General features: G+C 40.9%; 35 protein-coding genes, 1 tRNA gene and 1 pseudogene. 21 read left to right on the top strand and 16 right to left on the bottom strand.

Annotated elements, in window-relative coordinates; all coding sequences use genetic code 11:
- A partial coding sequence (locus HY063_06280; GenBank protein MBI3501384.1) for a DUF3494 domain-containing protein occupies positions 1-2,379 on the bottom strand: 2,379 nt, incomplete at its 3' end.
- Positions 2,380-3,008: 629 nt separating this feature from the next.
- On the opposite strand from HY063_06280, the gene HY063_06275 reads away from it, so the two are divergent.
- Together HY063_06275 and HY063_06270 are read left to right on the top strand one after the other, a co-directional pair.
- Positions 3,009-3,830 carry a hypothetical protein gene (locus HY063_06275; protein MBI3501383.1) on the top strand — a complete coding sequence of 274 codons (822 nt, stop codon included), beginning with the start codon at positions 3,009-3,011 and terminating at the stop codon, positions 3,828-3,830.
- An 88-nt stretch (positions 3,831-3,918) separates the two neighbouring features.
- Complete coding sequence (locus HY063_06270) at positions 3,919-4,230, top strand: hypothetical protein (protein ID MBI3501382.1); 312 nt, start codon at positions 3,919-3,921, stop codon at positions 4,228-4,230.
- Between the two features lie 9 nt (positions 4,231-4,239).
- On the opposite strand, the gene HY063_06265 is transcribed toward HY063_06270, so the two are convergent.
- The 3 genes from HY063_06265 to HY063_06255 are packed head-to-tail and all read right to left on the bottom strand — an operon-like array spanning position 4,240 to position 6,992.
- Positions 4,240-5,937 (bottom strand): hypothetical protein, encoded by a 1,698-nt coding sequence (locus tag HY063_06265; GenBank protein MBI3501381.1) that lies wholly within the window; start codon positions 5,935-5,937, stop codon positions 4,240-4,242.
- Positions 5,938-6,576, bottom strand: coding sequence for a GTP cyclohydrolase I FolE (gene folE / locus HY063_06260; GenBank protein MBI3501380.1), 639 nt, complete (start codon positions 6,574-6,576; stop codon positions 5,938-5,940).
- A gap of 2 nt (positions 6,577-6,578) precedes the next feature.
- Positions 6,579-6,992 (bottom strand): 6-carboxytetrahydropterin synthase, encoded by a 414-nt coding sequence (locus HY063_06255; protein MBI3501379.1) that lies wholly within the window; start codon positions 6,990-6,992, stop codon positions 6,579-6,581.
- A 92-nt stretch (positions 6,993-7,084) separates the two neighbouring features.
- Here HY063_06255 and mqnB point away from each other — a divergent pair, with 92 nt between their 5' ends.
- Together mqnB and HY063_06245 are read left to right on the top strand one after the other, a co-directional pair.
- Positions 7,085-7,690: a futalosine hydrolase gene (gene mqnB, locus HY063_06250; GenBank protein ID MBI3501378.1), complete on the top strand. Its 606-nt coding sequence runs from the start codon at positions 7,085-7,087 to the stop codon at positions 7,688-7,690.
- Between the two features lie 127 nt (positions 7,691-7,817).
- A complete protein-coding gene (locus HY063_06245; protein ID MBI3501377.1) occupies positions 7,818-9,572 on the top strand; it encodes a tetratricopeptide repeat protein in 1,755 nt (584 codons plus the stop codon).
- A 2-nt stretch (positions 9,573-9,574) separates the two neighbouring features.
- On the opposite strand, the gene HY063_06240 is transcribed toward HY063_06245, so the two are convergent.
- The 6 genes from HY063_06240 to HY063_06215 form a co-directional block, all read right to left on the bottom strand.
- Positions 9,575-10,216: a CAP domain-containing protein gene (locus HY063_06240; GenBank protein ID MBI3501376.1), complete on the bottom strand. Its 642-nt coding sequence runs from the start codon at positions 10,214-10,216 to the stop codon at positions 9,575-9,577.
- Between the two features lie 3 nt (positions 10,217-10,219).
- The gene (locus tag HY063_06235; protein ID MBI3501375.1) at positions 10,220-12,013 is read right to left on the bottom strand and encodes an amidohydrolase; all 1,794 of its coding nucleotides are present in this window, start codon (positions 12,011-12,013) and stop codon (positions 10,220-10,222) included.
- Positions 12,010-13,095 (bottom strand): aromatic ring-hydroxylating dioxygenase subunit alpha, encoded by a 1,086-nt coding sequence (locus HY063_06230; GenBank protein ID MBI3501374.1) that lies wholly within the window; start codon positions 13,093-13,095, stop codon positions 12,010-12,012. The genes HY063_06235 and HY063_06230 overlap by 4 nt, the downstream gene beginning before the upstream one ends.
- 296 nt (positions 13,096-13,391) lie before the next feature.
- On the bottom strand, positions 13,392-14,147 hold the full coding sequence (locus tag HY063_06225) for an SDR family oxidoreductase (protein ID MBI3501373.1): 756 nt from the start codon (positions 14,145-14,147) through the stop codon (positions 13,392-13,394).
- A complete protein-coding gene (locus HY063_06220) occupies positions 14,144-15,877 on the bottom strand; it encodes an amino acid permease (GenBank protein MBI3501372.1) in 1,734 nt (577 codons plus the stop codon). The genes HY063_06225 and HY063_06220 overlap by 4 nt, the downstream gene beginning before the upstream one ends.
- A gap of 24 nt (positions 15,878-15,901) precedes the next feature.
- Positions 15,902-17,407 carry a hypothetical protein gene (locus tag HY063_06215; GenBank protein MBI3501371.1) on the bottom strand — a complete coding sequence of 502 codons (1,506 nt, stop codon included), beginning with the start codon at positions 17,405-17,407 and terminating at the stop codon, positions 15,902-15,904.
- A gap of 57 nt (positions 17,408-17,464) precedes the next feature.
- On the opposite strand from HY063_06215, the gene HY063_06210 reads away from it, so the two are divergent.
- The 8 genes and pseudogenes from HY063_06210 to mtgA all read left to right on the top strand — a co-directional run bounded on the left by HY063_06210 (position 17,465) and on the right by mtgA (position 27,134).
- Positions 17,465-18,583 (top strand): glycosyltransferase family 4 protein, encoded by a 1,119-nt coding sequence (locus HY063_06210; GenBank protein ID MBI3501370.1) that lies wholly within the window; start codon positions 17,465-17,467, stop codon positions 18,581-18,583.
- Positions 18,584-18,628: 45 nt separating this feature from the next.
- Positions 18,629-20,719, top strand: a complete 2,091-nt coding sequence (locus HY063_06205) for a tetratricopeptide repeat protein (GenBank protein ID MBI3501369.1) — start codon at positions 18,629-18,631, stop codon at positions 20,717-20,719.
- 170 nt (positions 20,720-20,889) lie between these two features.
- Positions 20,890-21,600, top strand: a complete 711-nt coding sequence (locus tag HY063_06200) for a serine/threonine-protein phosphatase (GenBank protein ID MBI3501368.1) — start codon at positions 20,890-20,892, stop codon at positions 21,598-21,600.
- Between the two features lie 152 nt (positions 21,601-21,752).
- A pseudogene (locus HY063_06195) lies at positions 21,753-23,878 on the top strand (phosphoribosylformylglycinamidine synthase subunit PurL).
- Positions 23,875-24,582, top strand: coding sequence for a tetratricopeptide repeat protein (locus HY063_06190; GenBank protein ID MBI3501367.1), 708 nt, complete (start codon positions 23,875-23,877; stop codon positions 24,580-24,582). Before HY063_06195 ends, HY063_06190 begins: the two are co-directional and overlap by 4 nt.
- A gap of 10 nt (positions 24,583-24,592) precedes the next feature.
- The gene (locus tag HY063_06185) at positions 24,593-25,396 is read left to right on the top strand and encodes a gliding motility-associated C-terminal domain-containing protein (protein MBI3501366.1); all 804 of its coding nucleotides are present in this window, start codon (positions 24,593-24,595) and stop codon (positions 25,394-25,396) included.
- Position 25,397: 1 nt separating this feature from the next.
- The gene (locus tag HY063_06180; GenBank protein MBI3501365.1) at positions 25,398-26,396 is read left to right on the top strand and encodes a PorP/SprF family type IX secretion system membrane protein; all 999 of its coding nucleotides are present in this window, start codon (positions 25,398-25,400) and stop codon (positions 26,394-26,396) included.
- Positions 26,397-26,426: 30 nt separating this feature from the next.
- Entirely contained in the window at positions 26,427-27,134 is a 708-nt protein-coding gene (mtgA, locus tag HY063_06175; GenBank protein MBI3501364.1) for a monofunctional biosynthetic peptidoglycan transglycosylase, read from the top strand.
- 129 nt (positions 27,135-27,263) lie between these two features.
- Here the strand turns inward: mtgA and HY063_06170 are convergent, their stop codons facing one another.
- The 3 genes from HY063_06170 to HY063_06160 form a co-directional block, all read right to left on the bottom strand.
- The gene (locus HY063_06170; protein MBI3501363.1) at positions 27,264-28,238 is read right to left on the bottom strand and encodes a hypothetical protein; all 975 of its coding nucleotides are present in this window, start codon (positions 28,236-28,238) and stop codon (positions 27,264-27,266) included.
- Positions 28,239-28,411: 173 nt separating this feature from the next.
- The gene (locus tag HY063_06165; GenBank protein ID MBI3501362.1) at positions 28,412-29,332 is read right to left on the bottom strand and encodes a hypothetical protein; all 921 of its coding nucleotides are present in this window, start codon (positions 29,330-29,332) and stop codon (positions 28,412-28,414) included.
- Between the two features lie 2 nt (positions 29,333-29,334).
- Positions 29,335-32,289: a T9SS type A sorting domain-containing protein gene (locus HY063_06160; protein ID MBI3501361.1), complete on the bottom strand. Its 2,955-nt coding sequence runs from the start codon at positions 32,287-32,289 to the stop codon at positions 29,335-29,337.
- Between the two features lie 69 nt (positions 32,290-32,358).
- Here HY063_06160 and HY063_06155 point away from each other — a divergent pair, with 69 nt between their 5' ends.
- From HY063_06155 to HY063_06130, 6 genes are all read left to right on the top strand, one after another.
- A complete protein-coding gene (locus HY063_06155; protein ID MBI3501360.1) occupies positions 32,359-33,051 on the top strand; it encodes a hypothetical protein in 693 nt (230 codons plus the stop codon).
- Between the two features lie 61 nt (positions 33,052-33,112).
- A tRNA-Glu gene (locus tag HY063_06150) sits at positions 33,113-33,184 on the top strand.
- Positions 33,185-33,227: 43 nt separating this feature from the next.
- Complete coding sequence (gene era, locus HY063_06145; GenBank protein MBI3501359.1) at positions 33,228-34,106, top strand: GTPase Era; 879 nt, start codon at positions 33,228-33,230, stop codon at positions 34,104-34,106.
- A 39-nt stretch (positions 34,107-34,145) separates the two neighbouring features.
- Positions 34,146-35,468 (top strand): ribosome biogenesis GTPase Der, encoded by a 1,323-nt coding sequence (gene der / locus HY063_06140; protein MBI3501358.1) that lies wholly within the window; start codon positions 34,146-34,148, stop codon positions 35,466-35,468.
- 12 nt (positions 35,469-35,480) lie between these two features.
- Positions 35,481-37,655: a SpoIIE family protein phosphatase gene (locus tag HY063_06135; GenBank protein ID MBI3501357.1), complete on the top strand. Its 2,175-nt coding sequence runs from the start codon at positions 35,481-35,483 to the stop codon at positions 37,653-37,655.
- A gap of 2 nt (positions 37,656-37,657) precedes the next feature.
- The gene (locus tag HY063_06130; protein ID MBI3501356.1) at positions 37,658-39,580 is read left to right on the top strand and encodes a tetratricopeptide repeat protein; all 1,923 of its coding nucleotides are present in this window, start codon (positions 37,658-37,660) and stop codon (positions 39,578-39,580) included.
- On the opposite strand, the gene HY063_06125 is transcribed toward HY063_06130, so the two are convergent.
- The gene (locus HY063_06125; GenBank protein MBI3501355.1) at positions 39,577-40,923 is read right to left on the bottom strand and encodes an FAD-dependent monooxygenase; all 1,347 of its coding nucleotides are present in this window, start codon (positions 40,921-40,923) and stop codon (positions 39,577-39,579) included. The two genes, HY063_06130 and HY063_06125, sit on opposite strands and share 4 nt — an antisense overlap.
- Before the next feature lie 217 nt (positions 40,924-41,140).
- On the opposite strand from HY063_06125, the gene gyrB reads away from it, so the two are divergent.
- Positions 41,141-43,129 carry a DNA topoisomerase (ATP-hydrolyzing) subunit B gene (gyrB, locus tag HY063_06120; GenBank protein MBI3501354.1) on the top strand — a complete coding sequence of 663 codons (1,989 nt, stop codon included), beginning with the start codon at positions 41,141-41,143 and terminating at the stop codon, positions 43,127-43,129.
- A gap of 24 nt (positions 43,130-43,153) precedes the next feature.
- On the opposite strand, the gene HY063_06115 is transcribed toward gyrB, so the two are convergent.
- Entirely contained in the window at positions 43,154-43,378 is a 225-nt protein-coding gene (locus HY063_06115) for a hypothetical protein (protein ID MBI3501353.1), read from the bottom strand.
- Positions 43,379-43,430: 52 nt separating this feature from the next.
- A complete protein-coding gene (locus HY063_06110) occupies positions 43,431-43,712 on the bottom strand; it encodes a response regulator transcription factor (protein MBI3501352.1) in 282 nt (93 codons plus the stop codon).
- Between the two features lie 135 nt (positions 43,713-43,847).
- Between HY063_06110 and HY063_06105 the strand changes: the two genes are divergently transcribed.
- Both HY063_06105 and HY063_06100 read left to right on the top strand, forming a co-directional pair.
- Positions 43,848-44,201 carry a hypothetical protein gene (locus tag HY063_06105; GenBank protein ID MBI3501351.1) on the top strand — a complete coding sequence of 118 codons (354 nt, stop codon included), beginning with the start codon at positions 43,848-43,850 and terminating at the stop codon, positions 44,199-44,201.
- A gap of 14 nt (positions 44,202-44,215) precedes the next feature.
- On the top strand, positions 44,216-44,892 hold a 677-nt coding region (locus HY063_06100; GenBank protein MBI3501350.1), incomplete at its 3' end, for a hypothetical protein.

Below are 44,892 nucleotides of genomic sequence, written 5' to 3'. Positions count from 1 at the left end.
GCATGAATTGCAATATCCATTAAAAGGAGGTTGCTGCCATGTTTGTGTAGTTAGGGAAATATCCTGCTGTACATCAAAATCGGATTTCTGATAACAGCAAGGAGCAATTTCTACAGGATGGCAAACAGTTGTAGAGCATCCGCTGGCATCGGTTACTGTTAATCCTATCTGATAAATTCCTGGACCGCTACTGGTTGAAAAATAAGAATGAGTAGGATTTAGTATTATAGAAGAGTTGTTCGGACCAGAAGCAGGGTCACCGAAATCCCAATGAATTGTGAATGGCGATACGCCTATAATCGTGCTCGTAAATTGAACAAGATTCAAGGAAGATAAACAATGAACACCGTTATCAGCAGCAAAACTTATTGTTGGTCCTTGTACATTGACCGTAGTGGTACCAGAATTAGAAGTGCATCCGCCAGGACCTTTGAAGGTAACCGTATAAACAGTGGGACTTTGCGGACTAACAGTCGGAGTAAAACTTGTAGATGTAAATCCCGCAGGAGTAGAAGTCCAACTTGCAGTAACGCCTAATGCCTGTAATTGCTGCCAGCAAGGCGATGAAATAAGTTGCACAGAAGAACCGCTGCAAATTGTTACATTAGTTATAAATGTTGGATCAAAAGGTATTAAACTAACCCCATCAACAAACCAATTGTATACTGTTTTAGATGTCCCGCCACGCGGGAAAAAAAATAAATCCAAGTAAGGATAATTTACTTTAAAACAAAATATTTTTTGTGTCCATGTTTTATTGTTTACATAATTATTTCCAATTGTTGGTCCAACAATTTCCTGATAATTAGCGGGAATATTTTCACATTGCTGCCCGGATGGAATTCCGGCATTAACCGATAAGTTTCCTATTCCTACAAAAGCATCTATAGATTCCGGCATCATATTTTGGTCACAACAGTTAACGCGATCGTAATAAGACAAAATATAATTCCTACTTTGAACATTTATTGGAACATACATAGCATCGCTTATATGAGCAGGATTAGAGTTACAAACTCCAATCATTGTACCTAATACAGCGTACGATGGTGATAATGGGGGTGGAGGGGGATTATTAATAGTATTAATACTAGGTGAACCCCATCCGTCCTTCCAGCAACAAACATCGCAAGAATAAAAAGGATTTTGTCCGCTAGGGGGAGTAAAGTTATTTGTAAAATCTCCATTAGCAATTAACTCGCAAGTAGAAGTGGAACAATTTACAGAATTGCAATTATTACTACTACATGGACCAGCACTGCTTACATGAAATTTATTGCTGAGATTACTTATACAAAAAGAAAATGAAGAATTCAAAAGAGTAGTTTTCAGGCGTAATAAATAGTTAGCACCGGGTGTAAAAGGAATTGAATCAAATGAAGATTTAAATTCACTAGTATTACCATGATTCGCAATACATGAGAAGAAAAAATACTCATTGCAGTTTCCTTTAAAAATAAATAACGTATCATTTCCAATCTGTGCATTATTATCTCTAACAGAAATTTCTACCTGTTCAGAATCAGGAATAAATTTTAGCCATAGTTCATTATCGGAAGTTATCTGATTATTCGCGCAGGTATCTTTATTTCCCAAATCAATGGCGCACCCGCACGTGCTGCCGAAAGAAATTAATTGTTTACTTATGATGCCGAGCGTATCTGCGGGAGCAATCATGTTCACGCTGTCGGCACTCAGCAGACGGGCGTTTTTTAGAAAGCAATCCGTCATGCACGAAATAGTTCCGCTGCAAAGAATAGTTCCGCAAATACGCGCGCTGTCGAGAATCTGAACGGATGAATCGGCATTGAAAAAAATGTTTTCCGCGCGCACGCTTCCGCTTAAAACAAGTTGCGCATCAAAGGTGAGCGAGCCGTTTATGTTAAAAATAAATTTGGCGGTGGAATCGCCTGTGAGAATAATCTGGTCTTGCATGGTGAGCGAAGAAGGAAAAGAATAAGTTCCCGCTGTGTAAGTGGTGTTGCTCACGTTGGTTTGCGAAATGGTCTGCGCCTGCTTGTTAAAAAATGCCTGTTGTATTTTCTGCAAACTATCAAGCGCGGTTGAAAGCACGCAAACGCTGCCGGTAACCGTGCCGCCTGCTTTTACGGTGGAATCAACCGTTCCCACTGCGCCCACGTTTCCGTTCACATCGGTGGTTTGAACTGATGTAACCGATGAGCCGGAAAGAATGCTGAACGATTGCAGGTTGGCGGAAAGGGTTTGCGCTTTACATCCCCCTGCACCCCCTTCAAGAAGGGGGAAAATGCCGAGAGAAAAAATCAGAGAGAGAGAGAACTTGCCTGCCGCAGGCAGGAGCGCTCTCAGCACGAACGTCCCGATTTTTTCGGGATACAGAGCCATAAATTTGTTGTTCATGAAACATTTTGTTTGGTTGATGTTTCGATTTCGCGTTTCAGAACAAACTGCAACGAGCCATTGAAAAAACAAAGGTAAAAATTTATTTTGCAAAAGCAAATAATGGAGGAAATACGGAATAAGGTATAGGTATAAATGGAAAGCAAAATTCCATTTTGTTAATTGCCGGTGAAAAAAACCGCACTGTTTCTCATTTATAAATGAGAAGATATTTGTCCTTCGCAAGATTCCATGTGCTTTTTTATTTAGTCATTTGCCGAAATAATTTTTTGATGCTTCTGTTTTCCGATATATCTAAAAAAATGCAACTGCACCTGCAAGCGCTCCGTCATAAAAATGGAATCAAGCAGCAATTCGCAACTCACAAACTGGGCATTAATGTGGGAGAATCTGAAACAAAAGAAACGAACCCAACACTCAATACGCTCGTTAATACCTGCAACCTTTACAATGTTTCATCACTTTCAGAATTTTTTTTGCCCTTGAACATCCCGGATATGATTTTAAGGAAGTGCTCCAAATCATAGAAGAAAGGCAGGAACTGAAAAAAATAACTTTTGAACCCGAATACAACCAAACCAAACAGAAAAATAAAAATAGTTTCTAAACCATAAAAACCAACAACACAAATGAAAAAAATCAGTATGAAAGCCAGCGATTATGCACGGCTCATTATCCTGCTGGCGGCTGCAAGCAAAAAGAACCTTCCAAAAATCATTTTATCGCTCGAAACCGATAAAATGGATACGCCCACCTTAGTGAGCAATGCCAAAGGCATTAAACTGACAGGCGACCCCGATGCCACCGCCCCGCCAGTGGCAGACGGCACCCTGCATTCGCAAGCCGATACCCTTTTGACTATTCACACTAACCGCCAGACCAAGCCGCCCACAGCTACGGCAGACGATGAAATAAAACAGCGCAATATTGTAGAACGTTCTTATAAAAAAGACGGGCTGTATGTGCAGGGCGTGTGCAACGATGTGGCGGTGGCGCAGGGCGATGTAACGGCAGGCGAAGCGGTGGCGCTGCGAATCGGCTATAAACTCAAAAAGAAGAGCGCTGCCCATCCGCGCGATTTTGAATCGCTGCCTTCAGAAAAAGGAAGTTTTCATGTGCGCGTGAAATCGGCAGGCGCAGGGCACATGGTATATGTATATGAATATGGCATTACCACGGCAGAAAATTTGCTGCCCGCTTTGTGGGAAAAGCCCATTGCCATTTCGGTTACCGAACTAATCATGAAGGGGTTTGCCAGCGGAACTGTGGTGGCTGTTCGTTACACGGTGGTGCTTCCGCCAGCACATACTAAAAAGACCAATGCTAAATTAAGCGCCACCACTGCCATGAACGCCACCAAATTTTCTATCAGCAAAGCGAAAAAAGTTACCTCCACCCACGGCACCGACCCGTATCAATGGAGCAATATACTCTATATACGAATCGGATAAAGACGGGGCTGCTTCGGTTCAATGCAACGCTCCATTGATTGCACAGCTGGCTCCATGGGTTGAATGCAGGGCTGCATGTGTTGAATCCATGGCTGCAAGGATTAAACGGATGGGTGCAAGGGTTGCATGGATGGCTCCATCGGTTGAACAGATGGCTCCGGGGATTCAATGGATGGCTCCATTGGTTGCACACACGGCTCCATGGATTGAACAGATGGCTGCAAGGGTTGCATGGATGGCTCCGGGCAATAAAGGCATGGCTGCATGGGTTGAATTCCTTTCTTTCAGCACTTTCGCAAAACGGTGTCATTCCGAGCGAAGCGAGGAATCTCCTTTGTGCCAAACATACGAGATTTCTCCCTCTGGTCGAAATGACAATACTCACAAAACTTTTGCGTAAGTCCTATCTTTACAACTTGAAATAAATGGTATGCTCTTCGCCTTCGCCCGGCTTATGCTTGTTTTTCTTTTTGAAGAGGTGAAAGCGCGGGAAAATATGTTTGCGCACTTTCTTTTCGTTGGGCGCTTCGGGCGCAGTGTGCTCTTTCTTTTTTCTTTTTTCCGGCTTGGGCTGCTTATGCTCTTTTTCCACAGGCGATTCGTCTTTCTTCGGCATGTAGGTTTTTCCTTTCTTGCGCTTCACCGGCTTGTTTTTTTCTTCGTTCACTTCAAACTTGCTGTTGCTCTTCGTGCGCTTTGTATGCTTGCCGAAATGAAGGTGCGGAACTTTGAGCATGAAATGAAAATCTGCTCCGCGCAGATTTTTTTTCGTAATGAGCGGAAGCAAATCGGCTGTGCCGGCAATGAGGGGACCAATGCGCACGGTTGCGCCTGCGCGCACGGCAGTATATTTATTATAGGAAACCGGAAAATAAACTCCAAGCCATTTCCAATCCCAGCGCGGGGTAATGCTGAAGCAGGTTACTTCATGAATTTTTGATTCCCACCGCTTGAACTGAAAGGCATAATTGAACGTGGAGTTCACATAGATATTTCTGCCGGCATAATAATCGCCCTGCGCGCTGATGAGTGTGGGCAACTGCATGCGGTATTTTTTATCGTTCTCTTTTATTTCATAAGCGGCTTTTATGGAATCGCCCAATGAAGCAATGTTGCTAATGTTCACTGTCTTGTTGAAATCGGGTTGAAAGTCGCGCACGTTATCGGGCTTCCTGAATTTTATCCAGCCCAAATCCTGAATGGAGAATCCTAATTTATATTTGTATTCGTGCTGCATGGGAGAGGTCTTGCCTTCCGATTTCAGGCGCGTGTGCACAGTGGTGAGCGGATGAAATTCATAGGTGGCGCCTGCATCGAGCGCGAAGGCGGGTTTTCCTCCCGTGCTTAATTTGAAACCCTGCGATGTGTTGGAGAGATTGGGTGAATAGCCCCAGTGCACGAGCGAACTTTCCAGTGAAATGCTGTCGCCCGAGGTGCTGTCGTTGTGAAAATATTTATAGTTCACTTCTTTTGTGAACAAATAGGCGGAATAAAATCCCTGCAAATATTTTAACCGCCCCGCCACATTCAGCCGCTCGTTGGAACTTTCGCGGATGGTTTTTCCATAGGTGATTCCGTATTCATTCCACACCATTGCCTGCGCGCTGATGTATTTTGCAGAACGGTCCTGCTGAAAAAAAGTGCTGTCTTCTCCGTTGTTCATCGCGTAGGTTCCCAGTTCGGCAGGAATGCCGTCAATGTTTGCGTAGATTCTGCTGCGGCAGGTGAATGCAAAAGCGTCTTTATGTTTCGAGCGGATGAACATGAACGAAGGAAGCATGAGATTTACTCCGGCAAAAACAGAAATGGTTTTCGCGCGGGTTGTTTTCAGGTCTGTATTATTATCGAAGTCGCCCGTGTTACTTGACATAAGAATTTTTCTTCCGCCTTTGGTTATGCCTAAAAAATTATTTGCCACCTCCGCATTAATGCCGATGATGGTTACATCCCATTTGCGCGGGCTGCCCACAATGCTTGCCGGGTTCACATCAATGCCGTTCACACCTGCAAAAGCGCTGTTGGCAATGCCGAGATAATGCTGAGCCGAAGCAGAATTAAAAATTAAAAATGAAAAATTAAAAATGAAAATAGAGAAAAGATTTTTCATCTACAGAAGCTTACTGGAAATTAAATTCACAAACTCTTCTCTTGTTTTGGGATTGTCGAGAAATTCTCCGGTGAAAGCGGAAGTGGTGGCAACCGAATTTTGTTTTTGCACTCCGCGCATGAGCATGCATAAATGTTTTGCTTCAATGACCACTGCAACGCCCAGCGGCTTTAATGTTTCCTGAATGCAGTCGCGGATTTGAGTGGTGAGCCGTTCCTGCACCTGCAATCTTCTGGCGAAGGCATCCACTACTCTTGGAATTTTACTCAAGCCCACAATTTTTCCATTCGGAATATACGCGATGTGTGCCTTGCCGAAAAAAGGAAGCAGGTGATGTTCGCAGAGAGAATAAATTTCTATGTCCTTCACCAGCACCATTTGCTTGTAATCATCTTTGAATAAAGCTGCGCGCAAAATTTCTGCCGGGTCAATGTCATATCCGTGCGTAAGAAACTGCAATGCCTTTGCCACGCGCTCGGGAGTTTTTTTCAAACCATCGCGGTTCACGTCTTCGCCAATATCTTTCAGAATGGCGGAATATTTTTGAGAAATATCTTTGAGCATGCGCGGATTGTAAATATCCTTGCGCGCGTATCCTTCCAGTTCATCATCCTCGTAATCAATTTTCTTTTTTGCCATGTTCAGTTGCCAAAATATTCCACGTAATTGTTTTCTGTTTCCTGAATTTTCACGCAATGAAGTTCGCAGCCGAGTTGTTGAATGGGCGCTTCAATCTGCTTCCATATTTCCACTGCTAAATTTTCTGTCGTAGCAAGTTTTCCTTTCATGAAATCAACATCGAGGTTTACATTCTTATGGTCGAGTTTGGAAATTATTTTTTCGCGCACGATGTTGCTTATGTCCGTGAGGTTGGTTACAAAACTTGTTTCGGAATTTTGCTCGCCCTTCACCGTTACCCATAATTGATAGTTATGCCCGTGCCAGTTGGGATTGGCGCATTTGCCGAACACTTCCGCGTTTTTTTCTTTTGACCAGTCCTCGCGATATAATTTATGCGCTGCTGAAAATTGCTCCCTGCGTGTAATGAAAACCATATCTGTAAAATGAGTTGCAAATATAAAAAACTACAATGGATGCAAACGGATTCTTTCGGATTCAACCAGATAAACATCCTTATATTTGAGCGATGAAAATTCTTATTGTATCGGCAACGAAAAAGGAAATTGCTTCTTTGCTGAGAATAAGCGATAAAAAAACAGGAGATAGTTTTTTTACTTCTTCTTTTGGAAAACATACGCTCGATTTTCTGATTACCGGAGTTGGAATGACTTCCACCGCCTTTCATTTAGGGAAACTTTTATCAAACAAGAAATACGATTTGGCAATCAATGCCGGCATAGCGGGAAGTTTCAGAAAAAATATTCCACCGGGAACTGTGGTGAATGTTACCGAAGATTGTTTTGCTGATTTCGGAGCGGAGGACGGAGAAAAATTTCTTACAGCGGAAGAAATCAAGTTGGTTCAAAGTTCAAAGTTCAAAGTTTCCCGAAGGGACTCCTTCGGAGCAAGTTCAAAGTTTAAAAACAAAACATTGAATAAACTTCCGAAAGCAAAAGCAATTACAGTGAATACGGTTCATGGAAATGCTTCTTCCATAAAAAAAGTGGTAAAGAAATTCAATCCCGATATTGAAAGCATGGAAGGCGCAGCATTTTTTCTTGCCTGCATGGAGGAAAAAATTCCGTGCATTCAGGTAAGAGCCATTTCAAATTATGTGGAGAATTCAAAATAAGAAACTATGTGTATGTTGTCATTTCGACCGAAGGGAGAAATCTCCTCATTCAGGGGGAGATTTCTCACCCTCAAAGCAGGGTTCGAAATGACAAACCTCTATAAATATCTAATCTGAATAATGTCTAATGAAAAAGATACTTTTCATTTTGTTTTTTCCTTCGTTTCTGTTTTCACAACAGAAAAAAATTGATTCGCTGGAAAAACTTCTTTCGGCTGCAAAAAAAGATACCAATAAGGTAAATATTCTGAATACCCTTTGTTGGGAGTATTATAACAATGGCTCTGAAAAATCCTTGGAATATGGTAAAGAAGCACTAAAACTCGCAGAGCAATTGAATTATAAAAGAGGAATGGCAAGAAGTAATGTGCGAATTGGAATTGTGCAATGGGCAAAAGGGCAATATCCCGAAGCACTGGATTCGTATTTCAAGGCGATTAAAATTTATGAAGCCATGGGCGACAGCGCAAAAATTCCCGGCATACTGAGCAATGTGGGAAATATTTATGCGGCAATTAATAAAACCGATGAAGCATTGCAATATTTTAAGAAAGCATTGGATATGGACGAAAAGCTGAAAGATAAAAAAAGTATTGCTGTTTCTCTTGCCAACATCAGCAATATTTATAACATGAAAGAAAAACTCGATGATGCATTGCTGTATAGTTTAAAAGCACTGCAGATAAAAAGAGAGCTTAATGATAAGCGCGGGTTAAGTATTACACTCAATGACATCGGGGTGATTTACGAAAAAAAATTTCAATATAAAAAAGCGCAGGACTATTATTTTGAGGGGCTGAAAGTTTCACAGGATATTAATGAAGAACCATCCATTGTTCTCTCCTATTATAACCTTGGTATTTCAAGCAGAAAGTTAGATAAAATGGAAGATGCAATAAATTACTTAAAAAAATCTTTTGAAACCGCAACTAAAATTGATGACAGGCAAGGTGTAATGGAAGCGGCTTATGAATTATCAGAAACTTATGCAAAGGAGAATAATTATAAAAATGCCTATGAGTATCATCAGAAATATGTTCAAACCAAAGACACGCTTCTCAACGAAGAATCCAGCAGGCAAATCACCGAAATGCAAACCAAGTATGAAACGGAGAAAAAAGAACAGCAGATTACTTTATTGAATAAGGATAAAGAATTACAGGATGCACAACTGAACAGACAGAAGATTGTGATTTGGTCGGTTGCCGGAGGATTTTTAATTGTGTTGATGCTTTCCATTTTTATTTTCCGCGAAAGGAAAAAATCAGAAAAACTTCTGCTGAATATTCTGCCTGCCGAAACAGCGAAGGAATTAAAAGCAAAAGGCAAAGCGTCTCCGAAATATTACGAGAGCGTAACCATCATGTTCACCGACTTCAAAGGATTCACCACCATTGCAGAAAAACTTTCTGCCGAAGAATTAGTTTCCGAATTAGATTTTCTTTTTAAGAAGTTTGATGCAATCATTTCCAAGTACAACATTGAAAAAATAAAAACAATCGGAGATGCATACATGTGCGCAAGCGGATTGCCGACTTCCAATTCAAATCACGCGGAGGAAATTGTAAAAGCGGGATTAGAAATACAAAATTGGATGATAGAACAAAATAATAAATGGCAACTGCGAATTGGAATTCATAGCGGTGCTGTCACGGCAGGAGTGGTAGGCGATAAAAAATTCGCTTATGATATTTGGGGAGACACAGTGAATGTTGCATCGCGCATGGAGTCATCGGGCGAAGCGGGGAAAATAAATATTTCGGGCGCAACGTACCAAATCCTTCAAGGTTTTCAAAACCTTGAAGGATTAGAATTCAAGTTTCGCGGAAAAATTCCTGCAAAGAACAAAGGAGAAATTGAAATGTATTTTGTTGCAGGATGAAATTATTTTTTATCGGCAGCAAAATCCATCACGCAGGTCCATTTTTCTTTTTTATGCGGCTGAATGGAAACGCCCACATACTTCAACGATTTATCCATTAAAGTTTTTCTGTGTTCCACCGTGCCCTGCCCTTCGTCAATTAAAAGATGAATTACAATTGCCAGTGCTGTGTTATTTCCATAGTCGCAGTTTTCGGCAATAGCTCCGTAAACCTCCTTGAACTTTTTCATGCGGAAGTCAAAACTTTTTCCATCGGAAGTAAAATGACCTAGGTTTCCCTTTTTGCCTGTGTCCTTTGCGTGTTCAACTGCTTCATCAGTTAAATCCTGTTTCACAGTAAGAACTTCCATTGTTTTATATTTTGACTGCAAATCATTTTTAAGTGAGCGGCTGAATGAACTTTCTTTTGTCTTGGTGGAGTCCATATATTTCTGCAAAAAAGTTTTTGCAAACAAATCCGGTTTCAACCGGGCAAGATTTGTGAAGAGCACGACTTTTTTTTCTTCATCTGAATAGGAAGTTTCATTTTTTGCTGTGTTGGCTTTTTGAATTGTTGCGTCATCCCATCCGTCTATTACAGCAATTGGTTTGCTGAAATTGAAAAATAGTGTTGCTGCGGAAATAAGAATAATTAATTTTTTCATAAATTATTTTTTATTTGATTCTGATGAATAAACTTTTTCGCCATTCACAAAAGTATAAATCACTTTCACATTCGGAACTTCATCCATATTTATTTTCATAATGTCTTTATCTAAGATAATAAAATCGGCAAATTTATTTTTTTCAATGCTTCCTTTTTCTTTTTCCTCGAAGTTGGCGTAAGCCGCCCAAATGGTCATTCCTTTTAAAGTTTCTTCGCGTGTCAAAGCATTTTCCATTTGAAAGCCACCTTCAGGGAACCCTTTCAAATCTTTTCTCGCAACCGCTGCATAAAACGTGTACATCGGATTTATATTTTCCACAGGGAAATCGGTTCCGAGCGCAACCATCCCTGCCGCTTTCAATAAATCTTTGTAGGCGTAAGCATATTTAATTCTTTCTTCTCCCAACCTGTCTTTTGCCCAGTACATATCGGAAGTTGCGTGGGTTGGTTGGACGGAAAGAATTACATTATGATGATTTGAATATTCTACCATTCCTTCTTCCATTGCCCATGTTGGTTTCGAATCCTCAATATCTTTTTTAGAAAGAACCTGACAGTGTTCTATCCTCCATCGTGTTTCGATTTTACTTGGAATCTGGCTTTCTTTTTTCAATCTATCCATAATTATATTTGTATAGGTATTTAAAATAAATCGTATTGCAGAATCACCAATACAATGCGTGTTCATTTGAAATCCCTTTTCAAACATTTTCTTTGCCATCTCCTTGAAATATTCCGGCTTGCTGAGTAAAAATCCTTTCCAACATTTTTTATCAGAATAATCTTCCAGCAGGCAAGCGCCACGCGAGCCAAGTGCGCCATCGGCATAAAATTTAAAGGAGCGCACATTTAATCTGTCGGTCTTGTAAATTCCATGTTGCAAATAGTAATCCAGATTTTCCTTGTTGTCGGTGAGCATTGCGTAGACGCGCATTTTCAGTTCATCGTTTTTTTGCATTTCATCTATTAAGTCCACAATTTGTTTTTCCAAACCAGCATCGTCAACAGTTGTCAAACCAACGGCAAAACAATTTTTCTGTGCGGCAAGCAACGCGGCTTTCATTTCTTCTTTTGATGGCGCTGGAATTATTTTCGCGACCAAATCCATCGCGTTGTCTAATAAAATTCCGGTCAGCCCCGTGATTTTTGCCGGAGAACCGCCCGATGTTTTTTCCCCTTCATAAAAAAGCAGAGCGCCTCCATCCACCTGCGTTGCGAAAGTGATGTTTGCTCGCCTGAGTGCTTCGCTGTTTACGAGCGCGGCATGACCGTCAATCCTTTTTAAGAAAACAGGAGTATTGGGAAAGAGTGAATCTAATTTTCTTTTATCAGGAAACTCTTTTATATCCCAATCGTTCTGATCCCAGCCGCGCCCTTGTATCCATTCGCCATGATTTGATTTTGAAAATTCAATCACGCGCTGAATGACTTCATCAAAAGATTTTGTTCCGACCAAATCAACTTTCTTCAAACCTAAACCATATCCGTAAAAATGACAGTGAGCATCAATGAGTCCGGGAAAAACGGCTTTGCCCTGTGCGTCTAATTTTTCTCCGTCATACTTTGCAAGAATAGAATCATTTGTTCCGACTGCAATTATTTTTCCGCTTTTAACAGCAAAACTTTCAGCAGTAGAAAAAGAAGAATCAACCGTGTAAACAACAGCGTTATGCACAATCAAATCAACTTTTTCTTTTCTTGTTGTGCAAGAGTAAATAGTAGAAAGTAAAAAGTAAAGAAAAAGTAAATTACACTTTCGTATTTTTCGTACTATTTCGCTTTTCGATGATTTCATGCATTCATGAATTCGCAAATCAACTGATGAAGATGATGCGTTCCTGTTTCGCGCTTGGGAGAATATCTTCCGCCTGCGTACATTCTGGATTTTATTCCGCGCTGAACGAGTTCCACAATCGCTTCGTCTTCACGTTCCACTTTGTCAAGAATTCCTCCGGCACCGCGTTCGAGCTTCATGCTGTCATATATATATGTAATGAAAGAAACTTTTGTCAAATCAGGTGCGAGCGGTTTCACAACATTAATGGATAATCCCCAGGGATAAAAATTGAACATCATGTTCGGAAACAGCCAGTAATAATACGCGGCAACTTTTTTTCCGTAGTCAGGATGATTGTTCGGAAGAATAAAATGTTCTTCTCCTCCTTTCGCAAGCGCAAGCTGCAGGTTGGAGTATTTATAAAGTTCGGTCGAATAAGTATTGTAATCAATTGCATTGCTGAGTCCCGGATGAATATATGGAATGTGAAAACCTTCGAGATAATTTTCGCAGTACAAACTCCAATGCGCTTTCACCAGATAATCTCGCGAACGAACGGATTCGTGCTTGAATTCATTCAACGGAAGAAAATACAAACGCTTTTTCATTTCTCCGATTACTTCTTCCAGTTTTATTTTTGGTTTCACGGATGCAAAAATCAATTTATCCCAAATTCCGAAAGGAATTTTTGGCAAATGGTCTTTCTCGCTCGGAAAATTTTCCACTCCTTCAAACTCAGGCATGGATTCAAATTTTCCGCTGAGCTTGAAACGCTTTCCGTGATAGCGGCAGCGCAGATTATTTTCAACGCAAGGACCTTCCACTACCAGATTTCCCCTGTGTGTGCAGACATTAGAAATGCAATGAATGGTATCATCTTTGTCTCGGCTGAGAAGAATCGGCTCATCCAGAAATCCTTCGAGCATTGTAGTGGGGAAACAAGCGCCCGGAACTTTTACATTTTCGGTTTCGCCAATGAACTGCCAGGTAGAAGCAAAAATTTTTTCTTTGGAAACATCAAAGCAATCTTTAGAGAAATAAAATTCAGAAGAAAGAGTTTCTGCTTTTCGAATGTCGCTGTCAACAAAAAACTTTTTCAAAGGAGAGGAATTGTTTTGCAAGGTATGTAATTCTTCTTTATGTAGAATTTGAGTTTTCATAGTAAAATAGATTATGAGTGAATGAAATCCTGAACGCGAAGTTGCGTCAGAAATAATTCCGATAGCTATCGGGATTGAAAAAGAAAAAAAATTTAGAGGAAGGTATTATCCTGCCAGTACCTGCAAAGAAAGCGTTTTGAAATTCCTGAATACATGAGGCAAATTTAAGAATTACCGCCACTGATTACCCAGATTAACACAGAAAAAAATTAGTGGCAATTAGTGAAATCTGTGGCTTAATTCTTCCGATGCACCAAATATGCGTTCGCCTGCGCGGTGGGCGTAATCACCACATCATTTATGTTCACATGCGCAGGACGCGATGCGCACCAGAAAATTATTTCGGCAATATCATTGGCAGTGAGCGGCTGAATATTCGCGTAAGTGGATTTTGCTCGCTCTGCATTTCCGTGAAAACGCACTATGGAAAATTCCGTTTCCACCAAACCGGGCGCAATGTTCGTCACGCGGATGCCGTGTTCGAGCATGTCAATGCGCATACTTTGGCTGAGCGCGTCAACCGCAAATTTTGTAGCGCAGTAAACATTTCCTTTCGGATACGCTTGTTTGCCTGCGAGCGATGCAACATTTATTATGTGACCTTTTTTATTCTGAATCATCAGAGGGGCAATCATCCGCGTTACATACAAAAGTCCTTTCACGTTGGTGTCTATCATTTTTTCCCAGTCATCAATGTCGCCTTCCTGTATAGGAGAAAGTCCGGAAGCAAGTCCTGCATTGTTGAGCAGCACATCAATTTTTTTCCATTCTTTTTTCAGTGATGAAATATTTTTCTCTACTTCTTTTCTATTGCACACATCAAAATTCAGCGTAAGAACTTTTACTTTGAATTTTTTCCTGAGTTCATCTGAAATTTTTTCCAGCCGGTCATTTCTTCTGCCGGTGATAATTAAATCATATCCGTTCTTAGCAAAAATTTCCGCGGAGGATTTTCCTATGCCGGAAGTTGCGCCTGTGATAAGTGCTATCATGCTTTACTTAATTTGCTATTCTTAATTCCAAATGTAAAATAAATGGATAATCCGATAAGCAGCCAGATTAAAAATCCAAACCAGCTTGAGAGAGGAATCTGCGCCATCATGTAGAAACAAAAAATTAATCCGAGAACGGGAATGAGAGAAAGATTTTTTGTGAAGGATAAAAATGTCATCGCAAGAGTGAGAATAATGAAAAGCCACATCGGAATTTTATCTTTGAATGCATCCCAGTTTCCATAAGAACAAAAATCATTCAGCCAATCTTTTTCGTAAACATAAATTAAAATTCCAGAGAGAATTAAAAGTGCAGGCATAATAAATTTTGAATTCAGATAAGGAGTTCTGAATTTTCCCTGCTGACGTTCCGGGTCATTCTGTAATTTCAAAACTCCTGCGCACACCAGCACAAATGCAAACAAAGTTCCCATCGAGCAAAGATTTAAAATTTCATCGCTCGGAATAAATAAAGCGGGAATCGCAACAACAAATCCCGTTGTGATGGTGGAGAACGATGGCGTTTGATATTTTTTGTGAATGGTAGAAAATCTTTTCGGCAGCAACCCATCGCGGCTCATGCTCATCCAGATTCGCGGCTGCCCCATCTGGTAAACGAGCAGCACGCTCGTCATTGCAATCACCGCGCTCACCGCAATAATTCCGGAGAGCCAGCCCATATTTAATTTTCCGAAAACAAAAGCGAGCGGGTCGCCAACGGCAAGCTGGTCGTATTTCACCATTCCGGTTATCACCAGCGCGGCAACTATATATAATAAGGTACAAATGATGATGGCATACATAATTCCTTTCGGCAAATCGCGCTCCGGATTTTTACATTCTTCCGCTGTGGTAGAAATTGCATCGAAGCCGATGTACGCAAAAAAAACTGCCGACACCCCTTTTAAAATTCCACCAACACCATTCGGCATAAAGGGATTCCAGTTGCTCGCGTCCACGTGAAAAATTCCGATTGCAATTACAAGAAGAACGACAGAAAGTTTGATGACCACCATTGCATTGCTCGCATTGCGCGTTTCTTTGATTCCAATGTAAACGAGCCAGGTGATAAAAATTACAATCGCCACTGCGGGAAAATCGGCAATGATCCTGAAACCTCCGAGTGTGGGAGCATTCAGCCAGGCAAGATAACCGGTGCGAATGTTTTCAGATAAATCGGAAAGCACAGCTCCTTTTGAAATTTCTTCCGAAGCCGTTTGAAAAAAATTGGAAGCAGAAACATAATCAATGCTTGCCCATTCGGGAATATGAATTCCGTGAATGGAACCGATTTGAATTTTGTCAAGCATTCCCGTGAAATAATCTGACCAAGAAACTGCAACAACAACATTTCCCACAGCGTATTCCATAATCAGCGCCCAGCCGATAATCCACGCGATGAGTTCACCGAATGCAACATAAGAATATGTGTAAGCGCTTCCCGAAACAGGAACCATCGAAGCAAATTCCGCATAGGCAAACGCAGCGCATCCGCAGGCAATGGCAGTGAAGATGAAAAGAAAAATTACTCCGGGACCGCCATCCGCGCTCGCAGTTCCTATGGTAGAAAAAATTCCAGCGCCAATGATTGCGGCAATTCCAAACGCAGTTAAATCGCGAACGCCAAGAGTTTTTGCAAGCGGAGTGTATTCGGCATCCGTTTCTCCTGCGTGAACTTGTTTGAGAATTTGCGAGATGGATTTTTTTCGGAAGAGATTGGAAAAATTCATTGGTGGGCAAAAGTAAAAAATTTTCTATGCGAGAATTTTTCTCAGGAAAGGAAACTTGTTCAGCAATTTTTCTTTATCGAGAATGAGCAGCATGGCGATGAACAAAAACGGAAGTGCAGGCATTTTATACCGCACTGCCGAACCGAGAATGGCGGTGGTAATTCCAACAAGCGTATACAATAAAATTACAATCGTCACGCAGAAGAGAAAGAGATGAAAGTTTTCTGAATTTATTTTGTGGAAGAACAAGCAAAGCAAAATGAAAAGAAGAATAAAAAAATTTTCAACGGCAGAAAAAAGCATGAGCGGATTTTTTGCTTCGAGCAAATGCGGACGGAAAAGAGAAATAAAAAAACCGAGCGGAGAGGTTTTCAGTAAACTTCCTGCCGATGGAAAAAGAACCGGAATATCAATTCTGCTTCCGGCTCCCTCCTGATTGTAAAAAATCCAGTAGGTTGTTGTGTCAATGGAATTATAAACTTTCCCTGTGTCAAGATAATTATCCAGCGTCCATTTTAAATAGGGAACGCCCGGTTTTATTTTGCAATAGCCTGGTTTATCCTTCAGCGGAATGATTCTGTCTTTTACATCTGATTTTATATAGATAAATCTTTTCGCCTGCTCATTCTCAAGATAACTTCCTCCACGCGAAAGATAAATGCTTTGCCGCTGTTTTTCAAAGAGCATAAACGGAAAATCGAAGTGGGGAAGCAGCAATCCGGCAGAAACGTAAAGAAGGAGAACAGCAGAATATTTCAATGCAGAAAAATTTTTATTTGACTTAACAATCCAAGTGTGAGCGATGAGCGCGGGCAGAATAATTAACAGAACATAAATTTTGGAAGCGGCAAGAAGCCACAGAAAAATCAGCAGTGAAATAAACCGCAGGAGCGAAAATTTTTCCTGAAGAAGTTTGAACCACAGGTAAATTGACATTCCCATTGAAAACAAAATCAATCCTTCTTTCAAAACCCCCGAGCCCCAGAAAAGAACGGAAGGAATAAAAAAAACTGCGATGAACAATTCCCGTTTTTTATTTTTCAGGTAAGGAAGAAAAGTTTTATAAATGCCCGCAAGCCCGGTGAAAGAGATAAAACACATGAATACTGTGTGCACATGATAATTCCCGAATGAGAATAAGCACACCAGCGCATTGAACCGAATCACCGTGCGCGTTTCGTTGTAAAGCCCTTGGTTAAATTCGCGCAGCCAGTAGCCGGTTTGTTCAATGTATGGATTGAGCGAAGCATCGTTGAAGCCGAGCAATAGTTTAATATAGTCAACAGGATTTTTGAAAAGCGCGCTGTAAAGAATTTTTCCATCGTCAAAATATAAAAATGCATCGGCTCTGTTTTGATAGCGGCTATAGTAAGAATAAAGCGCCCAGAATCCGAAACCAAAAATAATTTTCACCAGGAAAGCAAACGTGAAAGCGTTTTTGGAAATTCCTTCTGCAGAAAAAAAAGAAAGTTTCCGGATGAGAAAAATAAAAACTGCCGTATAAAAAATTGCCAGCAAAATCCCAATCATATTCTCAAATATAATTCAATATTAGTTATTGCCTCTTAAATATTACATTCGCAAAAAATGAAGCGAATAATTCTTTCTGTTACAAACGATTTGACTTCCGAACAGCGGGTTCACAAGGTATGCCTTTTTCTTCAACGTATCGGCTTTGATGTTGTGTTAGTCGGAAGATTGCGAAGAAAGAGTTTGCCGCTTGAAAAACGTTCCTATAAAACCAAACGAATGTTTTTGCTTTTTGAAAAAGGTCCCTTGTTTTATGCGGAATATAATTTGCATTTGTTTTTTTATTTGCTCTTTCACCGCGCAGAAATTTTAGTTACAAATGATTTGGATACTCTTCTTGCAAATTTTTTTGCCGCAAAAATCAACGGCTGTAATCTTGTTCATGACAGCCATGAATATTTCACGGGCGTGCCGGAATTGCAGGGTAGAAATTTTGCGAGGAGCAGTTGGAAAAAAATCGAGCAGTGGATTTTTCCCAAACTCAAATTTGTTTATACTGTGAATGATTCCATTGCCAAACTTTATAAAGATGAATATGGAGTTGATGTGAAAGTTGTAAGGAATTTTCCATTGTCAGCCACAAATAAAAAATTTATTTATAAAGCAAAAAAGGATCTTGAATTACCTGAAGAAAAAAAAATAATTCTGTATCAAGGTTCTGTAAATATTGACAGAGGGCTTCTTGAAACAGTGGAGACAATGCAATATGTAAACGATGCTGTGTTGCTGATTGTCGGAGATGGTGATATTCTTGAAGCAGTGAAAAACAAAACCGAAAAATTAAATCTTCGTGAAAAAATTATTTTCAGAAAAAAAGTCCCGTTTGAAGGATTGAAAAACTACACGGCATGTGCCGATATCGGGATTTCACTCGATAAAGACACAAACATCAACTATAAATTTTCTTTGCCGAATAAAATCTTTGATTACCTGCATGCGGCAGTTCCGGTGCTTGCTTCCAATCTTACGGAAATAAAAAAGATTTTTTCAAAATATGAAATAGGAATCATCATTGAAAATCACGAGCCGAAACACATAGCCGAAAAAATAAATTTCATGCTCGCCAACACTGACAAAATGAAAGAATGGAAATCAAACTGTCTTCTTGCTGCTAAAGAATTCTGCTGGGAAAATGAAGAGAAGATTTTAACGGAGATTTATTCCCGGTTTGTTTAAAGGCATGAGCAAATTAATTATTTTTACTTCTGAAAATTCCCTACAATGAACTTTAAGACACTTTTTTATTTTCTCTTTATTTTCCTGCAGAATATTTCTTTCGTTCAGGCGCAGCCCGGCATTGATTCTCTTCTTGCCGCGCTGAAAAATCCCAAGAACGATACTTCTAAGATCAATTTGCTGAACGAACTTGCCCAAAAGTATGCCGATAAAAATTCCTACGACCTCTCTCTGCAGAATGCTAACGAAGCATTAAAACTTTCCAAAGAAATAAATTATAAAAATGGAATGGCAACCGCGCTGAAAAATTGCGCCATCATTTATTATTACCGGGGAAATTACCGCGCCATGAAAGAATATTTGATGCAGGCGCTTCCCATACGGAAGGCATCGGGAACAAAAAAACAAATAGCAGGAGTGTATTCAAACATTGGCGTTGCCTGCTGGTCAATGGGTGATTATGTGGGCGCGCAGCAATCTTATCTCGAAGCGCTGAAAATTGCGGAAGAGTTGAAAGACAAAGATGGAATTGCAACCATTGAATTGAATCTTGGAATTCTCAGCGCGAGCCGTGAAAAGTACGATGAAGCGCTCACGTATTATTTCCGCTCGCTGAAAACGCACGAGGAACTCGGAGAAAAAAAAGCAGTTGCCAATGCCTATTCAAACATTGCGAACACGTATCATTCATTGAATGATTTGAAAAATGCCTATGATTATAATATGAAAGCGCTGAAGATGCGTGAAGAAATGGGCGACAGCAACGAACTTGCAAGTTCATACACGAATATTGCAAATGTATTTTCTGCTATGAAAGAGTTCAAAAAAGCAGATAAGTATGAGCAAAAAGCATTGTACATAAAAAGAAAACTCGGAGATAAAAACGGAGAAGGATTGATTCTTCTGAATATAGGCGAACATCTTGCTGAAACAAATCGCGCACCAGAAGCCATTGCATACATTGAAAATTCGCTGGCGCTCGCTAAAGAAACCAACGACCTGGAACTGGTGAGAAATTGTTATGACGGATTGTACAATGCCTATTTTAAAACCGGAAAGTTTGAACAGGCGCTGAAAAATTACCGGGAGTTTGTAAAAGCGAAAGATAGTTTGCTGAATGAAAAAAATGTTCAGAAAATCACCGAAGCACAGATAAATTATGAGTTTGAAAAAAAGCAGCGCGAGGAAGAACTCGTTCAGAAGCATAAAGACGAACTTACGCAGGCAGAAGCAAAACGCCAGGCAGCTATACGCAATTTTTTCATAGCGGGATTTGCCCTGATTCTTGCAATCGCCCTTCTTATTTTCAGAAGTTACCGTCAAACGCGGAAAGCCAAAAGCGAAATTGAATTTCAGAAAACAATTATCGAACAAAAAAATAAAGACATTACCGACAGCATTAACTATGCGCAGAAAATTCAGGATGCGTTTCTTCCCGCCAAAGAAATAAAATACCGCCTTTTCCCCAACGCGTTTGTTTATTTTACACCGCGCGATATTCTCAGCGGAGATTTTTACTGGTTCGCTGAAAAAAAAGGAGTGCGCTTTATTGCTGCCGTGGATTGTACCGGGCATGGAGTTCCGGGCGCGCTCATGAGCATGATTGGAAACCGCCTGCTGAACGAAATTGTTCTGGAGAAAACTATCCGGAAGCCCTCCGAAATTTTATTTCACCTGCACCAGGGTGTGCGCGCTGCGCTCAAGCAGCATGAACAACAATCGGAAAGCCGCGATGGAATGGATATTGCTCTGCTGAGTTTTCAGGGAGAAAATGTGGAATTTGCCGGAGCCATGCGCCCGCTTTATCTGGTGAGAGAAGCCGGCATTCTGGAAGAAATAAAAGGAAATAAATTTTCCATAGGCGGATTAATGACGCAGGAGGAATATGAATTTACCAATCATTCTTTTTCCGCGAAGCAGGGCGATGCGTTTTATATTTTTTCCGATGGCTATGCCGATCAATTAGGCGGAGCGAAAGGGAAAAAACTCATGACAAAAAACTTCAAGGAGCTGCTGCTCGCCAATTCCAACCTCACCATGCCCGAGCAGGAAAAAATCTTGCACGAAACATTTATGAAATGGAAAGGTAACAAAGAGCAGATTGACGATGTGCTGGTGATTGGAGTTAAAATATAAAAGCAAAAACAATTAAACAATTAGTGGAAGAAAAACAAAAAGAGATTCTCGACAGCATTCATTACGCAGGCCGCATTCAAAAGTGCATGATGCCCACCGAAAAATACATTGACAAAACATTGAAACGCCTGATGAAAAAATAATATATTTAAACTCTAAAAACTTTCACGATGGAAACACTTGACCCGGCCAGTTTTTTTATTTTCTACAAGCCGAAAGATATTGTAAGCGGTGATTTTTATTACGCACTCTCTTATAAAAACCCAATCACGGGCAAAGAAACTTTTTATATTTCTGCGGCTGACTGCACGGGACATGGTGTTCCGGGAGCTTTTATGAGCATGCTCGGCATTTCTTCGCTTAACGAAGCCATTCTCGAAAAAAATATTTTCCATCCGAGCGAAATCCTGGATGATATCCGCACCACCATTGTCACTTCGCTCAACCCCGAAGGCAGCGATGAAGAAGCCAAGGACGGAATGGATTGCGTGCTGTGCGCCTATAATTTTGATGACCGAATTTTACATTTTGCTGCGGCAAACAATCCTCTTTGGCTGGTGAGAAACGGGCAACTCACCGAGTACAGGTCCGACAAAATGCCGGTGGGAAAATATGGCGATGAAGAACTCCTGCCCTTTACTCATCAAATAGTAGAATTGAAAAAGGGCGATACAATTTATATTTTCACCGATGGCTTTGCCGACCAGTTTGGCGGACCGAAAGGAAAAAAATTCAAGTACAAACAACTTGAAGAAAAAATTATGGAAAGCCATAAACTTCTGATGGAAGAGCAGAAAAAAAATCTTGCTGCTGTTTTTGAAAAGTGGAAAGGCAACTTTGAACAAGTGGATGATGTGCTGGTGATTGGCGTGAAGATATAGATTCACAAAAAATATTTTTTCCATTCTTCCATTCTTCCATTCTTCCTGCCGATGGCTATCGGGATTTCCCTTCTTCAAAGGTGTTAGTAATTCCTGATTATTTTATTCCTAAATATTTTATCTTCGACACTCAAATTTCAGAATAAGAATTTATGTCAACGCTTGTGAAAGAAAAGGAAATAGAAACTTCAGTCGAAACTGCTCAACAGCTCGGATTGCTTCCCGAAGAATTTGAAAAAATAAAAAAGATTCTCGGTAGAACTCCCAACTTTACTGAACTCAGCATTTACTCCGTGATGTGGAGCGAGCATTGTTCCTATAAAAATTCCATCAAGTTATTAAAAACACTTCCACGCGAAGGAAAAAATTTGTTAGCAAAAGCCGGAGAAGAAAATGCCGGCTTGGTTGATATCGGAAATGGATTGGCGTGCGCGTTCAAAATCGAATCGCACAATCATCCTTCAGCGATTGAACCGTATCAAGGAGCGGCAACAGGAGTTGGTGGGATTAACCGCGATATTTTCACGATGGGCGCGCGACCGATTGCGCAATTGAATTCTCTCCGCTTCGGAGATTTGAAAATGGAGAAAACAAAATGGCTGGTAAAAGGCGTTGTGAAAGGAATCGGTGATTATGGAAATGCCTTTGGAATTCCCACCGTTGGCGGAGAAGTTTTTTTTGATGAATGTTACAATGTGAATCCGCTCGTGAATGCAATGAGCGCGGGAATTGTGAAAGTTGGCGAAACTATTTCTGCCACTTCGCACGGAGTCGGAAATAAAATTTACATAGTGGGTTCTGCTACCGGAAAAGATGGAATTCACGGAGCGGCTTTCGCTTCAAAGGATATATCGGAATGCAGGATATGGGCGCAGCGGGAATTACCTGTTCTACTTCCGAAATGTCTGCAAAAGGAGAACACGGAATGAAAATTTATCTCGATAAAGTTCCGCTTCGCCAGCAAAATATGAGCGCGTGGGAAATTCTTCTCAGCGAATCGCAGGAAAGAATGTTGCTCGTTGTGAAAAAAGGAAAAGAAAAATCTGTCGAGCAGATTTTAGATAAATGGGATATTCCTTACGCGGTGATTGGAGAAGTTACCGATACAAAACGTTTGGAATATTTTCTGAACGGAGAATTAGTTGCCGATGTTCCTGCCGAATCATTGGTGCTTGGCGGAGGCGCGCCCGTTTATACGCGCGAATTCAAAGAGCCGGCTTATTTTTCAGAAGCGAAAAATTTTTCTGCGGAAAAAATTAAAGAGCCGAAGGATTTAAAAGAGTCCGCAAAGTTTTTGCTTTCGCATCCGAATATTTGTTCGAAACGCTGGGTGTACAACCAATATGATTCAATGGTCGGCACAGTGAATCAAAGCACAAATTTTCCGAGCGATGCCGCGATTGTAAATTTGAAAGACACAGATTCTGCGCTTGCATTCAAATGCGATTGCAACGCGCGTTATGTTTACGCTGACCCGGAAGTTGGCGCTTCGATTGCAGTTTCTGAAGCGGCAAGAAATATTGTTTGCTCAGGCGGAGAGCCGCTCGCGATTACAAATTGTTTGAACTTTGGAAATCCATACAACCCGGAGGTGTACTGGCAATTCGTTGGCGCAATAAAAGGAATGGGAACTGCCTGTAAAAAATTCGGAACACCTGTTACGGGAGGAAATGTAAGTTTCTACAATCAATCTTCCTACGAAGGACCCGTGTTTCCAACTCCGACAATCGGGATGCTGGGAATTTTAGAGAAGAAAAATAAAATGACTTTGAATTTCAAACAAGAGGGAGATTTGATTTATATCATAGGAGAAATGCGCGATGATATGAACTGCTCGGAATATTTATATTCATTTCACAAAGTGAAATTATCTCCGACTCCGTTTTTTGATTTGGAAGAAGAATTTAAAGTTCAGCAGGCAGTGAAAAATTTAATCCGGAAAAATTTAATTCAGTCCGCGCACGATGTTTCGGATGGCGGACTTTTTATCACACTCGCAGAATCTTCCATATACGGAAATATCGGCTTTGACATCAGCACCGATGAATTCATCCGCAGCGATGCATTTTTGTTCGGAGAAAGCCAAAGCAGAATTGTTGTGACTGTTGCTGCAAAGGACGAAGATATTTTCTTGGATGAAATGATGAAAGGCGATGTGGATTTTTCTTCGCTCGGCACGGTGATGGGCGATGAAATGACGATTGACGAAGAAACTTTTTTTAAAGTGGAAGAAGCAAAAAATATTTACAATACTTCTTTGGAAAATCTTTTGAAATGAAAAAACAAATCGTCTTATTGTCTTATTGTTGTATTGTTTTTTCTCTTTCCGCGCAAACTTCCTCAGAACTTTTGAAATCTGCCAGGGAGAAAGAATCTAAAAATGATTTCAGGGGAATGATTGAAGATTGCTCGCGTGCAATTTCTCTCAAAGCCGATTTTGACAGCGCCTATTGCCTGCGGGGATTCGCCTATCTGAAAGCGCTCGATTTTAAAAATGCATCGGATGATTTCGGAAAAACAATCAAACTGAATTCAAAATATTCAGACGCTTATTTTTACCGGGGAATTATGAAGGCGGCAAAAGAGGATTATGTGAGCGCCATAAAAGATTTTTCAAAAGCAATTGACACGAATCCGTCTAATCCGAAAGCGTATTACAACCGAGCCATTGCCAGCGCGTATCTTTCCAATTATGCCGATGCCATAGAGGATTTAACCCAGGCAATAAAAATCAAGCCCGATTATCTCGAAGCATATTACAGCCGCGCGTACTGGCAGGATTTGAGTGGAAGTTATTACGAAGCCATTGACGATTATAAAAAAGTAACGGAGTTAAATCCGAAATATGTGGAAGCATACATTGGTATGGCAACGGTGAAGTATATGAATAAAGAAAAACAATCGGCCTGCGAAGATTTGCAGAAAGCCATTTCAATAGGAAGCATTAAAGCGGAAGAACTCAGTAATATTTTTTGTAAATAAGATTACACCGATGCAAAAAAAGATTACATCGATTAAATTTATTCTTACTTCTTACTTTTTTCTTCTTACCTCTTTCCTTATTGCTCAACCAAGCATTTCATCCACCATTACCAATGCAACCTGCGCAACAAGTGCGGACGGAAGTATTTCTGTTTCTGTTTCGGGAGGAACTTCTCCTTATACGTATCAGTGGCAGCCGGACGGTCAAACTACTTCAAGCATTACGGGACTTACGCCCGGAAATTATTCCATCATTGTTACTGATAACACCGCAAGTTCTGTTTCGGGTTCATTCATTGTCGGTCCTACTCCCATAAAAAATGATACGGCAGGAAATATTCAGCATCCTTTTTGCACCAGCAACGGAAGCATTATTCTCGGCATTTCGGGCGGAAACGGTGCATACAGTTATTCGTGGAATACGGGAAGCACCAATTCTTTCATTGAGCAATTGGGCGGAGGAAATTATTCCGTTATTGTTACCGATGCAAAAAGTTGCACCGCTTCTTTTTCGTTCGACCTGAATGAAGAAACCTGTTTTGTTTCTCCCGAAAGTTATTTTACTCCGAATGATGACGGCATCAATGATACCTGGCAAATTGCCAATGCAGAATATTTCAACAACATTCATTTAATTGTTTTCGACCGGTGGGGAACAAAAGTGGTGGAACAACGCGAAACATACAAGCCGTGGGATGGAAAAAGTTATCTCGGCATTCCTGTTCCTGTTTCGGTGTACTATTATTTTTTCTACCAGGATAAAAACGATAAAGAGAAGGAAGCAAAAAAAGGAAGCGTAACCATAATGAGATAAAATGAAAATTCAAAATTCAAAATTCAAAATTCAAAAGAGAACAGCCCTTGCCGGAATTTTACTTTTGACTTTTAACTTTTCTCTTTTGACATGTTCCGCACAGCAAACTCCGCAGTACACGCAGTTCATGCTGAACAATTACGGAATGAATCCTGCCGCTGCCGGAGTTTCAAATAATAAATACGAAGCCCTTGCAGGCGTGCGCAGGCAGTGGATTGGATTTGAAAATGCTCCGAGTACGGAATTTTTTAATGTGACCACTTACTACGGAAACAAAAACAGTTTGACGCACGGCTGGCACGGAGTGGGCGCGTATTGGCAAGGCGACCGGCTGGGAAGCGTAATTGCTACCGATGATTTTTATGCTTCGTACACCTATCTCATGCGCATTTACCGCAAAGGATTTATTGCATTCGGAATGGCATCAGGCGCGCGGAGATATAATTTCGGCTTGTCACAAATTTCTTTTGACCCAGCAGTTAATTCAAAACATCTCTGGCTTTATCCCGATTTTATTCCAGGAATAAAATTCTGGAACAACAAATGGTCGTTTGATTTATCGGTTAAGCAATTGTATAAATATAATCTCAAACAAGGCGGAGATATGATTGGCACTCCCGGAACACTTCCTCCGCATTTTTATTTTGCCGCCACAAGAAAATGGTGGCCGCTCTCTTATTTGCTCGTGCTGCAATCGCTTCATGTAAAATATAATTTTGCTACGCTTCCTTCTTTTGATTACACCCTGCTTGCTTACCTGAATAAATATTTTGCAGTGGGATTGTCCTACCGCCACTTTGATGCCATAGCCGGCATTGTTCAGTTCCGTTTCGATAAATTAGTAATCGGGTTTGCATACGATTATACCATTGCGCCTTACCGGCTTGGTTTTGCAAATTCGCAGGAAGTGATGCTCGGGCTTTCTCCTTCGCCTTATTCCGATGGCGCTGACAATGCAAAGCATTACCGCACGGCAGAGTGCCCCACTTTTCAATATTGAGTTTTTTCTTATTGGAAAAGAATTTTTTAAATGAAAAAGTTTTTCAAAAAACTCTGGCGCATTTTTCTGAAAGTTTGTTTGTGGTTTTTCAGTATCAGCATTCTGTCTGTGATTTTATTCCGCTGGGTCCCCATTCCGGTTACTCCGCTCATGCTTATTCGCTGCGTTCAGCAAACATTCGACAGTAAGCGGGAAGTGAAACTGAAAAAAAACTGGACAGCACTTTCAACAATTTCTCCCAACCTTCAACTGGCGGTGATTTGTTCCGAAGACCAGAATTTTTTTTCGCATCGCGGTTTCGATTTCGATGCCATTGAAAAAGCAATGGAGCACAATAAAAATCACAGGCGCAAGCGCGGAGCCAGCACCATCAGCCAGCAAACCGCCAAAAATGTTTTTCTCTATGACGGAAGAAACTGGCTTCGCAAGGGCTTTGAAGTATATTTTACTTTTCTCATCGAAACCATCTGGAATAAAAAAAGGATTCTCGAAGTGTATCTGAATGTGGTTGAGTTTGGCGATGGAATTTATGGCGCGGAAGCCGCTTCGCAGGAATTTTTTCACACCTCTGCAAAAAATATTTCGCGCTCTCAGGCGGCATTGCTTGCTGCCGTGCTTCCCAGTCCGCAAAAATTTTCTGCCAAGAATCCGTCTGCGTTTGTCCGCAAACGACAGCAGTGGATTCTTGAACAGATGGAAAACTGGAGGGAGTTAAATTTTGAGAATGAGAAAAAATAAAATGCCTGTTTTATATTCAAAACCAACTTATGTTTGAAAAGATTTCGGAAGGGTGGATGAATGGAAGAATGGATGTCTTCCAATCATCCAATCTTCCAACCATCCAATCATCCAATCATCCATTTGTATTTAATAAATGCTTGCCGTTGCCGCTGCAGTTGGTCCTTTTTTGATGACCACTAAATATTTACTGTTCTCCCAGAATTTTTGCGGGTCGGTAATTTTCAGCCATTGCACTTCTCCGTTCGCTCCACGCACAATTTCATAACTATTCGTGTTGTGATTGGTTATGATTTGAACACTCTTGCTGAAAACCGGAATGGAAGTGTAATTGAGAATATCTATCTGGTTGAAATGTTTTCTGTCAAAATCTTTTTTCAAAGCCGTTGCGCTTCCCAATCCTATGATGCCGCCTTCTTTTTCCACCACGTTATTTTCTTTCAGTTCCTTGTAAGTGCCAACGGTGTAATACGCGGTGTGAAGTTCTTTTTCTTTTGCCGCTAAATCGGCAGATTGTTTTTCAACCGCTGCTGATTTTTCTTCCAGTTCTTTTTTTCGCAGTGCAAGTTCATCGCTGATGGAAGAGCGCATTTGGTTTGCCATGTCTAAGTCCTTCTGCAGCGATTCAATCTGCACGGTGAGAGATTCATTTTTTGATTTGAATTCGTTCAGCCGCTTTGAAATTTTCGCCATCTGTTTTTCAAACCGCTGAATGCGGGTGTCTTTTGCTCCCACCTGCGCGCGAAGATTATCAATCATCTCGTGGTTTTTTTTCATCACTGTTTCAAGGGCGTTGATGGAACGCGCAATGCGGTCTTCATACGTGCCGCTTGTTTCTTTGCCCAATGGAGGTGCAAGAATTCCTTCGCGGGCGTTCAGTTCCGCCAGGTTATTTTCTATGGTGGAAAAGGTTTTTGCATTTTTCGATTGAAGGTCACCGGTCTGAATCTTTAATTCTTCTTTGTATTTATTTTTTTGCATTCGTTCATAAATTCCAAATGCGCCTGCGCCAATGAGCCCCACGCACAGTAAAAGAAGAATTGTAATGTTAAGCCCGCGTTTTGCCCCGCTACCAGTGTTGCTGCTTTCTTGTGTAGTTTCCATGATGTGAAATTTTATTCCCGCTAAAGAGCAGGAGAGTTGAACTTGATTTTTTCTTTTGAAAATAAATCCTGTTCCAAAAAATAAAATGCGTGAAAGAGAAAAATTTTCAGTAAACAGAAATTAAAATTCTCTTTTCAGAAAAAATTTCCCGAAATGAATATGAAATAAAAAAATTAAAGGTTGTAGAAAATTCTCGCGCCTGCCGAATGCTGCAAAGCAAGTTTCGGATTTTCTCCGATATTTATTTTTTCTAGGGAAGGATTGTAAAGCAACTGCAATGTCCACTTCTCGCTTGCGGCAATGTTTAAACCAAAACCTGTAAATGTTCCCAATCCGGTTCCGCGCAGGTAACTTGCGTGATACGTTGCAAAATAGGGTTGCATGTAATAAAAGGAAAGGTCAATCACTAAATTATTTATTGCAATCTGATTCTTTATATATTTTGTGTAATTAATCAGCGGTCCGCCTTCAACAAAAAAATTCATAGATGAATTCTCTCCTAAAATTCTCCGGTAACCCGCCTGAATAATCAATCGCTGTTCGCCTCCTGCGATGGAAAAGGTTTTCAGGTTTTCATAATTCGGCTGCGAGTAACCGACTTGCGGATTGGTAAGTTGAATGCTGAAATTTCCGCTGAGCGAAAGTTTGGATGCGTTCACGTTTACAATCAATACATCTTTTTTCGTAAAACCAAAATTCATTTGGAAGCCAAACATAAATGCCGAATTATATTTCATATTGATGGGCATATCTGTTTGGTCAAACGTCCATCCGGTATGGTCTACGCCCAATGCGGCAGCCACCTGGTCCGTAAGCCCGTTGCCTCCGCCAAAATCATTTACAATTCTGCGGTACATGAATGAATTCAGAAAATCATTTCGCTTTCCGTTTTCGTCATAGCCCCAGCCGTCATAAAGGTTGGAAGTATTTTTATTCGCAAACAAACTTCCGAGATAAATTCCGGCATGAAATCCCTTGGCGCCTTTCAGGTTTCTGAAAGGTTTTTGTTCTTCCTCATCTTGAGAAAACCCTTCGACTCCGCTCAGGGTGATGAAAAGAAAAAGTAAAAGAGAAAAAAAATAAAACCGTTTCATTCTTATTCCACAATCAGTTTCAGAATTTTTTCTCCGCTTTCCGATTTTAGTTTCAGAAAATAAATTCCATTTGCTGCGCTCAGGTTTACAGTTTCGAGTTTCGAGTTTACGATTGAAGAATAAATTTTCTCTCCGAGCATATTGTAAACCTGTATTTGAACCGGAAACTGTAAACTGTAGACCGTAAACTGTCCCGAAGAAGGATTCGGATAAATAGAAATAGTTTCCATGTTATTCAGTTCATTCACCCCGTTCGGATTCAATACCAGTTGCCCATCGGAAGAAGTAATAGAAGAAAATAATCCTGCGCCATCTTCTGCTTTCACCGAGAAATAATAAATCTGCCCGTAGGTTAAACTCAAACCGGTTTTTGTTACGGAAGTATTGCTTGCGTTATTCGTCCAGCCCACCACGCTTGTATCGCCCGCAGAAATTCCAATTGCATACCAGTAATTTGCAATTCCCGAATTCGGGTCAGAAGAAGAAGTCCAGTTTGCATCGAGTTGCGTGTTAGAGTAAGTAGTGTCAATGTCGGAAGAAGTTCCGTCATTCACCGCAACCGAAGAAGGCGGAGTCCAATCCACCAAAACAGTTTGCGAAGAAATGGCTGAAAGATTTCCAGCGTTGTCATAGCAAATAGATTTTATATTTCCCGCAGGAGTTGCCGGGTTCGGACTTTGATAGCGAATATCATTTGTTGATGCCGCGCCAACTGTAACTGTCACCGAAGAATTTCTCGAACGGAAAACTTCAAAGTCATCCACCTGCCAGTTGGAATTTCCGCTGCGGAAAGAAACATAACTTCCGTTGGCATAAGGCGAAGGGTCTGTCCAACTTCCGAGAAAATTATTGTTCTGGTACATTTCCATTTTTCCGTTGATGCGGTCGTAAATTACTTTGTAATCGTAAAAAGTTCCTGCGGCAACAGTCATCGGCACGGTGTTTTCAAGAGTGAAAACATCGTTCACTACTTTGTAAAACTGGCATTGGTTCTGGTCAACGCGAAACCAAACGAAATACGAATTGCCGCGGTTGGGCAAACTATCGTTGTCGCAGAAGAAATGAAATCCCGCTCTGCGATTGGTTCCGCTGCCGGAAATTTTTCCCTGCCAGTGATATAAATATCTGTTGGAAAGATTTTGCGTGAGCGCTGCGGCAATATTTGTGTTGCCGTTGTTCTCATCGCTTTGTTCAAGAACACCCGAGTTAATTGCCCAAATTCCCTGGTACGGTTTCCAATCGGGATGAATAGATGCCTGATTAAAATTATCATTGAAAAATCCGCGCGTGTCATTCGCCCGCCATTCCGTTCCGTTGTTATCGCTCACCGAGTAAAAACTTTTTTGAATTCCGCTGCCGTTCATATTATCTGCATCGGTAAAAGCTGCGGTAAAGTTTTGCGTCACCCAATTGTTCGGAACAGAAACCTGCGTGGTGGGAGGAATATTATCTGCCGTGCAATTCCATGTAGCATACCAGCCGCTGCTCACCGTGCTTGCGTTTGAAAACCATTGCAGCGTGAGCGATGAGCCGGAAGAATTAATTGTTCCGGGGCTTGCAGTTCCCGAATAAGTTCCGATGAGCGGAGAAGCGGTTGAAGGTCCGTCATAAATTTTCAGGTAATCATTCGTGGCTTCGGAGTTGAAAGAAGAAAACGCAAGCGAAACACTCGTTGCGTTTGCCGGAGCAATGGTGTACGTATAATTTTCATTGCTGTAATAATTCCGGTTGGGTCCGCCCATGTCAAAAATGGTATCGGTGCAATTCACCACCGTGCAGTTTGAAAATTTATTTTGAATTGCATTCCAGTAATCCAGATAGCCGTCATCGTAACTCAGCGCCCATATTCCGATTCCGCCAATTCCAAATTCATTTACAATGTCAAATCTTTTTTCCATGCTGTACTGGCTGTTGATGAAAAGTTGCCGGTCGGTTCCGTTATTGAATGCATAGTAAACCGAATAACTGTTTGCATCAAATTTTGGATTGGAATAATATCCGTTCGCATTCGTCTTTACAACAGTAAAAGTTCTTGAACTTCCGCTGCCGGTCGTTGAAGAAGGAATGGTGAGCGCAGTGGTGGGCCATTCTTCTCCATAATAAGGAAGCCCGAGCAAAAGTTTTCCGTTGGGAACTCCTTTGTTCAAATAATAGGTTATAGATTTTGTGAGCGTGTAATTATAGGAAGTTTCAAAATTATAAAGCGGGTCGCTGGGTCCAGCCGTTGTGCTTCCGCTGTAATAATAATCGTAACCCATGATAATAAAAATGTCTATGTAATTTTTCAGGTTGGGAATATCATACACGGTGCTCCAGTCCACAGCCGGCAGCGCCACAGAAACTTCATACGAGGGATTTGCCGCGTGCACCTGATTGCATAAGTTCTGAAAGAAGGCAGTGAGATTTGCGCTTTGCGCAGAAGGCACGGCTTCAAAATCAATGTTCACTCCGTTTGCTCCGCGCGAATTGAGAAGAGAAATAATATTGCTGATGAATGTATTCATGGCGGAAGAACTCGTGAGAAAAGTTGCGTGATTGGAAAATAAGGTTGCGCAGAGATGAATTTTTGTTCCATTGCTTTTTGCTGCCGTCACTGCCGCATCGGTGCTCCAGCCGTGTGTAGAAATGGCATTGCCGGTTGTTGCATCCACTTCGTAAGAAAAATGACAGAGGTCGGAAAGTAAATTCCACTGGTAATTATTATATGCGCTTCCCGCCCAGTAAGGATTCCATCCGAAAACCCGTTTATTCAGAATGCAGTTGGATTGAACGGTAGAAATTTTCTTCACCGCCATTTCATTTTTCTTCGCTCGCAATTCATCCCATTGCTGCTCGGTGGTAAAATTATATTTCGAATATTCTTCCGATTGCAACTGGTGAATGGATTTATGAATGTTCTGTGCCGAACCAAACAGCGCTGAAAAAAGAAAAGAAGAAAAGAGTAAAATATGTTTCATAGGAGAAAAATTATGGCGTGAGTAAAGATAGAAAATATCTTTACTTTTGCTATAGATAAAATCGTTTTCATGTCAAAGCCCACGGGAAAAGAACTCATTGTAAAATTATTGAAAGAAAAATCTTCTCTCAAGCAGGATTTATTTCATAAAAACATCAGCGTGTTTGAAGATTTGAAAGAAGTGGTGAAAGAAGTGGTGGCAGATTTTAAAATTGAAGCCGGCAGAATTGACACGCGCATTCTGGTTGATTACCGCGAAAAAGGTCCCTATGAAATTGAACTCAAAGTGGCAGGCGATGTTTTATTTTTTCACATGCACACAAATGTTTTTGAGTTTGACAAAAGCCACCCGATGTGGAAAACTTCCTATGTGCGCGATAATCCTTCGCGTTCGTTCTGCGGAATGATTAACATTTATAATTTTCTTGCCGATTCTTTCAAATATAACCGCGTGAACGATGTGGGCTACATGATTGCGCGCGTCTTTATCAATAATGAACTTCATTATTTTGTGGAAGGAAAACGCCAACTCGGATTTTTATACAACGATTTCGCAAGCGCTGTGGTGGAAAAGAAAACGCTGAGAAATATTGTGGAGTCCGCCATCATTTACGCGCTCGACTTCGATTTATTCACTCCGCCTTTTGACGAGATGCAGGAAATTTCTGTTTCACAAATTCTCGAAGCCAGCGAAAACATGCGCATCAAAACCGGCAAGCGCCTCGGCTTCCGTTTTCAGGCGGACAGCGACCAGATTGAGTAAAGTTCCCGCCAAACTCCATACGATATTTTTTATAGTTTTGCAACCCGTTCTTAAAATTTTTGGCCCGTTCGTATAGGGGTTAGTACGCAAGGTTTTCATCCTTGAAACACCGGTTCGATTCCGGTACGGGCTACTAAAAAAATCCTCTCCACATCACGGAGGGGATTTTTATTTAGTTGCATAAAAGTGGTTTTGTAAATATTATCGGCAAGCCGAATGTTGGAAAGTCAACGCTGATGAATGCTTTTCTCGGAGAAAAACTTTCTATTGTAACTCACAAAGCACAAACCACCCGCCACCGCATTCGCGGAATATTGAATGGCGAAGATTACCAGATTGTTTATTCGGATACGCCCGGAATCGTAAATCCTCATTACAAACTTCACGAAGCGATGATGAACTTTGTAAGCGAAGCATTGGAGGATGCAGATATGATTTTATTTCTAACTGAAATAAAAGATAAAAATCCCATTGATGAAAAAACTTTATCGAAACTGAAAAAGTTAGAATGTCCCATTCTTGTGCTGATAAATAAAATTGATTTGGGAGAACAAAATTTACTGGAGAAAAAAGTGGAAGAATGGAAAGAAATTCTTCCAAATGCAGAAGTAATTCCTGTTTCTGCACTGGAAAAGTTTAATACAGATTACATTCTTAAAAGAATTATTTCTCTTTTACCGGAATCACCTCCGTATTTTCCCCAAGACGAACTAAGCGATAAATCACAGCGCTTTTTTATTTCTGAAATCATACGGGAAAAAATTTTTCTTCTCTTTCATGAAGAGATTCCGTATTCTACAGAAGTTGTAGTGGAGGAATTCAAAGAAGCAGAAAATATTATCCGCATCCGCGCCATCATTTACGTAATGCGCGAAGGACAAAAAGCAATTCTCATAGGCAAACAGGGAAGCGCGTTGAAGAAACTCGGTACGAAAGCAAGAGAAGAAATAGAATTATTCCTCGACAAAAAAGTTTTTCTCGAAACCATTGTGAAAGTGGAAAAGGACTGGCGGGAAAAAGAAAACAAACTGAAAAAGTTTGGCTACCTCGAATAAGAAGCGATTAGTACATTCGTACAAATTAGTATTTAGCAGATGTCAAACACTGTTGCAATAGTCGGTCGCCCGAACGTGGGTAAATCAACTTTCTTCAATCGCTTGCTCGGCATGCGCAAAGCAATTGTGGATGAAGTTGCAGGTGTTACGCGCGACCGCCACTATGGAAAATCGGAATGGAACGGAATAGAATTTTCTCTGATTGACACAGGAGGATATGTTTTCGGTTCCTCGGATGTTTTCGAAAAAGAAATCAGAAGGCAAGTTGAAATTGCTTTGGAAGAAGCAGATATAATTTTATTTCTTGTTGATGTGATGGCAGGACTCACCGCGCAGGATGAAAGAGTCGCGTCTCTTCTGCGGACTTCCATCATGAAAAATTCCAAAGAGAAAAAAATATTTCTTGTTGCCAACAAAGCCGATACACACGAAAAAGAAAATCAATCGGGAGAATTTTACAAACTCGGAATGGGAGATGTGCATTGCATTTCTTCCATGACCGGAAGAGGAACAGGAGAACTGCTGGATAAAGTGATTTCTTCTTTCCCCGATAAAAAGGCGGATGATTTTTCTCATCTTCCGAAATACGCCATTGTTGGAAGACCGAACGCGGGAAAATCTTCTCTGCTGAATATTTTACTGGGCGAAGAGCGCGCCATCGTAACTCCCGTTGCTGGAACTACGCGCGATGCGATTCATACGCACTATAAAAAATACAACCGCGAATTTTTGTTGATTGACACAGCGGGAATAAGAAAGAAAAGAAAATTTGAAGATGACGTGGAATTTTATTCCAACCTGCGCGCCATCCGTTCCATAGAAGAATGCGATGTGGTGTTGCTGATGCTCGATTCACAATTGGGAATGGAAGCGCAGGATGTGAATATTTTCCGTCTTGCCGAGCGAAACAAAAAAGGAGTTGTGATCCTCGTGAACAAATGGGATTTGATTGAAAAGAAAACTGAAACGGCAAAAGCTTTTGAAAATTATGTGAAAGAAAAAATTGCTCCGTTCAGCGATGTTCCTGTGCTTTTTATTTCCGCGCTGGAGAAACAGCGCATTATGAAAGTAGTTGAGACAGCGGAAAAAGTTTTTCAGAATCGAAAGAAAAAAATTTTAGACGAAGAATTGAATGAGACCATGCTTCCGGTTATCGAAGCAAACCAGCCGTCATCGGAAAAAGGAAAACTGGTTGAGATTTCTCACGCAGTTCAGATTCCTGCCAACACTCCCATTTTTATTTTCTATTGCAATTTTCCGAAGGCTATTAAAGAATCTTACAGCCGGTTTCTGGAAAACAAACTGCGGGAGAAATTTGATTTCTGCGGAGTGCCGATGCAGATATACTTCAGAAAGAAGTAATACATTTGAGCAATGAAAAAAGTTTTTTCTATTCTTCTTTTTTTCTTCGCTTATTATTTTTCTTATTCTCAAAATCAGCGCGTTTTCAAACTGGATTCTCTTCCCGTAGTTGCTGAAAATACATACTCTGATCCAGGACTTCTCATAGATAAAAACTGGATTTACAAAAAGGGAGATGATTCTCTCTGGTCGAAATCAGAATTTGATGACAGTAAGTGGGACACAATAGTTCCGGATTGCGATTTATCTAAAATGACTGAGAAAACTTTTAGCGGAGTTTATTGGTTTCGGATTCACCTGCATGTTGATACTTCTCTGCTGAATCAAACGCTCGCGCTGATGATTTCACAAAATGGCGCTTCAGAATTTTATCTGAATGGAAAACTTATTCATAAACTCGGAAAAATAAATACTGCGAATCCCGCGGCTGAAATTCATTTCGACCCGCAGCATCTTCCGTTGGATATTCTTTTTACAAAAACAGATAATGTGATTGCCGTGCGCTATGCAAATTCCACCGCGATGAAATATTTTAACAAACACATCAACGATCTCGCTGGTTTTGATATGAAGATTGGAAAATTCAGGGAAAGCCAACTATTTAAATACACCGGATCCTTAGCTGTAACTGTAATTTTTATTTTCTACTTCACTTTTTTTATTGCGCTGAGCATTCTTCACTTCATGATGTTTTTGTTTTATCGCGCAAACAAAGCGAATTTATTCTACAGCATTTTCTCGGGAGCATTCGGAACTTTTTTTGGACTGCTTACTATCAATCTCGACATTCTGAATCCGGATGTTACCATGTCCATCGCAACACCCATGGAACTAACACAGGATTTTTACATGCCCGCGCTTTTCGCTATGCTCTACACCATTCTCAATAATAAAATTCCGAAAATATTCTGGCTTTGGATTTCCATTTTCATCGCAGATTTTGTTTTGAAAATATTTCATGTGCAGGTGCCTTACAGAGGAATTTTTATCATGTCACTTTTTGCAATCGAATCGCTTCGAATCATCATCACTGCCATCATTAAAAAACGCGATGGCGCGTGGATAATCGGAGTAGGAATCATCACCACCGTTTTATTTCTTCTCATCCTTGGAATCCTAAACGCAACAGGTGGAAACACCATGATCACCGCGCGCGGATGGATGGGGGCTTTAATCGGATTGCTCTTTACCTACGCAACCATTGCAATTCCGTTATCCATGAGTGTTTACCTCGCCCGCGATTCTGCGCGGACAAATAAAAAACTTCAGAAGAAATTAATTGAAGTAGAAGATTTATCCGCGAAATCAATAGCGCAGGAAAAAGAAAAGCAGGAAATACTTGCTAAACAAAAAGAGAATTTAGAAATACAAGTTACCGAGCGGACAAAAGAAGTCGTTCAGCAGAAAAAAGTCATTGAAGAAAAAAATAAAGACATTACCGATTCTATTAATTACGCGAAAAGGATTCAGGATGCCATTCTTCCATCTGAAGAACAAATTAAAAAAATGTTGCCTGAAAGTTTTGTTCTCTTCAAGCCGAAAGATATTGTGAGCGGAGATTTTTATTTCTTTTCCGAAGTAGAAGGAAAAATAATTGTTGCTGCAGTGGATTGCACCGGTCATGGAGTTCCGGGCGCTGTCATGAGCATGGTCGGGCATAATCATTTGAAAAGAATTGTGAGTGAGCAGGGAATAACTGACACTTCTAAAATTTTAGATGAGTTGCACAAGCAAGTTCTTCTTTCGCTGAACAGGGATATTACAAAGCGCGATTCCAAAGATGGAATGGACGCTGCAATTATTTCCATTAATAAACAAAAAAGTGAAGTTCAATTTTCCGGAGCAGTTCGTCCATTATATTATTTCGTAAACGGAAATTTTAATGAAGTAAAAGGAGAGCGTTATTCCATTGCAGGAGTAAAAGAAATCGGAAGCGCTCCGTATGCTTCTACAACGATTTCGATTTCTGAGCCGACAACCTTTTATTTGTTCAGCGATGGCTTTGCTGACCAGTTTAGCCCTACGGAGAAAAAACTTATGACAAAAAAATTCAAAGAAGTGTTGATGTCTATCCAGAATAAATCAATGGCAGAGCAGAAAAAATATTTGAATGAGTACATTGAAAACTGGCGCGGAAGCATGGAGCAGACAGATGATATCATGGTGATAGGGATAAAAATTTTATAAAGATGCTAAACCAGATTAACTATTTTTTACTGCTTGTAATTCTGATTCCACTTTTTTCCTTTTCCCAACAGGTAAAAATCGATTCGCTGAAAAATATTCTTTCATCCGCTAAAGAAGATTCAAGCAAAGAAAAAATCCTACTGCATTTATCTACCCTGCTCAGCAGAAAAAAACCTGAACCGGCAATGGAGTATGCTAATCAGGCGCTGGCGTTAGGAAAAAAACTGGGGAATAAAAAATTCATCGCTTCAAGTTATAATACCATCGGCACTATTTACCGCTACCGGGGAGAATATGACAAAGCACTGGAAAATAATTTTTCTTCCTTAAGTATATATAAGGAAATAAAAGATTCAGCCGGAATTGCCGCGGTGTTGAATAATGTCGGCAATGTGTATTACCATCAGGGAAAATTTTCAAAGGCACTGGAAAATTATCTTGCTGCGCTCAAAACGCGCGAAGCAATGCACGACAAGCAGGGTGTGGCTTCTTCTTTCAGCAATATGGGAATGGTGTATGGTGAAGAAGGTGATTTCACCAATTCGCTTGACTACTTTTTAAAGTCACTGAAAATCCGGGAAGAGATTGGCGATAAAGAAGGCATCGGCATTTCGCTTAATAATATCGGGGAAGTTTTTTCAAAGAAAGGAAGTTATCGCGAGGCGCTGGATTATCATCTTCGCGCGTTAAAAGTGCGCGAGGAAATCAATGACAAAAAAGGAACAGCAGAATCACTGGTAATTCTTGGAGATGATTATTTAAAATTAGGAGACGAATCTTCCTCCTTGAAATATTTTTTAAAGTCGCTGGATTTATTTGAAGAAACAAATAACAAAAACGGCATTGGCAATTCACTTATGAATATCGGGCAACTTTATTACAGGCAGAATAATTACCCTAAGGCATTGGAATATCTGATGAAAGGTCTGTCTGTTGCAAAAGAAATTCAGGCAAAGCCACAGTTGAGCGATGGATACAAGATTTTATCCGAAGTGTATTCCAGAAAAAACGATTTCAAAAACGCGTACGAATATCACAAACTGTTTTCGGATATGAAAGATTCTTTGCTGAATGAGGAATCCTCCAAGCAAATCACCGAAATGCAAACCAAGTATGAAACTGAGAAGAAAGAACAGCAGATTACCTTATTAAATAAGGACAAAGAATTACAAGATGCCCAGTTGAACCGTCAGAAGATTATTATCTGGTCAGTAGTTGGTGGATTGTTGATAGTTGTTTTACTTTCGATATTTATTTTCAGGGAAAGAAAGAAGAGCGAAAAACTTTTATTGAACATTCTTCCTGTTGAAACAGCAAAAGAGTTGAAGCAAAAAGGAAAAGCATCATCAAAATATTACGAGAGTGTAACTGTAATGTTTACCGACTTCAAAGGATTCACCGCCATTGCCGAAAAACTTTCTGCGGAAGAATTAGTTTCCGAATTAGATTTTCTATTCAAAAAGTTTGACGAAATAATTTCCAAGTATAACATTGAAAAAATCAAAACAATCGGAGATGCCTACATGTGCGCCAGTGGATTGCCCACTTCCAACACAAATCACGCAGAAAATATTGTGAAGGCGGGATTGGAAATTCAGCAATGGATGATTGCACGAAATGGAAAATGGAATTTACGAATTGGAATTCACTCAGGACCTGTCACAGCCGGAGTGGTGGGTGATAAAAAATTCGCTTACGATATTTGGGGAGATACCGTGAACACCGCCAGCAGAATGGAATCTTCAGGTGAAGCAGGGAAAATAAATATTTCAGGAGCAACCTATCAAATCCTTCAAGGTTTTCAAAACCTTGAAGGATTAGAATTCAAGTTCCGCGGAAAAATTCCGGCAAAGAACAAAGGAGAAATAGAAATGTATTTTGTTGAGCGCAGCGAAACCCCAATGGGCGCGGAAACTCCTGCTTAAATCATTTTCAGAATTTCCTTCTCCACTTCTTCCGAATCCCACTTGCTTTCAATCCCCGGCATTGCCATAATCTTCTTCATTATTTCTTCCTGGGCTTTGCCTTTGGTTAATGCTTCTGAGTAGCGCAGGTCAGTGCGGTAAGTGACCATTGCATAGAGCGGAGTCCATTTATCAGGATATTTTTCGGAGAAGCGGGCTTCAATTTTTTTCTGAAGAAGAAATTTTGGGTCGGCAACTTTATCGCGCATCTCGATGTAATTTTCTACAGCGAGTTCTGCGATTGCATCTCCATCGGGCTTGCGCAGCGTTTCAAACTCGTGGAAAATATTTTTCCAGTCCTCACCGTACTTATCCATTAATTTATTCAGTACTACACAATCTTCAAATCCGCAATTCATTCCCTGTCCGAAGAATGGAACGATACCATGCGCGGCATCTCCAAGAAGGAGAAGTTTATCTTCGAAACTCCATGGGAAACAGCGGATGGTTGCAAGCGAAGCAGGAGGGTTTCGGAAATAATCTTCGACCAATGTAGGCATGAGCGGAACTGCATCGGCAAACATTTCATTGAAAAACTTTTTTACTTTTTCTTCGGTATCAATCGTGGCAAAAGATTTTTCTCCTTCGAACGGAAAAAATAAAGTGCAGGTAAAAGTTTTATCAAGATTCGGAAGCGCAATCAGCATATACTGTCCTCGCGGCCAGATGTGTAAGGTATCTGCGTTCATCGCGAAATTTCCTTTCGCATTGGGAGCAATCGTTAACTCTTTATAGCCGTGGTCAAGATACGTTTGAGAATAGGAAAATCTATCCGTGCCTAATTGAATAGACAAACGCGAAGCGGAAAAAGCTCCGTCCGTTCCAAAAATTCTATCGCTCGTAGCAGTAGAATTTCTTTTCGTATGTGTATTCTCAAATGTAACAGCAGCAGTTTTCAAATTCACATGCGTGCAGCGTTCGTCAAAAAATATTTTCGCTCCATTCTTCTCCGCCAAATCCATCAACAAACAATTTAATCCCCCGCGACTCACCGAATAATTCGCCTGGTGATGTTTTCCGTAGGGCTGAAAGGCAATTGTTCCATCTAAGTTATGAATCTCTCTTCCTTTCATCGCAATTCCAATTTTGCGCACTTCATCATCAATGCCCACTCCTTCCAATCCTCTCCAACCGCGGTCGCTCAGAGCAAGATTAATAGAACGCCCGGCTGACATTTTATTTTTCCGCATATCAGGCCTGCGTTCGTAAACAGAAATTTTATATCCGTGCTTGGAAAGATAGATTGCAAGTAAAGAGCCAACCAATCCGGCACCAACTATTGTAAAATTTTTTCCTGAATCCATCGTTGCCAAAAGTAAGAATTCTCCCGAAGGGATTCCTTCGGAACATTACATGATTTCAGGTAATTTTCGGTCTAAAAACTATAAGTTTTAACTTCCTCTTTTTGAGTATAAAAATGTTAATAAGTACCCCCTTTTTCATAGGTGAAATACAATACAAGTAAAGTGGAATCGTTACATTAGCGCACATAAAAATTAATCGCCAAAAACTTTAAATAGCATGTCAGAAACAACAGCAGAAATAAAGAAAAAATCCGGAGATTATTCCGGTGAAAGCATTACCGTTCTCGAAGGATTGGAAGCGGTTCGCAAACGCCCCGCGATGTATATCGGGGATGTGAGCACGAAAGGTTTTCATCATCTTGTGTATGAAGTGGTGGATAATTCCATTGACGAAGCGCTCGCTGGCCATTGCAAAAACATAGAAGTTTTTATTCACGAAGATAATTCCATCACCGTAAAAGATGACGGACGCGGAATTCCAACCGACATTCAGCCGAAATTAAAAAAGTCAGCGCTGGAAGTGGTGATGACTGTGCTTCACGCAGGAGGAAAGTTTGACAAGGACTCGTATAAAGTTTCAGGCGGATTGCACGGTGTAGGCGTTTCGGTTGTGAACGCACTCTCTAATCATCTGAAAGCAGAAGTTCACCGCGAAGGGAAAATCTTTCAGCAGGAATATCAGAAAGGAATTCCGCAGTACGATGTGAAAGAAACCGGCACTTCGGATAAAACAGGAACGATTGTCACTTTTAAGCCCGATGACACGATTTTCATAGTGAGCGAATACAATTACGGAACGCTGGCTTCGCGCCTGCGCGAACTTTCTTTTCTGAACCGCGGAATAATAATTACGCTTACTGATTTGCGCGAGAAAGATGAAGCAGGAAATCCTCTCACCGAAACTTTTCATTCCGAAGGCGGACTGAAAGAGTTCGTGCGCTACATTGACGCAACGCGCGAGCGCCTGATTGACGATGTGATTTATATGGAAGGCGAGCGCAACGGAACTCCCATCGAAATTGCCATGCAGTACAACACTTCGTACAATGAAAACCTTCATTCGTATGTAAACAACATTAACACGCACGAAGGAGGAACTCACCTTGCGGGATTCAGAAAAGCATTAACGCGCACGCTGAAAAAATACGCGGAGAAATCAGGCATGCTGGATAAATTGAAATTCGAATTAGACGGAGACGATTTCCGAGAAGGATTAACTGCGGTGATTTCCGTGAAAGTGCAGGAGCCGCAATTCGAAGGACAAACAAAAACAAAACTCGGCAATGCCGAAGTGATGGGCGCAGTGGAATCCATGGTGAATGAAACTCTCCAGAATTATCTCGAAGAAACTCCGCGCTCGGCAAAAATATTGGTGAGCAAAGTAATTCTTGCCGCGGAAGCGCGCAATGCCGCACGCAAGGCAAGAGAACTCGTGCAGCGGAAAGGCGCGCTCACAGGAACAGGGCTTCCCGGAAAACTGGCTGATTGTTCCGACAGCGACCCGGGCAAATGCGAAATCTTTTTAGTGGAGGGTGACTCGGCAGGAGGAACTGCCAAGCAGGGAAGGAACCGTGCTTTCCAGGCGATACTTCCGCTGCGCGGAAAAATATTGAACGTGGAAAAAGCGATGGAGCATAAAATTTATGACAACGAAGAAATCCGAAATATGTTTACTGCGATAGGAGTTTCACGCGAGGAAATTAAAAACGAAGAAACCAACGAGACCGAAACAAAACTTAACATCGCGAAACTCCGCTATCATAAAATAATCATCATGACCGATGCGGACGTGGACGGAAGCCATATCACAACTCTGATTATGACTTTCTTTTTCCGCTATATGAAAGAACTCATCGAGCAGGGCTATATCTATATTGCAACTCCTCCGCTTTATTTGGTGAAGAAAGGAAAGGAAGAACGCTATTGCTGGAACGAAGAGCAGCGCCAGAATCATATTAAAGAATTGGCAGGAGGTGAAGGCAAAGAACATTTAGTAGGAGTGCAGCGCTACAAGGGCTTAGGAGAAATGAATGCGGAACAATTATGGCAAACCACCATGAATCCCGAAAACCGCATTCTCAAAAAAATTACAATTGAATCTGCTGCCGAAGCGGATAGAATTTTTTCAATGCTGATGGGCGATGATGTTCCGCCCCGCAGGGAATTTATTGAAAGGAATGCTAAGTATGCTAAGATTGATGCGTGATTGCGGAATTATTGCCCGTACGTATTATAACTTTCTTTTCCTTTTCTTTTTCTTTTTCAGGTCGCTCATAAGTGTTGCCAAACTTCCGCTGCGGTGCCATTTGCCGCAGTGAGGGCAGTGGTAAGTTCTTTGTCCTTCCTGATATGCTTCCTCTTCGGTTTTATACGCTGCCTTATTCCGGCATGGTTTCTTTTTCTTGCGGGCATCCTGCGCGGCTTTCTGTTGTTCGTGGTATTTGTTCTTTCCCATCTTTTTCCTTTTTTCACCTGTAAAACAAATTTCGTGCAACTATTTTTTCTTTTCAATTCTCCGAAAACGGAATGCTTACAGGCAGCAGCCCAAGTTGTTTTGCCAGTTCGGCTAATTCGGCTTTGCTGTGCACGGCAAGTTTTTTGAAAATACATTCGTGATGCGTGCGCACGGTGGAGGGCGCAATATAAAGCAAGCCGGCAATTTCCTTATCTTTTTTTCCCTGGGCAATCAGCAGGAATATTTCCGCCTGGCGTTTGGTAAGTTCATAGCCCGCGCGCAGCAGCGCGCCAATAATTTTTTTCAGGTCTATTTTCTTTTTCTCTTCACTCATTGCAATTGCTTTAACGATTCTACCTTATTAATATTTTACTTAACAAGAAGAATGCCTTTTCTTCCAACCTTCCATTCATCCCGATGTTCTGTTGTATTTCTAAAAATGCAGTATAAAAAATACTGCATGTGCAGTATGAAATATACTGCAAAACCATTTGCAAATAATGAAAGGGCGTTTTACCTTTATAGTATGAATTCAAGGCAAGCAAAAATGAAATCGGGAAAAGAAGAAAATAAAATTCAGTCATCTCAAATTTATCTTGAGTTAATGGAAAGTTACCTTGAGGCATCTCTGGCGCTGTTGGAGTATTCTCCGCTTCACCGGGAGAAAGCGCAAACTTATTTAGAGAAAGCGCAAACTTATTTTGAGAAATCTCAAACTTGCTGTGAGGCGTCTCAAACTTGCTGTGAGACGTCTCAAACTTACTGTGAGACGTCTCAAACGGCACTATTCGTTGCAAAAAATGTAAAAACAAATAATAACTAAAAAAAATTAATGCCATGAGTACAAGAGCACACGGGAGAATTCCCACCAGCATTCCCAAATTCCACGATTACGTGGATGATACGGATGACTACCAAACCCAGAATAACCGCTATTTAACCTGGGGATGGACACAGGCAGAAAGCCAGCAGTGGACGGCTTTCCGGAACATTGACAACCCGCTTTACTTAAAATGGATTGACAAAAAAGTTTCGCGCACCACCGACATTACCACCCTGCTGAAGCAGAACATTAAAAACTGCCTGCTCTATGACCACGATAAAACCATAGGGCATAAACTGCTTGATAAAGTGGGCGCATTCGGTTCGGTTGCCGATTGCGAAAAGTTTCATGTAAAGCGCGGCACCGTGCTTGCCGATTCCACCCGAACACAAAAAACCACCGCCACCGGCAAAGAGCCCGAACTCGCGGTGAAAAAAACCATGCACCTGCTGCACACGCTCGAAGTGCATCATCCGAATAAAAAAGGCAAGGGCAACCCCGATGATGTGAAAGCCACGCGCATTTACACCGCCATTACTGCCGACAGCAATGTGCCTTCGGCAGACCAGTTCAAATACATGGGCGATGCCAAACGCGGATTTTTCACGGTGCATTTTGAAGACAAGGATTTGCGCAAAGTGGCATGGCACAGCGCCCTCTACGAGGATTCTAAAGGAAACATTGGCGAACT

It is taken from the genome of Bacteroidota bacterium, assembly GCA_016195025.1.
GTDB lineage: Bacteria > Bacteroidota > Bacteroidia > Palsa-948 > Palsa-948 > Palsa-948.
The sequence above is the reverse complement of the archived record's forward strand: the minus strand, read 5'-3'. Positions and strand labels throughout refer to the sequence as shown.

Bases quoted from the DNA above. Each gene is read 5' to 3' on its own strand.
- gyrB (MBI3501354.1), top strand. From the start codon at position 41,141: ATGTCAGAAACAACAGCAGAAATAAAGAAAAAATCCGGAGATTATTCC.
- HY063_06105 (MBI3501351.1), top strand. From the start codon at position 43,848: ATGAAATATACTGCAAAACCATTTGCAAATAATGAAAGGGCGTTTTAC.
- HY063_06240 (MBI3501376.1), bottom strand. From the start codon at position 10,216: ATGAAAAAATTAATTATTCTTATTTCCGCAGCAACACTATTTTTCAAT.
- HY063_06165 (MBI3501362.1), bottom strand. From the start codon at position 29,332: ATGAAACGGTTTTATTTTTTTTCTCTTTTACTTTTTCTTTTCATCACC.
- HY063_06215 (MBI3501371.1), bottom strand. From the start codon at position 17,407: ATGATTGGGATTTTGCTGGCAATTTTTTATACGGCAGTTTTTATTTTT.
- HY063_06255 (MBI3501379.1), bottom strand. From the start codon at position 6,992: ATGGTTTTCATTACACGCAGGGAGCAATTTTCAGCAGCGCATAAATTA.
- HY063_06225 (MBI3501373.1), bottom strand. From the start codon at position 14,147: ATGATAGCACTTATCACAGGCGCAACTTCCGGCATAGGAAAATCCTCC.
- HY063_06125 (MBI3501355.1), bottom strand. From the start codon at position 40,923: ATGGATTCAGGAAAAAATTTTACAATAGTTGGTGCCGGATTGGTTGGC.
- HY063_06245 (MBI3501377.1), top strand. From the start codon at position 7,818: ATGAAAAAGATACTTTTCATTTTGTTTTTTCCTTCGTTTCTGTTTTCA.
- HY063_06190 (MBI3501367.1), top strand. From the start codon at position 23,875: ATGAAAAAACAAATCGTCTTATTGTCTTATTGTTGTATTGTTTTTTCT.
- mtgA (MBI3501364.1), top strand. From the start codon at position 26,427: ATGAAAAAGTTTTTCAAAAAACTCTGGCGCATTTTTCTGAAAGTTTGT.
- folE (MBI3501380.1), bottom strand. From the start codon at position 6,576: ATGGCAAAAAAGAAAATTGATTACGAGGATGATGAACTGGAAGGATAC.
- HY063_06170 (MBI3501363.1), bottom strand. From the start codon at position 28,238: ATGGAAACTACACAAGAAAGCAGCAACACTGGTAGCGGGGCAAAACGC.
- HY063_06200 (MBI3501368.1), top strand. From the start codon at position 20,890: ATGGAAACACTTGACCCGGCCAGTTTTTTTATTTTCTACAAGCCGAAA.
- HY063_06130 (MBI3501356.1), top strand. From the start codon at position 37,658: ATGCTAAACCAGATTAACTATTTTTTACTGCTTGTAATTCTGATTCCA.
- HY063_06160 (MBI3501361.1), bottom strand. From the start codon at position 32,289: ATGAAACATATTTTACTCTTTTCTTCTTTTCTTTTTTCAGCGCTGTTT.
- HY063_06180 (MBI3501365.1), top strand. From the start codon at position 25,398: ATGAAAATTCAAAATTCAAAATTCAAAATTCAAAAGAGAACAGCCCTT.
- HY063_06205 (MBI3501369.1), top strand. From the start codon at position 18,629: ATGAACTTTAAGACACTTTTTTATTTTCTCTTTATTTTCCTGCAGAAT.
- HY063_06275 (MBI3501383.1), top strand. From the start codon at position 3,009: ATGAAAAAAATCAGTATGAAAGCCAGCGATTATGCACGGCTCATTATC.
- HY063_06270 (MBI3501382.1), top strand. From the start codon at position 3,919: ATGGCTGCAAGGATTAAACGGATGGGTGCAAGGGTTGCATGGATGGCT.
- mqnB (MBI3501378.1), top strand. From the start codon at position 7,085: ATGAAAATTCTTATTGTATCGGCAACGAAAAAGGAAATTGCTTCTTTG.
- HY063_06210 (MBI3501370.1), top strand. From the start codon at position 17,465: ATGAAGCGAATAATTCTTTCTGTTACAAACGATTTGACTTCCGAACAG.
- HY063_06110 (MBI3501352.1), bottom strand. From the start codon at position 43,712: ATGAGTGAAGAGAAAAAGAAAATAGACCTGAAAAAAATTATTGGCGCG.
- HY063_06235 (MBI3501375.1), bottom strand. From the start codon at position 12,013: ATGAAATCATCGAAAAGCGAAATAGTACGAAAAATACGAAAGTGTAAT.
- HY063_06220 (MBI3501372.1), bottom strand. From the start codon at position 15,877: ATGAATTTTTCCAATCTCTTCCGAAAAAAATCCATCTCGCAAATTCTC.
- HY063_06135 (MBI3501357.1), top strand. From the start codon at position 35,481: ATGAAAAAAGTTTTTTCTATTCTTCTTTTTTTCTTCGCTTATTATTTT.
- HY063_06265 (MBI3501381.1), bottom strand. From the start codon at position 5,937: ATGAAAAATCTTTTCTCTATTTTCATTTTTAATTTTTCATTTTTAATT.
- der (MBI3501358.1), top strand. From the start codon at position 34,146: ATGTCAAACACTGTTGCAATAGTCGGTCGCCCGAACGTGGGTAAATCA.
- HY063_06185 (MBI3501366.1), top strand. From the start codon at position 24,593: ATGCAAAAAAAGATTACATCGATTAAATTTATTCTTACTTCTTACTTT.
- HY063_06155 (MBI3501360.1), top strand. From the start codon at position 32,359: ATGTCAAAGCCCACGGGAAAAGAACTCATTGTAAAATTATTGAAAGAA.
- HY063_06115 (MBI3501353.1), bottom strand. From the start codon at position 43,378: ATGGGAAAGAACAAATACCACGAACAACAGAAAGCCGCGCAGGATGCC.